The 54666-nt window shown below is 74.2% G+C and carries 55 protein-coding genes (2 of these 55 running past the window's edge); 23 read left to right on the forward strand and 32 right to left on the reverse strand.

The window, feature by feature from the left end:
- The 12 genes from GA0070558_RS17080 to GA0070558_RS17135 form a co-directional block, all read right to left on the reverse strand.
- On the reverse strand, positions 1–26 hold the beginning of the coding sequence (locus GA0070558_RS17080) for a dihydrofolate reductase family protein (protein ID WP_091281049.1). 703 nt of this gene lie to the left of the window's left edge; 26 of the gene's 729 nt are visible here — the first part of the coding sequence; the start codon lies at positions 24–26; the stop codon falls past the left edge of the window.
- 175 nt (positions 27–201) lie between these two features.
- A complete protein-coding gene (locus GA0070558_RS17085) occupies positions 202–669 on the reverse strand; it encodes a GNAT family N-acetyltransferase (protein WP_091281052.1) in 468 nt (155 codons plus the stop codon).
- A 46-nt stretch (positions 670–715) separates the two neighbouring features.
- Positions 716–1909, reverse strand: a complete 1194-nt coding sequence (locus GA0070558_RS17090; protein ID WP_091281055.1) for a hypothetical protein — start codon at positions 1907–1909, stop codon at positions 716–718.
- A 57-nt stretch (positions 1910–1966) separates the two neighbouring features.
- A complete protein-coding gene (locus GA0070558_RS17095) occupies positions 1967–2716 on the reverse strand; it encodes a lysophospholipid acyltransferase family protein (RefSeq protein ID WP_091281057.1) in 750 nt (249 codons plus the stop codon).
- 86 nt (positions 2717–2802) lie between these two features.
- The gene (locus GA0070558_RS17100) at positions 2803–4863 is read right to left on the reverse strand and encodes an amylo-alpha-1,6-glucosidase (RefSeq protein WP_091281213.1); all 2061 of its coding nucleotides are present in this window, start codon (positions 4861–4863) and stop codon (positions 2803–2805) included.
- Positions 4863–5234, reverse strand: coding sequence for an SCP2 sterol-binding domain-containing protein (locus tag GA0070558_RS17105; RefSeq protein WP_091281060.1), 372 nt, complete (start codon positions 5232–5234; stop codon positions 4863–4865). Before GA0070558_RS17105 ends, GA0070558_RS17100 begins: the two co-directional genes overlap by 1 nt.
- Positions 5235–5393: 159 nt before the next feature.
- The gene (locus GA0070558_RS17110; RefSeq protein ID WP_091281063.1) at positions 5394–5810 is read right to left on the reverse strand and encodes a CBS domain-containing protein; all 417 of its coding nucleotides are present in this window, start codon (positions 5808–5810) and stop codon (positions 5394–5396) included.
- An 86-nt stretch (positions 5811–5896) separates the two neighbouring features.
- On the reverse strand, positions 5897–6922 hold the full coding sequence (locus GA0070558_RS17115; RefSeq protein ID WP_043966190.1) for an aspartate-semialdehyde dehydrogenase: 1026 nt from the start codon (positions 6920–6922) through the stop codon (positions 5897–5899).
- Between the two features lie 220 nt (positions 6923–7142).
- Positions 7143–8489 carry a M16 family metallopeptidase gene (locus GA0070558_RS17120; protein ID WP_091281067.1) on the reverse strand — a complete coding sequence of 449 codons (1347 nt, stop codon included), beginning with the start codon at positions 8487–8489 and terminating at the stop codon, positions 7143–7145.
- Entirely contained in the window at positions 8486–9778 is a 1293-nt protein-coding gene (locus GA0070558_RS17125) for a M16 family metallopeptidase (protein ID WP_077938605.1), read from the reverse strand. Before GA0070558_RS17125 ends, GA0070558_RS17120 begins: the two co-directional genes overlap by 4 nt.
- Before the next feature lie 125 nt (positions 9779–9903).
- On the reverse strand, positions 9904–10119 hold the full coding sequence (locus tag GA0070558_RS17130; protein ID WP_091281071.1) for a hypothetical protein: 216 nt from the start codon (positions 10117–10119) through the stop codon (positions 9904–9906).
- Between the two features lie 26 nt (positions 10120–10145).
- Positions 10146–11216, reverse strand: a complete 1071-nt coding sequence (locus tag GA0070558_RS17135) for an alkaline phosphatase PhoX (protein WP_439709609.1) — start codon at positions 11214–11216, stop codon at positions 10146–10148.
- A 313-nt stretch (positions 11217–11529) separates the two neighbouring features.
- On the opposite strand from GA0070558_RS17135, the gene GA0070558_RS17140 reads away from it, so the two are divergent.
- The 3 genes from GA0070558_RS17140 (at position 11530) to GA0070558_RS17150 (ending at position 13811) form a co-directional block, all read left to right on the forward strand.
- Complete coding sequence (locus GA0070558_RS17140; RefSeq protein WP_091281074.1) at positions 11530–12639, forward strand: 3-deoxy-7-phosphoheptulonate synthase; 1110 nt, start codon at positions 11530–11532, stop codon at positions 12637–12639.
- A gap of 687 nt (positions 12640–13326) precedes the next feature.
- Positions 13327–13581, forward strand: a complete 255-nt coding sequence (locus tag GA0070558_RS17145; RefSeq protein ID WP_439709612.1) for a hypothetical protein — start codon at positions 13327–13329, stop codon at positions 13579–13581.
- Positions 13582–13613: 32 nt separating this feature from the next.
- On the forward strand, positions 13614–13811 hold the full coding sequence (locus tag GA0070558_RS17150; protein WP_091281081.1) for a hypothetical protein: 198 nt from the start codon (positions 13614–13616) through the stop codon (positions 13809–13811).
- Positions 13812–13890: 79 nt separating this feature from the next.
- On the opposite strand, the gene GA0070558_RS17155 is transcribed toward GA0070558_RS17150, so the two are convergent.
- From GA0070558_RS17155 to GA0070558_RS17165, 3 genes are read right to left on the reverse strand one after another with little or no spacing between them, the layout of a single operon-like run.
- Positions 13891–14430, reverse strand: a complete 540-nt coding sequence (locus GA0070558_RS17155) for a DUF1360 domain-containing protein (RefSeq protein ID WP_077938594.1) — start codon at positions 14428–14430, stop codon at positions 13891–13893.
- A 58-nt stretch (positions 14431–14488) separates the two neighbouring features.
- Positions 14489–14824, reverse strand: coding sequence for a hypothetical protein (locus GA0070558_RS17160; protein ID WP_091281084.1), 336 nt, complete (start codon positions 14822–14824; stop codon positions 14489–14491).
- Entirely contained in the window at positions 14824–15138 is a 315-nt protein-coding gene (locus GA0070558_RS17165; RefSeq protein ID WP_091281088.1) for a DUF6158 family protein, read from the reverse strand. Before GA0070558_RS17165 ends, GA0070558_RS17160 begins: the two co-directional genes overlap by 1 nt.
- A gap of 121 nt (positions 15139–15259) precedes the next feature.
- Here GA0070558_RS17165 and GA0070558_RS17170 point away from each other — a divergent pair, with 121 nt between their 5' ends.
- The 3 genes from GA0070558_RS17170 (at position 15260) to GA0070558_RS17180 (ending at position 17240) form a co-directional block, all read left to right on the forward strand.
- Positions 15260–15700: a hypothetical protein gene (locus GA0070558_RS17170; RefSeq protein ID WP_091281093.1), complete on the forward strand. Its 441-nt coding sequence runs from the start codon at positions 15260–15262 to the stop codon at positions 15698–15700.
- Positions 15701–15751: 51 nt separating this feature from the next.
- Positions 15752–16078: a DUF3817 domain-containing protein gene (locus GA0070558_RS17175; RefSeq protein WP_077938590.1), complete on the forward strand. Its 327-nt coding sequence runs from the start codon at positions 15752–15754 to the stop codon at positions 16076–16078.
- A 172-nt stretch (positions 16079–16250) separates the two neighbouring features.
- Positions 16251–17240 carry a C40 family peptidase gene (locus GA0070558_RS17180; protein ID WP_091281097.1) on the forward strand — a complete coding sequence of 330 codons (990 nt, stop codon included), beginning with the start codon at positions 16251–16253 and terminating at the stop codon, positions 17238–17240.
- A gap of 74 nt (positions 17241–17314) precedes the next feature.
- Here the strand turns inward: GA0070558_RS17180 and GA0070558_RS17185 are convergent, their stop codons facing one another.
- The 4 genes from GA0070558_RS17185 to GA0070558_RS17200 form a co-directional block, all read right to left on the reverse strand.
- Positions 17315–18304: a sigma-70 family RNA polymerase sigma factor gene (locus GA0070558_RS17185; protein WP_176734248.1), complete on the reverse strand. Its 990-nt coding sequence runs from the start codon at positions 18302–18304 to the stop codon at positions 17315–17317.
- A gap of 448 nt (positions 18305–18752) precedes the next feature.
- Positions 18753–19706, reverse strand: coding sequence for an N-acetylmuramic acid 6-phosphate etherase (gene murQ / locus GA0070558_RS17190; RefSeq protein ID WP_077938587.1), 954 nt, complete (start codon positions 19704–19706; stop codon positions 18753–18755).
- On the reverse strand, positions 19703–20617 hold the full coding sequence (locus GA0070558_RS17195; protein ID WP_043966157.1) for a MurR/RpiR family transcriptional regulator: 915 nt from the start codon (positions 20615–20617) through the stop codon (positions 19703–19705). Before GA0070558_RS17195 ends, murQ begins: the two co-directional genes overlap by 4 nt.
- A 224-nt stretch (positions 20618–20841) precedes the next feature.
- Positions 20842–21627, reverse strand: a complete 786-nt coding sequence (locus GA0070558_RS17200) for a dTMP kinase (protein WP_256091987.1) — start codon at positions 21625–21627, stop codon at positions 20842–20844.
- A 98-nt stretch (positions 21628–21725) separates the two neighbouring features.
- Here GA0070558_RS17200 and GA0070558_RS17205 point away from each other — a divergent pair, with 98 nt between their 5' ends.
- From GA0070558_RS17205 to GA0070558_RS17220, 5 genes are all read left to right on the forward strand, one after another.
- Positions 21726–22367, forward strand: coding sequence for a nucleotidyltransferase family protein (locus GA0070558_RS17205; protein WP_255700247.1), 642 nt, complete (start codon positions 21726–21728; stop codon positions 22365–22367).
- On the forward strand, positions 22364–22660 hold the full coding sequence (locus GA0070558_RS17210; protein WP_043966155.1) for a hypothetical protein: 297 nt from the start codon (positions 22364–22366) through the stop codon (positions 22658–22660). Before GA0070558_RS17205 ends, GA0070558_RS17210 begins: the two co-directional genes overlap by 4 nt.
- 13 nt (positions 22661–22673) lie before the next feature.
- Positions 22674–23447: a metallophosphoesterase family protein gene (locus GA0070558_RS17215; RefSeq protein ID WP_074477467.1), complete on the forward strand. Its 774-nt coding sequence runs from the start codon at positions 22674–22676 to the stop codon at positions 23445–23447.
- Entirely contained in the window at positions 23438–23584 is a 147-nt protein-coding gene (locus GA0070558_RS33435) for a GPGG-motif small membrane protein (protein WP_013288160.1), read from the forward strand. The genes GA0070558_RS17215 and GA0070558_RS33435 overlap by 10 nt, the downstream gene beginning before the upstream one ends.
- Positions 23585–23731: 147 nt before the next feature.
- The gene (locus GA0070558_RS17220) at positions 23732–24223 is read left to right on the forward strand and encodes a TspO/MBR family protein (RefSeq protein ID WP_091281216.1); all 492 of its coding nucleotides are present in this window, start codon (positions 23732–23734) and stop codon (positions 24221–24223) included.
- A 68-nt stretch (positions 24224–24291) separates the two neighbouring features.
- Here GA0070558_RS17220 and GA0070558_RS17225 read toward each other — a convergent pair whose 3' ends face one another.
- Entirely contained in the window at positions 24292–25065 is a 774-nt protein-coding gene (locus tag GA0070558_RS17225) for a M23 family metallopeptidase (protein WP_077938585.1), read from the reverse strand.
- Positions 25066–25324: 259 nt separating this feature from the next.
- On the opposite strand from GA0070558_RS17225, the gene GA0070558_RS17230 reads away from it, so the two are divergent.
- The 5 genes from GA0070558_RS17230 (at position 25325) to GA0070558_RS17250 (ending at position 31684) form a co-directional block, all read left to right on the forward strand.
- On the forward strand, positions 25325–26671 hold the full coding sequence (locus GA0070558_RS17230) for an ABC transporter substrate-binding protein (protein ID WP_091281101.1): 1347 nt from the start codon (positions 25325–25327) through the stop codon (positions 26669–26671).
- A gap of 71 nt (positions 26672–26742) precedes the next feature.
- Positions 26743–27792 carry a carbohydrate ABC transporter permease gene (locus GA0070558_RS17235; protein WP_043966149.1) on the forward strand — a complete coding sequence of 350 codons (1050 nt, stop codon included), beginning with the start codon at positions 26743–26745 and terminating at the stop codon, positions 27790–27792.
- 1 nt (position 27793) lies between these two features.
- Entirely contained in the window at positions 27794–28759 is a 966-nt protein-coding gene (locus tag GA0070558_RS17240; protein ID WP_043966147.1) for a carbohydrate ABC transporter permease, read from the forward strand.
- 60 nt (positions 28760–28819) lie between these two features.
- Positions 28820–29908 carry a LacI family DNA-binding transcriptional regulator gene (locus GA0070558_RS17245; RefSeq protein WP_091281105.1) on the forward strand — a complete coding sequence of 363 codons (1089 nt, stop codon included), beginning with the start codon at positions 28820–28822 and terminating at the stop codon, positions 29906–29908.
- Between the two features lie 99 nt (positions 29909–30007).
- Positions 30008–31684, forward strand: a complete 1677-nt coding sequence (locus GA0070558_RS17250) for a glycoside hydrolase family 13 protein (protein ID WP_091281219.1) — start codon at positions 30008–30010, stop codon at positions 31682–31684.
- Positions 31685–32090: 406 nt separating this feature from the next.
- Here the strand turns inward: GA0070558_RS17250 and GA0070558_RS17255 are convergent, their stop codons facing one another.
- Genes GA0070558_RS17255 through xylA form a run of 3 tightly spaced genes read right to left on the reverse strand, consistent with a single transcriptional unit; the run spans position 32091 to position 36190 of the window.
- Positions 32091–33515, reverse strand: coding sequence for an MFS transporter (locus tag GA0070558_RS17255; protein ID WP_077938582.1), 1425 nt, complete (start codon positions 33513–33515; stop codon positions 32091–32093).
- Positions 33516–33549: 34 nt separating this feature from the next.
- Entirely contained in the window at positions 33550–34992 is a 1443-nt protein-coding gene (gene xylB / locus GA0070558_RS17260) for a xylulokinase (RefSeq protein WP_077938581.1), read from the reverse strand.
- Positions 34993–35002: 10 nt separating this feature from the next.
- The gene (gene xylA, locus GA0070558_RS17265; RefSeq protein ID WP_077938580.1) at positions 35003–36190 is read right to left on the reverse strand and encodes a xylose isomerase; all 1188 of its coding nucleotides are present in this window, start codon (positions 36188–36190) and stop codon (positions 35003–35005) included.
- A 49-nt stretch (positions 36191–36239) separates the two neighbouring features.
- Here xylA and GA0070558_RS17270 point away from each other — a divergent pair, with 49 nt between their 5' ends.
- From GA0070558_RS17270 to GA0070558_RS17280, 3 genes are all read left to right on the forward strand, one after another.
- Positions 36240–37496: an ROK family transcriptional regulator gene (locus tag GA0070558_RS17270; RefSeq protein WP_176734244.1), complete on the forward strand. Its 1257-nt coding sequence runs from the start codon at positions 36240–36242 to the stop codon at positions 37494–37496.
- 132 nt (positions 37497–37628) lie between these two features.
- Entirely contained in the window at positions 37629–39302 is a 1674-nt protein-coding gene (locus GA0070558_RS17275) for a PP2C family protein-serine/threonine phosphatase (RefSeq protein WP_176734245.1), read from the forward strand.
- Positions 39299–40318, forward strand: a complete 1020-nt coding sequence (locus tag GA0070558_RS17280; RefSeq protein WP_091281108.1) for a cobalamin B12-binding domain-containing protein — start codon at positions 39299–39301, stop codon at positions 40316–40318. The genes GA0070558_RS17275 and GA0070558_RS17280 overlap by 4 nt, the downstream gene beginning before the upstream one ends.
- Before the next feature lie 114 nt (positions 40319–40432).
- Here GA0070558_RS17280 and GA0070558_RS17285 read toward each other — a convergent pair whose 3' ends face one another.
- The gene (locus GA0070558_RS17285; RefSeq protein WP_091281113.1) at positions 40433–41074 is read right to left on the reverse strand and encodes a MarR family winged helix-turn-helix transcriptional regulator; all 642 of its coding nucleotides are present in this window, start codon (positions 41072–41074) and stop codon (positions 40433–40435) included.
- Positions 41075–41173: 99 nt separating this feature from the next.
- Here GA0070558_RS17285 and GA0070558_RS17290 point away from each other — a divergent pair, with 99 nt between their 5' ends.
- Positions 41174–42304 carry a PP2C family protein-serine/threonine phosphatase gene (locus GA0070558_RS17290; protein ID WP_091281116.1) on the forward strand — a complete coding sequence of 377 codons (1131 nt, stop codon included), beginning with the start codon at positions 41174–41176 and terminating at the stop codon, positions 42302–42304.
- A gap of 79 nt (positions 42305–42383) precedes the next feature.
- Here the strand turns inward: GA0070558_RS17290 and GA0070558_RS17295 are convergent, their stop codons facing one another.
- The 7 genes from GA0070558_RS17295 to GA0070558_RS17325 all read right to left on the reverse strand — a co-directional run bounded on the left by GA0070558_RS17295 (position 42384) and on the right by GA0070558_RS17325 (position 50968).
- Positions 42384–43868, reverse strand: a complete 1485-nt coding sequence (locus GA0070558_RS17295) for a sugar transferase (RefSeq protein ID WP_077938576.1) — start codon at positions 43866–43868, stop codon at positions 42384–42386.
- Positions 43869–44096: 228 nt separating this feature from the next.
- Positions 44097–45839: a substrate-binding domain-containing protein gene (locus GA0070558_RS17300; RefSeq protein ID WP_091281123.1), complete on the reverse strand. Its 1743-nt coding sequence runs from the start codon at positions 45837–45839 to the stop codon at positions 44097–44099.
- 175 nt (positions 45840–46014) lie between these two features.
- Positions 46015–47052 carry a lactonase family protein gene (locus tag GA0070558_RS17305; protein ID WP_091281126.1) on the reverse strand — a complete coding sequence of 346 codons (1038 nt, stop codon included), beginning with the start codon at positions 47050–47052 and terminating at the stop codon, positions 46015–46017.
- Positions 47053–47184: 132 nt separating this feature from the next.
- Complete coding sequence (locus tag GA0070558_RS17310; protein WP_077938573.1) at positions 47185–47784, reverse strand: GTP-binding protein; 600 nt, start codon at positions 47782–47784, stop codon at positions 47185–47187.
- A complete protein-coding gene (locus GA0070558_RS17315; RefSeq protein WP_077938598.1) occupies positions 47765–48151 on the reverse strand; it encodes a DUF742 domain-containing protein in 387 nt (128 codons plus the stop codon). Before GA0070558_RS17315 ends, GA0070558_RS17310 begins: the two co-directional genes overlap by 20 nt.
- Positions 48141–48563, reverse strand: coding sequence for a roadblock/LC7 domain-containing protein (locus GA0070558_RS17320; RefSeq protein WP_043966125.1), 423 nt, complete (start codon positions 48561–48563; stop codon positions 48141–48143). The genes GA0070558_RS17315 and GA0070558_RS17320 overlap by 11 nt, the downstream gene beginning before the upstream one ends.
- The gene (locus GA0070558_RS17325) at positions 48563–50968 is read right to left on the reverse strand and encodes a sensor histidine kinase (protein ID WP_091281130.1); all 2406 of its coding nucleotides are present in this window, start codon (positions 50966–50968) and stop codon (positions 48563–48565) included. Before GA0070558_RS17325 ends, GA0070558_RS17320 begins: the two co-directional genes overlap by 1 nt.
- 300 nt (positions 50969–51268) lie before the next feature.
- On the opposite strand from GA0070558_RS17325, the gene GA0070558_RS17330 reads away from it, so the two are divergent.
- From GA0070558_RS17330 to GA0070558_RS17340, 3 genes are all read left to right on the forward strand, one after another.
- Positions 51269–52012, forward strand: a complete 744-nt coding sequence (locus GA0070558_RS17330; RefSeq protein ID WP_439709610.1) for a hypothetical protein — start codon at positions 51269–51271, stop codon at positions 52010–52012.
- Positions 52013–52022: 10 nt separating this feature from the next.
- Positions 52023–53027 (forward strand): hypothetical protein, encoded by a 1005-nt coding sequence (locus GA0070558_RS17335; RefSeq protein WP_091281132.1) that lies wholly within the window; start codon positions 52023–52025, stop codon positions 53025–53027.
- A gap of 210 nt (positions 53028–53237) precedes the next feature.
- Positions 53238–53606, forward strand: a complete 369-nt coding sequence (locus tag GA0070558_RS17340; protein ID WP_043966119.1) for a hypothetical protein — start codon at positions 53238–53240, stop codon at positions 53604–53606.
- A 192-nt stretch (positions 53607–53798) separates the two neighbouring features.
- Here GA0070558_RS17340 and GA0070558_RS17345 read toward each other — a convergent pair whose 3' ends face one another.
- Positions 53799–54666: the end of a glycoside hydrolase family 6 protein gene (locus tag GA0070558_RS17345; RefSeq protein WP_091281135.1), read on the reverse strand. Its footprint extends 923 nt past the window's final position; 868 of the gene's 1791 nt are visible here — the last part of the coding sequence; the start codon falls outside the window, past its right edge; its stop codon occupies positions 53799–53801.

Consider the following 54666-nt stretch of genomic DNA (forward strand, 5'->3'; position numbering starts at 1 on the left):
GACAGCTGCGCGGTCACCTTCGTCATCTCGCGGTGTTCCTCTCCGTCGGGCGGGCACCGGTTCCGGCACCCCTGTGGACACCGGTTCGGGCACCCCTGTGGACACCGGTTCGGGCGTCCCTGTGGACACCGGTTCCGGCGTCCCTCAGGCAACGGTCGGAGCCGGCCGGGGAACACCGACAGGAGGGCAGCGTGACGACCGTCACACCACCAGGGGAAGCTCGCCGACGGTCTGGCCGCCGCTGCGCTCCCCCGTCGGGCGGAACCCGAGCCGCAGGTAGAACCCCTCCGGCCCGTCCTGCCCCGGCTCCCAGGTGGTGAAGATGCTGCGCTCGCCGCGCCGCCGCGCCTCCTCGGCCACGGCCCGCACGGCGAACCGCCCGTAGCCGCGCCCCTGCCGGTCCGCGGCGATGTTCAGCCGCCACAGCCCGGAACGCAGGTCGGTCGGGGTGTCCTCGCTCCACGGGATGCGGAAGAAGCCCATCAGGAAGCCGACGAGGTCGCCGCCGTCGTAGACGAGCCGGGGCCAGGCGATGCCCGGCCAGACGTACGCCTCGGCCAGCGACCGGGCGACCGGCTCCACCAGGTGTTCCTGGTCGGGGCGGAGCCGCAGCTCGCAGGCGGCGTCGAGATTGGCCGGTGTGATCTTCTCCAGGCGTGGTGTGGGCATCGGGGCACCATAGCCGGCCACCCCGCCGCTGCCCCACCGGATTCGGTCAGGGCGTGCGGGGGCCGATGCCGTCCTTCGGCGTGGGCGCCACCAGCAGCCCGACCTGGTAGCCGATGAACCGGTAGACGACCTGGCTGGCCGCCCACATCAGGTGGCCCCGGTCGCTGCGGGCGATCGCCCGCCCGTCGGCGTGGCCGACGCTGACGAACAGCACCCAGTTGCCCGACGTCGACACCACGTCGACCGTCTCGCCGTCGAGCCCGGCCTGCGCGGTGCCGGAGCGCAGCGGGCCCCGCCGCTCGCGGGCCACGGCCTCGGTCGGGAACAGCACCGCCGCGAGGCGCACGACGGCGTCGCTGTCGTCGGTGGTCCAGCTTCCCCGCACGGTACGCACGCAGCCCGCCAGCCGATCGTCGTCGTCCAGCACCCCGGCGCAGCCCCGCTGGTCGTCGGCGGACGTGCGGGTGAGCGTGTCCCCCGCGGCGGTGAACGTGCGCTCGGGGAACGCCAGCTCGGCGGTGACCGGCACGGGGTCGGCCCGGCCCAGGGCCACCCCGAGCATGGCCAGGCACGCCCCGGCCGCGACCAGCGGCGCCCAGACGGGCGGCAGGGGCGTCTTCCTACGCTCGGCGGACACCGTTCCCCGGCTCTCGGCGGGCACCGTCTTCCTGATGTCGGCGAGCACCGCGACGACGAGGAGGGCGAGCAGGGCGAGCGCGAGGCCCGCCCAGGCCCAGGTGATGCCGGTGGCCGTCGCGTACTGGGCGGGGCCGTCGAGGAGGTCGTCGAGGTCGCGACGCCGGCTGGGGATGAAGAGGTACGCGCCCAGCACCAGGGGCGCGGCCACCACGACCACCACCGGGCGGGCCCGGCCGGGCAGCCGGGACCAGAGCGCGACGGCGGTCACCACGTAGACGAACGGCACGGTGATCAGCAGCCAGCCCGCCGTGGCCATGCCGGGCCCGGTGCAGCCGGTGACCGCGCACGCGTACCCCTCGATCCGCTCCCGAGTGGCGGGGCCGATCATGACCGACACGATGGGGAAGGCGACCAGGCCGAGCACGAGCAGCACGCCGATCAGCGCCCCGGCGCGGGCGGGACGGGCGGCCGCCGGCGCGGCAGCACGCTGGGCCCGCGGCGCGGCGTCGGCCTGCGGGCGGACGTCCCGCCGTTCCGCGTCCGCGCGGGCCTGCGCCACCAGGTCGACGGACCGGCCCCGGCCGCCCTTGAGGTTCCACATGATCGCGAGGCTAGACCAGCCGCGCATCCCGCGCCCGGCGACGCCGGGCGGCGGCGGTCAGGCGGCGGGGGTGCGCCGGCCGCCCCGGTCGAGCGCGAGGGCCTCCTCCGGTGTCGGCGCGGTGCCGCCGAGGTGGGCCGGCTGCCACCAGCTGTCGTCCGGCCCGGCCGGGGTGTCCGGGTACGCCCGCTGGGCCCGGTCGACGAGGGCGGTCAGCCGGGTCTTCAGCTCGGCGCTCAGCGCGTTCGCGTCGGCGTGGTCGGCCGGGTCGATCGGCTCGCCGACCAGGATGGTGATCGGGGTGTGCCGGCGGGTCAGCGTCCTCGGGCGGCCCTTCGTCCAGAGCCGCTGGGTGCCCCACAGCGCGACCGGCAGCAGCGGCACGGCGGCCTCCTGCGCCATCCGGGCCGCCCCGTTCTTGAGGTCCTTCACGGTGAACGAGCGGCTGATGGTGGCCTCGGGGAAGACGCCCACCGCCTCGCCGCGGCGCAGCGCGTCCACGGCCGTGCTGTAGGAGCCGGCGCCGGCCCGCCGGTTCACCGGGATGTGCTTCATGCCGCGCATCAGCGGGCCGGAGACCTTGTGCGCGAACACCTCGTGCTTGGCCATGAACCGCACCAGCCGGCCGGACTCGTGCGCGCCGTAGCCGCAGAAGATGAAGTCCAGGTAGCTGACGTGGTTGCTGGCCAGCACCGCGCCGCCGGTGCGCGGCACGTGGTGGCTGCCCTCCACGGTCAGGCGCAGGTCGAGGACCCGGAACATCGTCTTGGCGGCGGCGATCACGGGCGGATACACGAGTTCCGGCATCCGGCGACTTTACCCTGCTGGGGGTGGGGGCACGCCAGGGCCGGACGTACCCTCCCACGGCGTGCCGCCACCCCCGGGGCGACCCGTCAGTCGGCCAGGTCGTGCAGGTCCAGCCGGCCCCGGGCGAACGCGTCGACCTTGCCCCACCGGCCCGGGATGTCCAGCACCTCGATCCGGCCCATGCCGATGGGCAGGCACGGCTCCACCGACAGGTGCCCCTCGTGCGGTTCGATGCCGAGCATGGTGCGCAGCAGCAGCATCGGCGCGCCCGTCGACCAGGCCTGCGGGCTGCACGCGGTCGGATACTCCACCGGGAACTTGGTCAGCTCCCGCTGGTAGCCGCCGAACGCCTCCGGCAGCCGCCCGTCGAAGTAGCGGGCCGCGTCGAGGATCCCGTTGGCGATGACGGCGGCCTCCTCGGCGAAGCCGTACCGGCGCAGCCCCCACGCGATGAACGAGTTGTCGAACGGCCAGATCGTGCCGTTGTGGTAGCCGATGGGGTTGTAGCGGACCTCCCCCTCGGCGAGCGTCCGCACCCCCCAGCCGGAGAACAGCCTCGGCCCGACCAGGTGCTCGGCGATCCGTTCGGCCCGCTCGTGGTCGACGATGCCGCTCCACAGCAGGTGGCCGATGTTGGAGCTGAGCACGTCGGCCCGGCGGCCGTCGGGGTCGAGGGCGAGCGCGTAGAACTGGCCGTCGTCGACCCACCAGTCCCGGTTGAACCGCTCCTTGAGCTGCGCGGCCTCCCGCTCCAGCCGGTCGGCGTACGCGGGGTCGCCCCAGAACTCGCGCGCCATCCGGGCGGCCCGCATCTTCGCGTCGTACGCGTACCCCTGCACCTCGCAGGTGGCGCGGGGGAAGGGCAGCAGGGTGCCGTCGCGGTACGAGATCGAGTCCCAGGAGTCCTTCCAGCACTGGTTCTCCAGGCCGGTGTCGGTGTTGCGCCGCTCGTACCAGACGTAGCCGTTGCCGACCAGGTCGGCGTAGTCGTCGATCCATTTCAGCGCGGCCCGGCACTCCTGCTCCAGCTCCCGCACCAGCGACTCGTCGCCGCTCCACCGCTCGTACTCGTCGAGCAGCACCACGAACAGCGGCGTCGCGTCGACCGAGCCGTAGTACGGCGAGTGGGGCTGCTCCTCGAACGCGGCCGTCTCGCCGTACCGCATCTCGTGCAGGATGCGCCCGGGGTCCTCGTCGCGGAAGTCGTCGAACCGGGTGCCCTGCAACGAGGCGAGGATGCGCAGCGTCGTCTTGGACAGCCCTGGGGCGAACGGCAGCACCTGGAGGCAGGTCAGGATGCTGTCCCGGCCGAACATCGTCATGAACCAGGGCAGGCCGGCGGCGGGCAGGGTGCTGCCGCCGAGCGACAGGGGCGAGAAGCGCAGCGCGGCGAGGTCGACGAGGCTCCGCTGGTACGTGCGGGCCAGGTGCTCGCACTCGCTGTTGACCTTCGGCGCGGCGGCGATCCACTCCTGGAGGTCCTGCTGCAGGGCCAGCCGCTCGTTGCCGTGCGCCCGCACGCCCATCCGCAGGTCCCGCCCGCCCGGCCCGAGGGCGAAGGTCTGCACGTCGATGTCGGTGCTCCACTGCTCGTTCGGTTCGAGGTGGACGCTGAACGAGAAGCCGTTGCGGTCGTACGCGGCCGTCCGCGAGCAGGAGATGACCGTCTCCCGCCGGAAGTTGCCCCGGCGGTAGCCCAGGCGCAGCCGGTCGGCCTCGGCCTCGGCGTACAGCTCGCCCTTCTTGTTGACGATCTCGTCCTTGACCTGGAACAGGTCGGCGAAGTCGGAGCCGGCGTCCATCCGGACCTGGAGGTCGACGGGCTTCTCGTCGTGGTTGAGGATGGTGACCTGCTCCCGGAAGCTGCCGCCGACCATCCGCTCGCGGATGATCGACAGCTTCGCGTCGATGTAGTGGGTGGCCATCCCCGGCACCAGGAAGAACCGCGCCTCGTAGTACTGGAGGTCGTCGTAGGACAGGGCGTTGAGCCGCTCGCCGTTGACGGTCAGCACCCAGCGGGACAGGAACCGGGTGTCGAGGGAGAACATGCCGGTGGGCTCGCTCGGCGTCGCTTCGATGTCGCCGGTGTCCTCGGAGACGACGAAGGTGCTGCCGTCGAGGATCCGGATCGTGTTGCCCTCCGTCATCAGCACGCCTCCCTCTGGAACAGCCGCTGCGGGCCCTGGCTGGTCGGCGGGCCGGGGAAGAGCCGCTCCACCTGCACCACCAGCCGGGCGTCGCCGCTGACCGTCATGTCCCCGCGCAGGATCGCGGCGATGCCGTGCTCCCGGCCGGCGGCGAGGTCCTCGAAGAGGACGGGGCTGGTGTTGACGACCGTGTCCGCCTCCCGGTCGTCCTGGCTGACGCTGATCCGGCCCCGGTCGATCGCGACCAGCCAGTGGGTGGTCTGCGGTCCCTCGTGCAGGTCGAAGCGGATGGTTCCGGTTGACTTGACCAGCAGCGGTTCGTACCCCCGCCGGTCCAGGTCCTCGAAGAATCTGGTGGTCGCGTCCGGCATCGGGCCCCTCCCCTCCCGTCGACCCGCGGCGTTCGACGTCGGGAAAGGGTCCCCGTCCGGTACGGGGTCAACCTCACCCGGATCGGGTGAGGCGGAGCGGGCGCGCACACGACGCGACGCCGGCCCCCGGGTCGGGGGCCGGCGTGCCGCGGCGGACGGTCAGTTGTTGGGGTCGTCGGCGCTGATGTCCGCCAGCACCGACTGCGGCTCCCGCTCGACCGCGAGGTCGCCCACGGAGACCAGGCCGACCAGCCGGCCGTCGTCGATCACCGGCAGCCGGCGCACGGCGTACGTGCGCATCAGGTCGGCGGCGGCCACGGCGTCGTCGTACTGGCTCACCGTGATCACGTCCCGGCTGGTGATCTGGTTCAGCCGGGTCGTGTTGGGGTCCATCTCCTCGGCGACGCCCCGGACCGCGATGTCCCGGTCCGTGACGATGCCGACCACGTCGTCACCTGCGGTCACCACCACGTCGCCGATGGCGCTGTCGCGCATCTCCCGCGCGGCGGCGGTGAGCGTCTCGTGGCCGTCCATCGTCACCAACCGGGTCGTCATGAACTCTCCGACCGTTGTCATGGTGCTCCCCTCTCGGTGTCGGCACCGCCGTGTCTACCCGCCGCCCCGGCGGGGTAACGCAGCCTGCCGCAGGGGCGCGCCGGCGGTCAGCGCAGCTCGGCGGCGACGAGTTCGGCGAGCTGGACGGCGTTGAGGGCGGCGCCCTTGCGCAGGTTGTCGTTGGAGCAGAACAGGGACAGGCCGTGCTCCACCGTCTCGTCGGCGCGGATCCGGCCCACGTACGTCGGGTCGTGGCCGGCGGCCTGCAGCGGGGTCGGCACGTCGGACAGGGCCACGCCGGGCGCGCCGTCGAGCAGCTCGCGGGCCCGCTGCGGGGTGACCGGCCGGGCGAACCGGGCGTTGATCTGGAGCGAGTGGCCGGTGAAGACGGGCACCCGGACGCAGGTGCCGGAGACCTTCAGCCCGGGGATCTCCAGGATCTTGCGGCTCTCGTTGCGCAGCTTCTGCTCCTCGTCGGTCTCCGCCGAGCCGTCGTCGACGATCGAGCCGGCCAGCGGGAGCACGTTGAACGCGATGGTCCGGGCGAAGACACGGGGGGCGGGGAACTCCACGGCGGTGCCGTCGAACGCCAGCCCGGCGGCCTGCTCGGCGACCTTGCGGACCTGCTCCTCCAGCTCGGCCACGCCGGCCAGGCCGGCACCGGAGACCGCCTGGTAGGTGGAGACGACGAGGCTCACCAGCTCCGCCTCGGCGTGCAGCGGGCGCAGCACCGGCATCGCGGCCATGGTGGTGCAGTTCGGGTTGGCGATGATGCCCTTCGGGCGGTGCGCGGCGGCGTGCGGGTTGACCTCGGCGACGACCAGCGGCACGTCCGGGTCCATCCGGAACGCCGACGAGTTGTCGATCACCACCGCGCCGGCCGCGGCGACCCGGGGGGCCAGCTCCAGGGCGGTGCCCTTGCCGGCGGAGAAGAGCACGATGTCCAGGCCCGCGTAGTCGGCCGTGGCCGCGTCCTCGATCGTCACCTCGCCGCCGCGCCACGGCACGGTCCGCCCGGCCGACCGGGCGGAGGCGAACAACCGCACCTGCTCCGCCGGGAACTCGCGCTCCGCCAGCACCTGCCGCATCACGCCACCGACCTGGCCGGTGGCCCCCACAATGCCGATCCTCATGCCCGCGAGGCTACCCAGGTCGACGGCCGGGCCGGGAACGCTTTCCCACCGCCCGGGCGGCGGCCGGACGGGCCGGGGACGGCCCCGCGCCGCAACGTCGGCGTCGCCACCGCGCGCCGCGCCGGAATTTCCGGGGCGTGGGCGGGCCCCGGCCGGAACATCGCCGCCCCGGCCGGGCCGCCCCGCCGGCCGGGGCGCGACGCGAATCACACCGCCCGGGTCAGGGGCGGACGTCGACGATCTCCCCGAGGCCGGTGGCCGCCAGCTCGTCGCGGATGAGCGCGGCGTCGCCCTCGACCACCAGGGTCAGCGACTCCGGGTGCAGGTGGGTCGCGGCGGCGGCCGACACGTCGGCCACGTCGGCGGCGAGCAGGGACTCGCGCCGCCGGGCGTGGTAGTCGTCCGGCAGGTCGTGCACGACCAGGGTGGTCAGCGCCGACGCGATCGCCCGGGGGCTCTGCAGCTCGACCGAGAGCTGCCCGGCCCGCCACGACCGCGCCACCGCCAGCTCGTCCTCGGTCACCCCGCCGGCCCGGGTACGGGTGATCTCCCCGACCGCCTCGACGAGGGCCGGCGCGGTCACGGCCGTCTGCACCCCGGAGCTGACCGCGAACCGGCCGAACCGGCGGGACGAGGCGAAGTCGCCCCGGATGCCGTACGTGTAGCCGCGCACCTCGCGGATCAGGTGGTTGAGCCGGGAGGTGAACGCGCCGCCGAGCACCGTGCCGGCGAGGGCCATCGGCACGTGGTCGGGGTGCGCCCGGTGCGGGGCGGCGTGGCCCAGCCGCAGCGTGGACTGCACCGACCCGGGGCGGTCGACCAGGATGATCCGCCGGCCGGCGCGCAGCGGCACGTCGACCGGGCCCTCGACCGGGGTCGGGCCGCCGCCGGTGCCGGCGAACGCCGCCGCGCCCAGCGCGTCCAGGTCGAGCCGGTCCAGGTCACCGGCGACGACCAGGGTGCCGGGGCGCAGGAACCACTCGGAGTGGAAGACGGTGAGGTCCTCCGGGTCCAGGGCCGCCACCGAGTCCGGGTCGCCGTACATGGGTCGGCCCCAGCGGTTCTGCGCGCCGAACAGGTCGGCCCGCAGCGCCGCCTCGGCCCGGGGGCCGGGGTTGGCCCAGTCCATCCGCAGGGCGGTCGCCTCGTCGTCGCGGACCCGCCGCAGGTCGTCCGGGTCCAGCTTCGGCGTGCGGACGGCCTCGGCGAGCAGCTCGACGGCGGCGCCGAGCCGCTCCACCGGCACCTGGACGCTGACCTGGAACGAGTCCCAGTCGAGCCCGGTCACCAGCTCGGTGCCGAGCGCCTCGATGGCGAGCGCGTACGCGGTGGCGTCCCGCTGCGCCGTGCCCTCCTCCAGGGCCTTGGCCAGCACCGCGCCGAGCCCCTCCCGGCCGACCGGCTCGCGGCCGGCCCCGGCGTCGAGCAGCAGCAGCGCCACGGCCAGGTTCTGCCCGGGCAGGTGCGCGGCGACGACCCGGCCCCCGGCCACGTCGCGGCGCACCACCTGCGGGAACCGGTACGGCCGGGCCAGCCCCGGCCCGGGACGGTCGGCGATCAGGCTCATGCGGTCTCCTCGGGCAGGTAGGTCAGGGTGACCCGGTCCTCGGCGCGCAGCGCCTCGGCGGCGAGTTCGGCGATCTGGTCGGCGGTGACCGCGAGCCAGGCGGGCAGCCGCTCGGCGGCCTTCGCCGGGTCGCCGAACTGGGTGGCGTACCGGCCGAGGATGTCGGCGCGGCCGTCGACGGTGGACATCTGCCGCCACCACGCGGTGCTGAGCAGCGCCTTGGCCCGGTCCAGCTCGGCGGCGGTGACCGGCACGGTGGCCAGCTCGTCGACGACCTCGGCCACCCCGGCGGCCAGCCGCTCCCCGGTCACCCCGTCCCGGGCGGTGGCGGTGACGATCAGCGGGGCCGGCGCGTGCCGCAGGTCCACCCCGTACGCGCCGACCAGGTCGGGCTGGGCGAGCCGCTCGCCGTCGGCGAGGCGCTGGTAGAGGCGGCTGCCCCGGCCGCTGCCCAGCACGGTGGCCAGGACGGTCAGCACGTCGTACCCGGGGGTGCCGAACGGGTGGGTGCGGTGCGCGACGAACACGCGGGGCGCGGGCACGGCGGCGGTGACGGTCTCGGCGACCGGCGCGCCGGCGCGGGGCACGTGCCGGCCGTCCGGCGCGGCCGGGATCGACTCCCGGGCCGGGATCGCCCCGAAGTACTTGTCGGCCAGCGCGAACACCTCGGTCGCGGCGGCGTCGCCGACCACGGTCAGCACGGCGTTGTTCGGCGCGTAGTAGGTGCGGTGGAACGCCTGGAAGGTGGCCAGGTCGGCGGCGTTCAGGTCGGCCATCGACCCGATCGTCGCGTGGTGGTAGGGGTGGCCGGGCGGATAGAGCAGCGGCAGCAGCCGCAGCCACGCGTCGCCGTACGGGACGTTCTCGTAGCGCTGGCGGCGCTCGTTCTTGACCACGTCCCGCTGGTTGTCCAGGGTCTCCTGGGTCAGCGCCGGCACCAGGCCGCCCATCCGGTCGGCCTCCAGCCAGAGCGCCAGCTCCAGGTGCTCGGCGGGGACGGTCTCGAAGTAGTTCGTCCGGTCCGGGTTGGTGGTGGCGTTCAGCGAGCCGCCGGCGCCCTGGACGAGCTTCATGTGCTCGGTCTTCGCCACGTTCACCGAGCCCTCGAACATGAGGTGCTCGAAGAGGTGGGCGAAGCCGGTCTGCCCGTCGGGCTCGTGCCGGGAGCCCACGTCGTACCAGAGGTTCACCGCGACCGCGGGCGCGGTGCGGTCCTCGCTCACCACCACACGCAGGCCGTTGTCCAGTCGGGTCGTTTCGATCGGCCAGGGGAAACCGCTGTCGGGCATGGCCCGACGCTATCCGATCCCGAGGTCGCAGGCGTGACGCGAGTGGGTCGGCGCGGCGCGGCACGGCCGGTCCCGCCCGCCCCGGGCGGCGCGGGCCGCCGCCCGGGGTAGGCGGGGTGGGGCTCTCAGTCCGGGGGCTCGATCGCGGTCACCGTCTCGTCGGAGGTGCGGTGCTCCAGCACCGTGTCGGGGGCGGCGGCGCGGTCGGCCTCCCGCCGGTCGGACTCGTCGAGGATCGCCTCGGCCTGCGCGTAGGCGTCGTCGCTGCCCACCGCCGCCTCCTCGGGCAGCAGGTGGGCGCGGGAGGAGATCCGGTCGGTGTCGCTCTGGTCGTGACTCATGCCGGAGTCTCTACCCAGCGAACGGCTCAGCGGAACGGGCCGCGCACCTCGTAGGTGATCTCGGACGACCCCTGCCCGGTGATCCGGAGGAACGGCGTGACGACCCCGGCCGGAGTGATCATGTTGACCTCCATGTTGCCGCCGTCCTCGGCCACGTACAGGTCGCCGGAGCGGGCCCCGACGATGTTGTCCACCCCGGTCAGGGGCGCGCTGCCGCCGGTCACCAGCGAGTCGTCGTACGCCAGGTCGATGCGCTGCGCGACCGCGTCGTACGCCCAGACCCGGTTGTCGCCCTTGGTGGTGAACCAGCAGGTCCCGTCGGCGTACCAGCAGCCCTCGCCGCCGTCGAACCGCTTGGCCCCGGAGACCTGCTGGCGGGTGTACGTCGGCGAGCCGTCCGGGTCCGGCACCCGGGCCCAGGTGACCGGGCCGCTGGTGGCGGTGCCGGCGACCAGCACCTCCAGGGTGCCGGCGGACAGATCGCCCCAGACGGTCGGCCGGAACCGGTAGAAGCAGCCGTTCGGCTCGTCCTCGGTCAGGTAGACGACCTGCCGGACGGGGTCGGCCGCCGCCGCCTCGTGCTTGAACCGGCCCAGCGCCGGGCGCTGCACCGCCGCCGTCCCGCCCTGCGGGTACGTCTCGTAGACGTACCCCCGGCTGACCTCCTCGCAGGAGAGCCAGGTGCCCCACGGGGTCGCGCCGTCGGCGCAGTTCTGGTTGGTCCCGGACAGGATCCGGTACGCCGAGGCGACGCTCCCGTCGGCGGCGAACCGCACGGCCGACGCCCCGCCGCCCGGGGTGATCTCGGAATTCGAGACGTAGATCCACCCGGTTCCGGCGGGGAAGCAGGCCCCGCCGTCGGGGGCGTCGTGCCAGGCGTACGAGGTGCCGGCGACCGCCTGCCGGGACCGGGCCACCACCCGGCTGGTGAACCCGGCGGGGAGCTGGATGCCGTTGCCGTCGGCGGCGCCCAGCGGCCCGTACGGACCCGTCCCGGGCTGGGCGGGAGCGGCCGACGCGACGGACGACCAGAGGCTGCCGGCCAGCGCGGCGGCCCCCGACGCGGCGGTGGCGCGCAGCAGCGTACGACGGTCCATTCGAACCTCCAGGCGATGGTGTGTGGCGCCGAAACTACCGACGAATACATCGACGAAAGTGAACGTGAGGCGAGGCTTTCCCGACGACGGGGTGAGCCTTTCCCGCCGCGTCGGGTAGGCTGGTCGGCGTGACGCGGTCGTATCGATGGTTTAGACAGCCGGCTGGAGGAGCCGGTGACTTCACCGTGATCTGACGTCACTTCCTCTTCGAGCCGGCTGGGCAGGGGCCTGATTCCCTGCCCTTTTGCGTACGAGCAGCCGGCTCGACCTCGGGCGCCGGCCCCGGGGCACGGTCGGCGGAAGGAACCCCACCGTGACCTCCCCGGACAGCCATCGCGTCATCGACCAGCGGATCGACCGCGTCGTGCCGTTGACCACCCCGGCCCTGCTCCACCACCACCTGCCCCTGGACGCGGCGCTCACCGAGGCCGTGCTCGACGGCCGGCGCGCGGTCGCCCGGGTGCTGGACCGCGCCGACGACCGGCTGCTGGTCGTGGTCGGCCCGTGCTCGGTGCACGACCCGGCGGCCGCCCTGGAGTACGCGGCCCGGCTGCGCACCGCCGCCGACCGGCTCGCCGACGACCTGCTGATCGTGATGCGGGTCTACTTCGAGAAGCCGCGTTCCACGGTGGGCTGGAAGGGCCTGATCAACGACCCGGCGCTGGACGGCTCCGGCGATGTGAACACCGGCCTGCGCACCGCCCGCGCGCTGCTGCTGGACGTGCTGCGGCTGGGCCTGCCGGTGGGCTGCGAGTTCCTCGACCCGATCACCCCGCAGTACATCGCCGACACCGTCGCCTGGGGCGCGATCGGCGCCCGCACCGTGGAGAGCCAGGTGCACCGGCAGCTCGCCTCCGGGCTGTCGATGGCGATCGGCATGAAGAACCGCCCCGACGGCAGCATCGGCACGGCCGTGGACGCGATCCGCGCGGCCGGCGTCCCGCACGTCTTCCCCGGCATCGACGTGTCCGGCACCCCGGCGATCATGCACACCCGGGGCAACGCCGACGGCCACCTGGTGCTGCGGGGCGGCAACGACGGCCCGAACTACGATGCCGCCTCCGTCGCCGCGGCGCTGGCGCAGTTGCGGGCGGCCGGCCTGCCGGAGCGGGTCGTGGTCGACGCGAGCCACGCCAACAGCGGCAAGGACCACCGCCGCCAGCCGCTGGTCGCCGCCGACGTCGCGGCCCAGCTCGCCGCCGGGCAGCGCGGCATCGTCGGCGTCATGCTGGAGAGCTTCCTGCTCCCCGGCCGGCAGGACCTGGACCCGACGCGGGAGCTGGAGTACGGCCGTTCGATCACCGACGCCTGCCTCGGCTGGGACGACACCGAGGGGGTGCTGGACGACCTGGCCACCGCCGTCCGCGCCCGCCGCGCCACCCCGGCCACCGCCTCTCCCACCCCGACCTCCACCCCCGCCTGACGCCGGCGAGGGGCGCGTCGCGGTCACCGACGGTGACTGCGACCCTCGACCGAGAGGGATGCGGGGCGGTCTCACGCTGCGTGCTGGCCGGCCAACCCCACGCCGGCTCCCGCATCCCCTTTGCTCTGCACCCACCGGCGCAGCACCCTGCGGAACAGCAGGTTTGCGGGTTCCGCGCGGTGTCGGCCCGGACAACTTGGTGACACCCTGTAGCCGTTGCGTCGGCGGGTGCAGAGCAAAGGGACGGGAGCGGATGGCGGACGTCTCCCGGCAGACCCCGGCCGGCGCCCGCCGGCGGTAGCGGTGCGTCACACCCGACGGCGCTCAGGCGCGCGCGGCGCCAGGCGTGCCCCTCGGCGCGGCTCCTGCCACCTGCGGCCGGGGTGGGCAAAGCCAGCGGCGCCCCGGCCGAAAGACCGGGGCGCCGCTGGTGTCGGTGTGCAGGTCGCCTCTCGGCGCGTGGCGCGACGCGGCTCCAGCCGGACGGTATTCCGCGAAGGCATTTCAGGTGAGGCCCGGGGACACTGGGCACACCGACACCCGTCACAACCGGCGGGGCCCGGTCGATGTTCCGGCCACCGACGTGACGGGCGTCACGCCGGCGCGACCGCCCCACTGTGCGCGCTCGCCCCTCCCGGGTTTGGTCGTTTCCGCCCCGGGTAGCTGATCGTCGTGACCGACGAAGCTGTGACCGACGAAGCACCCGTGACGGCGGCTCCCGTGAGCGACGCCGGCCCGGTCGAGGAGCTGGACACCCGGCCGCTCGACGAGTTGCTCGACGACGTCTACCACGGCCAGGAGCGGATCAGCCAGGCGGACATCTACCGCCGGGCCGTCGCCGCCGAGCTTCCCGCGTCGCTGCTCACCCGGATCGCCGCCCTCCCCCAGGGCGAGTACGCCGTGGACGAGGCGGCCGACCTGCTGGGCGGCTCGGCACTCTGACGCCCCGGCCACGCAACCGAGAGGACAGCCAGATGACCGATCGCCAGGAGCAGCACCGCGAGCACATCGAGGCGCTCGGCCAGCCGCCGGAGGGCCTGGACAGCACGCCCGAGCCGGACTTCGCCAACGAACACGACCAGACGGCCGTCGACGCGGACGTGATCACCGGCGAGGACGAGGACGAGCGCGAGCCGGAGTCTCCGCACGGCTGGTCCGGCATGCAGCGCTGAGGCGCAGGCGGCGGCAGACGCGAACGCGAAGGGAGGGGGCCGGCGAAGGCCCCCTCCCTTTCGGGCGTACGACAGGGGATCAGTCCTTGTGGTGGCCGCCCTCGGCCGCCTGCTGGGCCACGGCGTAGCCCATCTGGAGGAAGTCGGAGGCCGCGACCGCGGTCAGGGCGGTGGCCACCAGCCGAGTCAGCCGGGGGGCCAGGACAAGCCCGCCGGTGAGCCCGGTGGCCACCCAGACGGCCAGGCAGAACGGGCAGCTCAGCAGCTCGCCGATGGCGTGCCGGGTGGGGCTGCCCGAGTCGCGGACCTGCTCCATCACCTCGCCGCTGCCGATCGGGTGGTCGTAGCGGGTGAACGGGGCGCGCAGCGGGCTGGTCACCGCGTCCTTGGACAGCAGCCGGCTGAGCTTGTGGGTGGCGATGGCGAGCAGCACCACGTCGGCGGTGGCGGGCCGGTCGGGCACGGGGCGGCCGGTCGCCCGCACCAGACCCGCGATCGTGGCGGTCACGCCCGCGTACGTGCCCATCGCCGCGAGGTAGCCGCCCAGCGGACGGTACTCGTGCGGCGCGTACGCCTGGCGCAGTCGCGCCACCTTCTGCTTCAGGCTGCTCTCGCTCAACCCGGTCTCCTCATCGTCTGCGCGTCGCGGCCCCCGCGAGGGGCCCGCCGCCGGCCGGTCAACCGGCGGTCAGGTTGTCGGCCACCTCGCGGGCGAGGTTGGCCAGGGTCTCGTCGGCGAGCCCGGCCTCCGCCCCGCCGGCCGCGCCGGCGAGGTCGAGGCGCACCCGCGCGCCCCCGGCGTCGGCCGGCTCGACCCGGATCTCGGCCGACCAGCCGGGCGCGGAGTCGCTGCGCCACCAGGCCCGCAGGTCCCCCGTGTCGACCTCGGGGCGGCTGTCGCCGTCGGACCGCAGCGGCTCGGGCAGCCAGGCCGCGGCGCGATCCGGGTCGGTCGCCGTGCTGAACACCACCTCGGGCGGCGCGGACATGCCGCGCTGGGCGCGTGCGGTCATCACTCGTCCCGCAGCCTGGCCGGGTCGATCTCCCGCCCCGGGTGCCGGGCCAGGTACTCGGTCTCCAGGTCCGCCGTGCGCCGCAGGTGGTTGGCGAGCGCCGAGTCCGACGCGTGCCGCAGGGTGTCGAGGCGGGTGCGGTGCAGGCTGTGCATCTCGCGGATCAGGTCGTCGTCGGCGAGCTCGGCCGGGTCGATGCCGGGCTCCTCGTCGGTGGCCGGGTCGCGCAGGTGGTCCCCGTCCCATTCGGGCATCCGCTGCTCCGGGCTGGCCTCGGCCGGGCCGGTGGTCGTCCGCCAGGCTGATTCGGTCATGTCGCCCCCCTCGTCTCGTCTGGGCTGGCGTCTAGACGGATGCCCACCCGCGCCCCCGGCAAACCACCGGCACTACGACGCCGCGTCGGAGACGCCGCCGCCGACCGGTACCCTCGATGCCATGAAGCGGCTCTGGACACCGGCGTGGATCGCCCGCCACGTGGCCATGGTCGTGCTGGTCGTCGGCTTCCTCGGGCTGGGCTGGTGGCAGATCACCCGGGCCGCCGGGGGCAATGCGCTGAGCTGGGGGTACGCGGTCGAGTGGCCGGTCTTCGCCGCGTTCGTGCTCTTCGTCTGGTGGCGTGAGCTGCGGCACGCCCTGCGGTCGGCCCACGGCGACGAGCCGGCGGAGCCGGCGACGGAGGAGCCGGCCCAGGCCGACCGGGTCGCGGCGGCCACGCCGTCCGCCACCCCCACGGGGGTACGCCGGCCGGTGCGGGTGTCCCGCGCGCCGGCCACGCCGGTCGACGGCGCGGACGACACCGACCTGGCCGCCTACAACCGCTACCTGGCATGGTTGAACGCCAACCCGGGCGCCCGACCCGGGGACTATCCCGGCTGACGCCGGTTCGCGACTATCCGGCGCAGGCCGGTTTCGGAAGGACGGACGAAGGTGGGCGGAGCCCTTACCCGGTACCGCGTGATCGCCTGGATCGTGGGCGTGGCGCTGGTCGTGCTGGTCGCAGTCGGCATGCCCCTGAAGTACGGGTTCGACGAGCCGGCCGTGGTGGCGGTCGTCGGCACCGCGCACGGCTGGCTCTACATGCTCTACCTGGCCGCGACGTTCGACCTGTCCCGCCGGGCGGACTGGCCGTTGAAGCGGATGCTGCTGGTGATGCTCGCCGGCACCGTCCCGTTCGTGTCCTTCTACGCCGAGCGTCGGGTCAGCGACTGGCTCGCCCCGCGGCCCGCCCCGGCCGTGGAGCCGGTGGCCGGCTGAGTAAGTCCCCTTTCGCCACTTTCGTCCCTGCTTCACCTGCGGGTAACTTCCGTCCCGCGCTAGGTTGATCAGGCCGGACCGGTCGACCGCCGTCCACCAGGACAGCCCCGGGCCGGTGCCGACGCGGCGTCCGCGACGTCGTGCCGGCTGGTGGGAGAGGAGCCCTCCGCTCTTGTCGTCCCTCAGAAATTCGCTGCGCGCACTGGTGACGGCCGGCCTCGTGGCCACGCTGATCGCCCCGGCGTCGGTGGCTCGGGCCGAGCCGACCCCCGCCGAGCTGACGCGGCGGATCGAGAAGTCCTCGACCGAGCTGGAACGGGTCGTCGAGTCCTACAACAAGCTCAACGAGGACATCAAGGCGAACAAGGCCACCGCGGCGAAGCTCGCGGCCCGGATCGGGCCGTTGGAGGAGCAGACCGCGCAGAGCCGGGCGGACGTCGGCACGATCGCCGTCACCGCGTACAAGTCGGGCCGGCTGGACGCCGCCAACGCGCTGCTGAGCCCGGGCGGGCCGAGCACCCTGCTGGACCGCCTCGACACCCTCGGCCAGCTCAGCCGGCAGCGCCAGCAGCGGATCGCCGGCTACACCGAGAACCAGCGCCGGCTGCTCGACCAGAAGGGGCGGCTGGACGCCACGCTCGCGAAGCAGGCCGCGCAGGCGAAGCAGCTCACCGCCAGCCGCAAGCGGATCGAGAAGGACCTGGCCGAGCTGTATGAGATGCGCCGGCAGGCGTACGGGCGGGCCACCGAGCCCACCCCGCCGAAGGCGCGTTCGGGCGGGAAGTCCGGCTCCGGCGAGAAGGCCCCGGCCGTCTCGGGCCGGGCCGGCGCGGCCGTGCGGTACGCGTACGGGGCGCTCGGCAAGCCCTACGTCTGGGCCGCCGACGGCCCGAACGGGTACGACTGCTCCGGCCTCACCTCCGCGGCCTGGCGGGCGGCCGGCAAGTCCCTGCCGCACAACACGCGGATGCAGTGGGGCGTGGTCAGCCACATCAGCCGCAGCGAGCTGCGCCCGGGCGACCTCGTCTTCTACAACAGCCTCGGCCACGTGGCCATCTACGTCGGCGACGGCCAGGTGATCCACGCGCCGACCTTCGGCCGCAACGTGGAGAAGCGGGCCCTCGCCCTGATGCCGCCCTACGGGTACGGCCGGGTCCGCTGACCGGCTCCCGCGCGACGGCGAACGGCCGGCGTCCCCCTATCGGACGCCGGCCGTTCGCCGTCATTACTACCAGCTCAGGCGGCCTGCAGCCCCTCCGCCCGGGCCAGCTCGCGCAGCCGGCCCAGCGCCTGGATCTCCAGCTGCCGGATCCGCTCCCGCGACAGCGAGAACCGCGACGCGACCTCGGTCAGCGAGTGCTCCCGTCCGTCCTCCAGGCCGTAGCGGGCCCGCATGATGCCGGCCGACCGGTCGTCGAGGTGATTGAGCAGGCCCTCGATGCGCTGCCGCTCCAGGCCGGTGAGGACGATCTCCTCCGGCGACGGGGCGTCGCTGTCGGCGACCAGGTCGCCGAGGTTGGTGTCGCCGTCGTCGCCGACCGGCGTGTCGAGCGACACCGTGTCCTGCGACCAGCGCACCAGCTCCCTGACCCGCTCGACGGTGACGCCGAGGGCCGCCGCGATCTGCTCCGGCTCCGGGTCGCTGCCCAGCTCGCGGGTGAGCTGCCGGGCGACGTTGCGCATCCGGTTGACGTCCTCGACCAGGTGCACCGGCAGCCGCACGGTGCGCTCCTGCTGGGCGATCGCCCGGCTGATCGCCTGGCGGATCCACCAGGTCGCGTAGGTGGAGAACTTGAACCCGCGCTCGTAGTCGAACTTCTCGACCGCCCGGACCAGGCCGGTGTTGCCCTCCTGGATCAGGTCGAGCATGGGCATGCCCGAGCGCACGTAGCGCCGGGCGATGGAGACGACCAGCCGCAGGTTGGCGCGGATGAAGAGGTCCTTCGCCCGCTCCCCCTCGGCGACCACCCGCTCCAGGTCGTCCCGGGCGACACCGGCGGGAACGCTGTCCGTCTCGAGCAGGTGCTCGGCGTACAGCCCGGCCTCGATCGACTTGGAGAGGTCGACCTCGGTGGCGGCGTCCAGCAGTGGCGTCCGGGAGATCTCGTGAAGGTAGACTCCGACCAGGTCGCGCTCCTCGGCCACCTCGTCGGTTCGCATGCCGATGTTCTTGTCCACGTTGCCCACGGTCCCCTCGCTCGCGCCGGTTGCCCGGTTCCTTGCCATCCCCACGTCCATCAGCCCTCCCCCGTAACTTCCGCTGTGCCCTCCGGTGCTGACCTGACACCTGCACAACAGTTGAGACGCGTCGGGGATTCCATGTCGTGAGTCGAAAGTGTCACGAATGCCTGAGTAGTAGCTGAGAGCCCGGTCCATGTTTGCTGTCAGCACCCCGAAAAGTGGCTCGCCGTTGGCGCCACCGACGGGTCGGCGGATCGACGGAACGCGTCCGCCTCTGGCATGGCACCATCGCCACCCCGGGGCGCACAGCGACCCGCGTCACCGCCGTACTGCGATCCTGGTCACCGGCTGATACGCGGCGGCGGACCGGTCGGTTCATTCACGGATACGGAATACCCTCGCCCCGGTTGAACAATCCGTGCCGTGTGGTAAGTCCCACCGTCGGCGCTTGGTGACCACCGTCACGGCCCGCACCGGCAGGGGCCGCAGACGCTCAGGAGGCGAGCAGGTCGAGCGCGCCCCTGACCTGGTCGGCGGCGCGGGCCAGGGCGGCCCGGGCGGCGGGGACCTCGGCGCCGGAGACGAGCGACACCAGGGCGGTCTTGAGGTCACCGTCGGCCTCGTGCAGGGCCCGCCGGCAGACCTCCTCGGCGCAGCCGGTGGCCTCCATCAGGATCGAGATCATCCGGCCGCGCAGCTTGGCGTTGGTGGCCACCATGTCGATCATGAGGTTCGAGTAGACCCGCCCCAGCCGCACCATGACGGCCGTGGAGAACGTGTTGAGCACCAGCTTCTGCGCCGTGCCCGCCTTCATCCGGGTCGAGCCGGTCACCACCTCGGGGCCGGTGTCGACCCCGATGAAGACGTCGACCGACCCGGCGGCCTCGGCCTCCGGGTTGGCGCAGAGCAGCACCGTCGAGGCCCCCTGGGCCCGGGACGCGGCGAGCGCCCCGAGAACGTACGGGGTGCGTCCGCTGGCGGCCAGCCCGACGACGAGGTCGCCCGCGCCGACGCAGTCGGCCGCCTCGGCCGCCCCGCCCCGGTGGTCGTCCTCGGCGTCCTCGACGGCCCGCCACATCGCGTCCGGGCCGCCCGCGAGGTGGGCGCAGAACCAGTGCCGGGGCGAGTTGAAGGTGGGTGCCAGCTCGGCAGCGTCCAGCACCCCGAGGCGGCCGGAGGTCCCGGCGCCGAAGTAGTGCACCCGGTGCCCGCCGCGCAGCGCGGCGACCGCGAGGTCGACGGTGGCGGCGATCTCGTCGAGGACCGCGGCGACGGCGGCCGGCACCCGCCGGTCGGCCTCGTTGATCACGGTGAGCACGTCCCGGGTGGACATCAGGTCGAGGTCGACGCTGCGCGGGTTGCGCCGCTCGGTGGGCGCGCCCACCCGGACCACCGGGCGGGCGGGGACCGCCGTGACCTCCCCGGGCTCGACGCGCCCGGCCGTCATCCCCGCCTCCGGCCGGGGCCGACCCGCCGGGTCCGCACCGCGTCGGCGGTGACCTCCAACGCCCGGCGGGCCCGCGCGCGGTTGCGGGCGGCCACCCCGACGAAGAGGCAGTCGACCACGGTGAGCTGGGCCAGCCGGCTGGCCATCGCGCCCGAGCGGTACGTCGTCTCGCGGGCCGCCGTGGTGAGCACGAAGTCGGCGACGTCGGTGATCGGCGAGCGGGGGAAGTTGGTCAGCGCCACCGTGCTGGCCCCCCGGGCGCGGGCCTGCTCCAGCACCTCGATCACGTCGGCGGTGGTGCCGCTGTGCGAGATGCCCACGGCCACGTCGCCCTTGGCGAGCAGCGCGGCCGAGGTGAGGGCGGTGTGCACGTCGGGGAAGTAGAACGCCATGCGGCCGATGCGGTGCAGCTTCTGCTGGAAGTCCGAGGCGACGAAGCCGCTCGCGCCCGCGCCGTAGACCTCGATCCGCCCCGCGCCGACGATCGCCTCGACGACCTGCTCGCAGACGGCCGGGTCGAGCTGCTCGGCCGTCTCCTCCACGGCCCGGGCGTCGTTGAACGCGATGGTGGCGATGATCTGGGCCAGGTCGGCGCCGGGCGGGATGTCGCCGCCGACGACCCGGGCGTCCGGCGGCTCGACCCGGCGGGCGGCCTCGGCGGCGAGCCGGATGCGCAGCTGCGGGTAGCCGTCCATGCCGACCGAGCGGCAGAACCGGATGACGGTCGCCTCGGATGTCTCGGCGGCGGTGGCGAGGTCGGTGATGGTGCGCCGGGCGGCGTCCGCCGGGTCGGAGACCACCAGCCGGGCCACCCGCTGCTCGGCGGGCGACAGCGAGGGGAGCAGGCCGCTGATGTGGACGATCAACCCACCCGGCTCGTGACTCGCAGAAATCTTCGGACTCTTCGCCACGGATGAAACTTACTTTCACCGGGCGCGAGCGTCAACCATGTCTCCACGTATCGGGAAAAAAGTACTCCGGACGTTCACGAGTGTTGCGGAAAGACTGTCATCCACGCAGCGCCCGACACCTCCCCCGGAGGGGCCCCGCCCCGTGCTGGACGGGCGCGGCGACCCACCGTCCGGGCGGCGGCACCCTTCGGTGGGGCACCCGGGGTGGGCCGGCCGGCCTACGGTCAGGCCTGACCCGCCACGAGCAGCCCCGGCCCCCGGCCGGCGTCGTCGACGGGGCGCGCCACCGGGCCGGGCGTGCCGGTCGGTGCGGCCGGAGCGGGCTCGGCCGGCGGCGGAGCGGCCGGGGCGGCGGCCTCGGCGGGCGCGACGCCTTGGGCCGGCAGCCAGGCGGCCAGATGGGCCCGGATCTGCCGGGACACCTCCTCGGGCGGGCGGCCGGCGTCGACGACCACGAAGCTGGGGAACTCGGGCAGCGTGCGGTACGCCGTGTCGGCGGCGGTCAGCCAGCCCATCGTCTCGTGGTCGGTGCCGCGCCGCTCGATCCGCTGGTACGCCTCGGCCGGGTCGACCGCGAGCAGGAAGGTGACCTGCGGCGGCGGGAAGAGGCGGTATCCGGCGCGGGCCAGCCGCTCCCAGCGCTGCCCGCCGTGCGCGCGGATGCTGGCGTACTGGCAGGCGGAGTAGCGGTCCATGACGGCCGTCCGGCCGGTGACGAGGCAGCTCAGCAGCGCCGCCGCGATCGCCAGCCAGCGCAGCACGGACTCGACGGCGAGCAGGCCGCGCCGACCGACCAGCCGCTCGGCGTCGGGGCGGCCGAGCCGCTGGGCGAGGCGGCCGAGCCAGCGGCGGCCGCCGGCGTTGCGGTGGTAGGTGGCGGGGCGGCCGGCGGCGGTCAGCGCCTCGGCGAGGTGGTGGGCCTGGGTGGTCTTGCCCGACCCGTCGATGCCGATCAGGGCGACGGCGCGCAGTCGGGCCCCGCCCCGCCGGTCCCGCAGTGATCTGGCCACCTTCACCAGACTATCGGACCCGCGCTCACCTCCGGCGTTTCGTCCCTTTGCAGCCGGTTCGCGCCCCGCGGGGCGAGGCTCAGGTGTGGGCGAACGAAATGCCGGGTACGCAAATCGAATCCGCCTGTCCACGACACGACCGACGGGAGAGCCACATGGCCGAGCGCGGGGACGAGACCCTGGTGCACACGCTGAAGAAGGTCGCCGCCGTGCTCAAACAGTCCGAGATCCCGTTCGCCCTCGGCGGCAGCTTCGCGGTGTACGCCCACGGCGGGCACTCCAGCGAGCACGACGTCGACTTCCTGATCCGGGGCGAGGACGTGGACCGGGCGCTGGAGGCGCTGGTCGAGGCGGGCTTCGACGCCGAGCGCCCGCCCGAGGACTGGCTGGTGAAGGTCTACGACGACGGCCGGATGGTGGACCTGATCCACCGCCCGATCGAGACCCCGGTCACCGAGGAGACGTTCGCCGACACGATCGACCGCCCGGTCGACGCGATCCACATGCCCGTGCTGTCCGCGTCCCTGCTCATGGTGCACAAGCTGCTCAGCTTCTCCCAGCACTACTGCGACTTCGCCCGGGCGCTGCCGCTGGCCCGGTCGCTGCGCGAACAGATCGACTGGGAACGGGTACGCAAGGAGACGCAGCACTCGCCGTACGCCGAGGCGTTCCTGGTGCTGCTCGACCGGTTGGACGTGGTGCCGTACGCCGGCGCCACCGAGGAGAAGGAGACCGCGTGAGCGAGCACCGTGACAGCGCCGCCGGGACGCCCGCCGTCACCGCCGGCCCGCCCGACGAGTACGTGGAGGCCGAGATCCACCGGCTGCTGGCCGAGGACCCGGCCGTCGCCGAGCAGGGGATCACCGTGGTCCGCCGGGAGCGCGGCCTGGTCCTCTACGGCGAGGTGGAGAGCCCGCACCGGCGCGAGGAGATCCTGCGCCGGGTCGCCGAGCGCTTCCCCGACGTGCCGGTCACCAGCGACATCGGGGTGATCCGCACGCAGGCGCCCACGCAGGTCGAACAGCTGCCGTGAGGGAGGTCGGAAGGTGATCCGGATCGCCGCCGTGGGCGACGTGCACCTGGACGAGGACGTGGTGGGCCGGTTCCGGCCCGCCCTGGACGAGCTGCCCGACTGCGCCGACGTGCTGCTGCTCGCCGGCGACCTGACCCGGCACGGCACCGAGGCCGAGGCGCGCTGCGTGGCCCGGGAGTTCGGCGGGCTGGGCGTGCCGGTGGTGACGGTGCTCGGCAACCACGACCACCAGTGCGACCAGGTGCCGCAGGTGGTCAAGGTGCTGGAGGAGGCCGGCATCCGGGTGCTGGAGGGCGAGGGGATCGTGCTGGAGTTCCCCGCCGGGCGGCTCGGCGTGGCCGGGGTGAAGGGCTTCGGCGGCGGCTTCGCCGGCCGGTGCGCCAGCGACTTCGGCGAGCCGGAGATGAAGGCGTTCGTCCGCACCACGAACGAGAGCGCGGAGGCGCTGGGCGCGGCCCTGCGGGGGCTGGACTGCGACCTGCTGGTGGCGCTGACCCACTACTCCCCCGTGCCGGACACGCTGGCCGGCGAGCCGCTGGAGATCTACCCGTTCCTCGGGTCGTACCAGCTCGGGCAGGCCATCGACTCGGCGCCGACCGCGCTGGCCCTGCACGGGCACGCGCACGCCGGCAGCGAGCGGGGCACCACCCCGGGCGGGGTGCGGGTGCGCAACGTGGCGCACCCGGTGATCAAGCAGGCGTACAGCATCTTCCACCTGGGAGATCATCTGGACGCCGGGGAGGTTTCCCGGATCGGTCACTCGGGTATTCAGCAGCCATGGAGCTGATTCTCTGGATTCTCGCAGTCGTACTCGTGGTCGCCGGCATCCTCGCGCTGTTCCGCCGGCAGATCCTGTGGGGCATCGTCCTCATCGTCGTCGGGCTGTTGGTCGGCCCGGGCGGGGTCAGCATCTTCAACACTTGATCCCCGACTTCGTCGTATCCACCACCGACCCGCCGGGGTCGTCGTGACCGGAGCCCCGTCCTCCCAGACAGGGGCCACCGGGCAGGACGACCCCGGCGCCATGCCGTCCGGGGTTTGCCGGCGCCGGCCGCCGGGCACCTGCTGCACATGACAGTTTCGGACAGCCTCCGGCGCGCGACCGGGGGGCGGAAGTGGTGGGCGCTGCTCGGCTTCGGCGCGGCCGTGACGGTCGCCGCCGCGATCGGCGGGCTCGGCGTGCGGGGCACCTCGCAGGAGTACGCGAGCCTGAACCAGCCGGACTGGGCTCCCCCGTCCTGGGTCTTCGGCCCGGTCTGGACGTTCCTCTACGCGCTGATCGCTGTCGCCGGGTGGCTGGTGTGGCGGCGGGTCGGCTTCGGCCCGGCGCTGTACGCCTGGACGGCCCAGCTCGTGCTGAACGCGATCTGGACCCCGTTGTTCTTCGGCGCCGGCCGGTACGGCCTGGCGTTCGCCGAGATCGTGCTGATGTGGCTGGCCATCGGGGTGACCGTGGTGCTGTTCGCGCGGGTCTCCCGGCTGGCGGCGGCGCTGCTGCTGCCGTACTGGGCGTGGGTCACCTTCGCCGCCGCCCTCAACCTCTCCATCTGGCAGCTCAACTGAGGCGCAAGGAAGGGCCCCCTGTTAACGCTTTCTGTTGCACAGGGGACCCCTCCTAACACGCGTGGCGGTCAGCAGCGCGGGACGTTCGGGATGTAGCCGTCGTAACCGGTGTAGACGTACGCGTCGGCGATGTACCGGCCGCTGCCGATCCGGTCCCAGATCGAGCTGGTGCCGTACGTGCCGGTGACCGTGGTGCCGCTGGTCTGGCAGTGGATCGTCACCTTCGTCCCGTCCGCGACCGTGCCGACCGAGGAGTACCCGGTGCCCGGGCCGGAGCGGACGGTCAGCGGGGTGCCGCTGGTGTCGACCGTGCCGGAGCCGGTGCTCGACGAGCAGTTGTTGTCGCTGGTGTACGTCTTGGTGCCCCAGTACAGCGCCAGGTTGCCGTTGAACCGGACCTGGATGTCGTTGCCGTTGAGCCGCTGCTCGTAGTGCAGGTGCGGGCCGGTGGAGCCGCCGGTGCTGCCGACCCAGCCGATGACCTTGCCGTAGCCGACGCTCTGGCCGACGGAGACGTTGAAGCCGTTGAGGTGGGCGTAGTAGGTCGTGTAGCCGCCGCCGTGGTCGATGCGGACGTACTTGCCGTAGCTGGTGCCGCCCAGGTCGGTCACCCGGTCGACGGTGCCGGGGGCGCTGGCCACCACGGGGTCGCCCTGGTCGTCGGTGCGGTTGAAGTCGACGGCGTACGCCGGGCTGTGGTCGGAGCGGGTCTGGCCGGACCAGGACTGGCCGCAGGGGAACGGGACCTTGAAGGTCGGGGCGGCCAGGGCCGGGGTCGCCGGCACCAGGGTCGCCGCGATCAGTGCGCCGACCGCCGCGAGGCTGTACCACCGCTTACGCATCCAGCACCTCCGATGTCGATAAACTTCAATCGATTGCCTTCAGCGTGGCAGATTCCTGCATCGACCGAAAGGGGTCGCGGCGGGGCGAACACCCCTATCCGTGGGAGCGTGCCCACTACAGGTGAGCCGGTTTCGGGATTGTTACTCGTCCGTGTCCGACTGGGGGTGGACGCGCTCCAATGCAAGCGCTTACATGTGGTGACGCCCATCGGACCGGCGCCGGTTGAACGCGACCGCGCCGGCAAGGAAGGAGAACGGCATGGCGGTCTTTGCCAGACCACGCCAGGCTCTCGCGGTCGCCGGCGTACTGGGGCTGGCGCTCAGCGTCACTGCCTGTGGCACCGGCGACGACAAGAGCAGCGACAAGGTGGACTCCGCGGAGTGTGCGGCTTACGAGAAGTACCAGGGCAACGACGGCAAGAAGGTCACGATCTACTCGTCGATCCGGGACATCGAGGCCGACCGCCTCGACGAGTCCTGGAAGCAGTTCGAGGACTGCACCGGCATCGAGATCGACCACGAGGGCAGCGGTGAGTTCGAGGCCCAGCTCGGTGTCCGGGTCGACGGCGGCAACGCGCCCGACCTCGCCTTCATCCCGCAGCCGGGTCTGGTCAAGCGGTTCGCCGACGCCGGCAAGCTCAAGGCGGCCAGCGCCGACACCAAGGCGATGGCCGAGCAGAACTACTCGGCCGACTGGCTGAAGTACGGCACCGTCAACGGCCAGTTCTACGGCGCCCCGCTCGGCTCCAACGTGAAGTCCTTCGTGTGGTACTCGCCGAAGACCTTCAAGGAGAAGGGCTGGACCGTCCCCACCACCTGGGACGAGCTGATCGCCCTGAGCGACAAGATCGCGGCGAGCGGCACCAAGCCGTGGTGCGCGGGCATCGAGTCGCAGGACGCGACCGGCTGGCCGGCCACCGACTGGGTCGAGGACATGATGCTGCGGACGCAGACCCCCGAGGTCTACGACCAGTGGACCACCCACGGCATCCCGTTCAACGACCCGAAGGTCGCCGAGGCCGTGGACAAGGCCGGCGCCATCCTCAAGAACGAGAAGTACGTCAACGGCGGCTTCGGCGGCGTGAAGAGCATCTCCACCACCTCCTTCCAGGAGGCGGGCACGCCGATCACCACCGGCAAGTGCGCCCTGCACCGGCAGGCGTCCTTCTACGCCAACCAGTGGCCGCAGGGCACCAAGGTGGCCGAGGACGGCGACGTCTTCGCGTTCTACTTCCCGGCCATCGACCCGGCCAAGGGCAAGCCGGTGCTGGGCGGCGGCGAGTTCGTCGCGGCCTTCGCCGACCGTCCCGAGGTCCAGGCCGTGCAGACGTACCTGGCCTCCGGTGAGTACGCCAACAGCCGCGCCAAGATCGGCGACTGGGTGTCGGCCAACAAGCAGCTCGACCTGGCCAACGTGCCGAACCCGGTGGACAAGCTCTCCGTGCAGATCCTGCAGGACCAGAAGAGCGTCTTCCGGTTCGACGGTTCGGACCTGATGCCGGCCGCCGTCGGCACGGGGACGTTCTGGAAGGGCATGATCGACTGGATCAACGGCAAGGACACCGCGACCGTGCTCCAGGGCATCGAGAGCAGCTGGCCGAAGTGATCTGAGGCGGTGGGCCGGTCCGTCGACACGGGCCGGCCCACCGGCCGAGCCGAAACCCCGAAGGAGGGTTGATGGAGTTCGACTTCGCCGACGTGCAGCCGAAGCTCCTCATGTTGTTGTACGGGCTGATCGCGTTCGCCGTGGTCGTCGGGGGCCTGCTGCTGCTCCTCGACGCCGTGCCGTCCTACTTCGCCCGACGCCACGAGGCACAGCTGATCGCCGCCGCGGCGAACGGGGCTCCACTGCCCCGGCGCCGCAAGCCGCGCGAGGGCATGTTCGCGTTCTTCTTCCTGCTGCCAGCGGTGCTGCTGCTCATGATCGGCCTGGTCGTCCCGGCCATCCGCACCACGTTGCTGTCGTTCATGGACGGCGGCAGCCGCAACTGGGTGGGACTCGACAACTACGCCTGGATGTTCTCCGACAGCTCGATCATCCGGGTGCTGATCAACACGCTCGTGTGGGTGCTGCTGGTGCCGCTGGTGGCCACCGCTTTCGGGCTGCTCTACGCGGTCATGGTGGACAAGGCCCGGTTCGAGTCGGTGGCCAAGTCCCTGATCTTCATGCCGATGGCGATCTCGTTCGTCGGCGCGGCGATCATCTGGAAGTTCGTCTACGCCTACCGCGGCGAGGGGCAGGACCAGATCGGCCTGCTCAACCAGATCGTGGTGAGCCTCGGCGGTGAGCCCAAGCAGTGGCTGCTGGAATCGCCGCTGAACACCCTGCTGCTGATCGTGATCATGGTCTGGATCCAGGCCGGCTTCGCCATGGTGGTGCTCTCCGCGGCGATCAAGGCCATCCCGGCCGACATCGTCGAGGCCGCCCGGCTCGACGGGGTCACCCCGTGGCAGATGTTCTGGCAGATCACCATGCCGAGCATCCGCCCGGCGCTGATCGTCGTGGTCGTGACGCTGTCGATCGCCACGCTGAAGGTCTTCGACATCGTCCGGACCGCGACCAACGGCAACTACGACACCAGCGTCATCGCGAACGAGATGTACAACCAGGCGTTCCGGTACGGCCAGAACGGGCAGGGCTCGGCGCTGGCGGTCTTCCTCTTCGTCCTGGTGATCCCGCTCGTGATCTACCAGATCCGCAACCTGCGTCAGCAGCGGGAGGGCTGAGATGACCACCACGACGCCCACGCTCCCCGCCGGGGCACAGGCCACCGGAAAGACCACCACCACCGCCGGCCGGGTCCGCAAGCGGCTCAACAGCCGCACGGCGACGCTGATCTCGATCGTCATCGCGGTGTTCTGGACGATCCCCACCTTCGGCCTGTTCGTCTCCTCGTTCCGGCCGGAGAACGAGATCAAGACCACGGGCTGGTGGACGTTCTTCACCAACCCGCAGTTCACCCTGGAGAACTACCAGGAGGTGCTGTTCGGGCGCTCCTCGTCGTCGGGGCAGTTGGCCAACTACTTCATCAACTCGCTGGCGATCACCATCCCGTCGGTGCTGTTCCCGATCGCGTTCGCGTCGCTGGCGGCGTACGCGCTGGCGTGGATCAACTTCCGGGGCCGGGACTGGGCGTACATCGCGATCTTCGCGTTGCAGATCGTCCCGCTCCAGATGGCGCTGGTGCCGCTGCTGAAGTTCTTCTCCACCGGCGTGACCCTCGGCGGGGTGACCCTCATGCCCGCCTGGGACCTGGTCGACGAGCAGAAGTTCGCGCAGGTGTGGTTCGCGCACACCTGCTTCGCGCTGCCGTTCGCCGTCTTCCTGCTGCACAACTTCATCGCGCAGCTCCCCAAGGACCTGATGGAGGCGGCCCGGGTCGACGGGGCGACCCACCCCAAGATCTTCCGCACCATCGTCCTGCCGCTGATCACCCCGGCCCTGGCGGCCTTCGGCATCTTCCAGTTCCTCTGGGTCTGGAACGACCTGCTGGTCGCGTTGATCTTCGCCGGGGGCAGCAGCGAGACCGCCCCGCTGACCGTGCGGCTGGCCGAGATGGCCGGCAGCCGGGGCAACGAGTGGCAGCGGCTGACCTCGGGCGCGTTCGTCTCGATCGTCGTACCGCTGATCGTGTTCCTGTCGCTCCAGCGATACTTCGTGCGCGGCCTGCTCGCCGGCAGCGTCAAGGGCTGACTCGCGACCGCCGCCGCCCGCGTTCCCGGGCGGCGGCGGTCCGGGCCGGAGCGGGAATCCATGACCAAGATCGATGATGTCGCCCGCCTGGCCGGGGTCTCCACCGCCACCGTCTCGCGGGCCCTGCGCGGCCTGCCGACGGTCTCCGCGGCCACCCGCCGCCGGGTCCTCGCCGCCGCCGAGCAGCTCCAGTACGCGGTCTCGCCGAGCGCGTCGCGGCTCGCCGGCGGGCGAACCGCCACCGTGGCCGTGATCGTCCCCCGGATCACCCGCTGGTTCTTCGGCACCGTGGTCGAGGCCGTCGAGGAGACCCTGCACGAGTCCGGCTACGACCTGCTGCTCTACAACCTCGGCGGCCGGGAACGCACCCGCCAGCGGGTGCTGGGCACCGCCAACCTGCACAAGCGGGTGGACGCCGTGATGCTGGTCGCCACCCCGCTGCGCCGGGCCGAGCTGGCCGCGCTCACCATGCTGGACCTGCCGGGCGTGACCATCAGCTCCGGCAGCGGGGTGCCCGGCTGGCCCTGCGTACGCATCGACGACGTGGCCGCCGCGCGGACCGCCACCCGGCACCTGCTCGACCTGGGCCACCGCCGGATCGCGCACATCTCCGGCGACCCGGACGACGAGCTGGCCTTCACCACCCACCTGGACCGGCGCCGGGGCTACCAGGAGGCGCTGCGCTCCGCCGGCATCGAGCCCGACCCGTGCCTGGACGTCGAGTCGCAGTTCACCATCGACGGCGGCGAGCAGGCCACCATCGAGCTGCTCGCCCGGGGCGAGCCACCGACCGCCATCTTCGCCGCCTGCGACGAGATGGCCATGGGCGCGATGAGCGCGCTGCGCGACGCGGGCCTGCGGGTCCCGCAGGACGTGAGCGTCATCGGCATCGACGACCACGACCTGTCCGGGGTGCTCGGGCTGAGCACGATCGCCCAGCCGGCGGCGGAGCAGGGCCGGCTCGCGGCCCGCATCCTGCTCGACCCGCTCGGCGGCCGGGACCTCCCGCCACCGGCCGGGCCGCTCGTGTCCGGGCCGCTCGTGCCCGGCCCGCGCGGGGTCGGCCCGGCCGGGCCGGCCGCCGCGCCGCTGATCCTGCCCACCCGCCTCGTGGTACGCGACTCGACCGCCCCGCCCCGGGCGGACTGAACGCGGGCCGTCCGCCCGGCACCGGGCAGACTGGACGGGTTCGTCCGCGTGCCACCGGGGAACCATGACCGGGACGGCTTCGACACACGGGAGAAGGCCCTGAACACCGACGCGACCCCACAGCAGCAGTCCACCGGCCCCACCACCGACTGGTGGACCGAGGCAGTGATCTACCAGATCTACCCGCGCTCGTTCGCCGACGCGAACGGTGACGGCATCGGCGACCTGCCGGGCATCACCGCCCGCCTCGACCACTTCGTCGAGCTGGGCGTGGACGCGGTCTGGCTGTCGCCGTTCTACCCGTCGCCACAGGCCGACGCCGGGTACGACGTGGCCGACTACCGCGACGTGGACCCGCTGTTCGGGCGGCTCGCCGACGCCGACCGGCTGATCGCCGAGGCACACGCCCGCCGGCTGCGGGTCATCGTCGACCTCGTGCCCAACCACACGTCGTCGGCGCACCGCTGGTTCACCGCGGCCCTCGCCGCCGCCCCGGGCAGCCCCGAGCGCGCCCGGTACGTCTTCCGCGACGGCCTCGGGCCCGACGGCGACCAGCCGCCCAACGACTGGACCAGCGTCTTCGGCGGCCCCGCGTGGACCCGGGTCACCGAGCCCGACGGCCGGCCCGGCCAGTGGTACCTGCACCTGTTCGACCCCGGGCAGCCCGACCTGAACTGGGACAACCCGGAGGTCCGCGCCGAGTTCCTCGACGTGCTGCGGTTCTGGCTCGACCGGGGCGTCGACGGCTTCCGGGTGGACGTGGCGCACGGCCTGATCAAGCAGGCCGACCTGGCGAACTGGCAGGAGCCGCAGGAGATCCTCTCCGGCAGCGAGGTCGACAAGCCCCGCCCGCCGATGTGGGACCAGGACGGCGTCCACGAGGTCTACCGGGACTGGCGTCGCCTGCTCGACTCGTACGACGGCCAGCGGATCCTGGTCGCCGAGGCGTGGGTGGAGCCGGCCGAGCGGCTGGCCCGCTACGTGCGGCCCGACGAGATGCACCAGGCGTTCAACTTCGAGTACCTCACCGCGTCCTGGACCGCACCCGCCCAGTACGCGGTGATCACCCGCTCGCTGGAGGCCACCGACGCCGTCGGCGCGCCCACCACGTGGGTGCTGTCCAACCACGACGTGGTCCGGCACGCCTCCCGCCTCGGCCTGCCCGTCGGCACCCCCCGCCCGAACGGCATCGGCATCGGCGACCCGCAGCCCGACGCCGCGCTGGGCCTGCGCCGGGCCCGGGCGGCCACCCTGCTGATGCTGGCCCTGCCCGGATCGGCCTATCTCTACCAGGGCGAGGAGCTGGGCCTGCCGGAGCACATGACGCTCCCCGACGAGGTGCGGCAGGACCCGACCTGGGAGCGCAGCGGGCACACCGAGCGCGGCCGGGACGGCTGCCGGGTGCCGATCCCGTGGGAGGCCGACGCCCCGTCGTACGGCTTCGGGCCGACCGACGCGAGTTGGCTGCCCCAGCCGCCGTCGTGGGCCGAGTACGCGCTCGACCGGCAGCGCGACGTGCCCGGCTCGACGTACGAGCTGTACCGCACCGCGCTGCGGCTGCGCCGCGAGCACGGGCTCGGCCGGGGCAGCCTCTACTGGCTCGCCTCGGGCGACGAGGTGGTGAGCTTCCGCAACGGCGACGTCACCGTGCTGACGAACTTTGGCGCGACGCCGGTGCCGGTGCCGGCCGGGGCGCAGGTGCTGCACGCCAGCGCCCCGCTGCCCGACGACGGCACCGTCGGGCAGGACGTCACCGTCTGGTTCCGCCCCGCCTGATCCCCGCCGCCCCGCCCGGCCCGGCCTGGCCTGCCCCGCACCGGGTGCTCCGCTGGCGTCGCAGGGCGATCCGGCGGGTGTTGGGGGCTCTGTCGCCGCGTAGGGAGCTGATGTCGTAGATGACTCACCCCCGTTCTGCCCCGCCCCGCCGACCGGTGAGGCGGGGCAGGGCGGGGACGCGCGGCAGGCGGGGCGACCGGGGCAGGAGCAACGGATGGGCGCAGCGGGGCAGGGCAGCACGCACACAGCAGGCGGGCAGGGCAGGGGCGTAGCGGGTGGGCGCAGCCGGGGCTGCACGGGCCCGTGAGTCATCTACGACATCAGCTCCCTATGCGGCGGAGGATCCCTGGCCGGGAGCCCGCCGTGACTGAAGGCGCACACGCCGGAAGCCCGCCGCGACCGCGTCCTACAGGCGTTCGGCGCGCTCGTGCAGCAGGGTCCGCACGGCGTCGATGTCGCGGGGCGAGGTGCGGGAGGCCAGCCAGTACATGACGCCCGTCGGCACGAAGAAGAGCTGGAACACGGCCAGCCCGACGGCGTAGTTCAGCGGCGGCGGGAACGCTGCCCGCAGCGCGTGGAAGGCCACCCCGACCAGCCCGTTGCCGGCCGCCCGACCGACCCCGTTGACCAGGTTGCCGAGGCTGTAGACGGTGCCCCGGTGCTCGGGCGGGTTGACGTCGGCGATGAGGGCGAACCAGTTCGGCGAGTTCGCCGACGTCAGCGCCAGCGCGAAGACGGCGGTGAGCAGGCTCAGCCCGACCGTCGGCTCGGTCACAACGCTGGCCAGCACCGCGCCGACCACCGCGCCGGTGGAACCACCGTCGGGCACGTCGATGCGCAACGGCACGAAGAACAGGACCAGGTAGAACGGCAGTGCCGCGAGGATGCCCACCGCCGCGACCAGCGCCCGGCCCCGGGGCGTACGCCGCTGCACGGCGTCGCCCACCAGGCCGCCGACGATGGAGAGCACCCCGCCGAGCTGGAACAGGGTGGCGAAGACGCTGCCGACCACGACGGCCGTCGCCGCCGAGTAGCCCTGGGCCTGCGCCCGCTGGGCGAACAGCACCGGTAGCCAGACCAGCGACCCGAAGGCCGCCTGGGCGGTCAGCCCCTGCAGGACCAGCCAGCGGTTCGTCCGCCGGGCCAGGATGCCCGGCAGGTCGGCGCGGGTGATCCGGTAGTCGTACTCCGCGCCGCCGGCCAGCGCGCCGGCCAGCTCCGGCTCGCTCTGCCCGCGCCGGATGTCGTACGTGAACAGGTACGCCGCCGTCGCCGCCAGCCCGACCACGGTGAGCAGCCAGAACGGCCGCCGCCAGTCGGCGGCACCGAGCAGGCCGCCGACGAGCGTCCCGGCCAGGGTGCCGACGCCCTGGGACAGCCCCCAGAAGCTCATCACCAGCCCCCGGCGGCGCGGCGAGATGAGGTCGGTGACCACGGAGAAACCGACCGAACCGACCGCGCCGAGGCCGACCGCCGCGACGAGCTGGGCGGCCAGGAACGCCGGGTAGCCCTGCGCCAGCGCGCTGCCGCCGGTGCCGGCCGCCCAGACCAGGGTGCCGACCATCAGCAGCGGCTTGCGGTCGGTGCGGTCGCCGACGTACGCCCAACCGACGGCGGCGACCGCGCTGACCAGGAAGCTGACGGCGGTGACCAGCCCGAGCAGGCGCTGGGACACGCCGAGCGAGCCGGAGATCGGGCCGTACAGCGGCGGGACGAGGCCGATCGCCACGTTGTCCAGCGAGGCGAGCAGCACGAACACCAGCACGCTGTACGACCGGTGCGCCGCGCTACCGCCCCAGCCCCGCCGCCGTACCACCGACCGACCCGTCACCGACCCAGCATGCCCGCTGCCGGGTCGGCCCCCGTCAGGCGGGCCGGTCGAGCACCCGGTCGCGGGCCGCCGCGTACCGCTCGCGGACGGCCGCGACGCCGTCGGCCGCGTACTCCTGGGTGCCGGCCGGCGACCAGTCGGGCGCGTCCTGCCCGCCCAGGGCCAGCCAGGCTGCCTGGCGGGCGGCCCCGTCGGCCACGTACTCCCCGGGCGGCGGCACGACCACCGGGCGGCCGAAGACCTGCGGCGCGATGCGACGCACCGCCGCCGACCGGGCCCCGCCGCCGACCAGGATCACCCGCTCGGCCCGGCAGCCCTGCGCGGTCAGCGCGTCGAGGCCGTCGGCGAGCGCGCAGAGCATCCCCTCGACCGCGGCACGGGCCAGGTGCGCCGGGGTGGAGGTGCGCAGGGTGAGCCCGTGCACCGACCCGGTGGCCGACGGCCGGTTCGGGGTCCGCTCCCCCTCCAGGTAGGGGACCATCACCAGGCCGTCCGCGCCGGGCGGGGCGGACAGGGCAAGGTCGGACAGGGTGTCGAGGTCGACCCCGAGCATGGTGGCCGCCGCGTCGAGCACCCGGGCCGCGTTGAGCGTGCAGACCAGCGGGAGATAGCGGCCGGTCACGTCGGCGAACCCGGCGACGGTGCCGGTCGGGTCGGCCGTCGGCGCGTCGGCGACGCTGAACACGGTGCCGGAGGTGCCGATGGAGACGACCACGTCGCCGGGGCGGGCCCCGACGCCGAACGCGGCGGCGGCGTTGTCGCCGGCCCCCGGCCCGAGCAGCGCCCCGCCGGGCCCCCCGCCGGCGGCGAGCGCCGCCGGGTCGAGGGCCCCGGCGGACTGGGTCGGCCCGAGCACGACGGGCACCTCCAGTCGCCGGCCGAAGGCGCGTTCAAGCAGGTCGAACCGGTATTCGCCGGTGGCCGGTGACCAGTAGCCGGTGCCGCTGGCGTCGCTGCGGTCGGTGCGCAGCGCGTCCAGGCCGGGCGCGCCGGCCAGCCGCCAGGTCAGCCAGTCGTGCGGCAGGCAGACGGCGGCGACCCGGTCGGCGTTGGCCGGCTCGTGCCGGGCCAGCCAGCGCAGCTTGGTGGCGGTGAAGCTGGCCACCGGGACGACGCCGACGGCGTCGGCCCAGAACCGCCCGCCGGCCTCGCCGCCGCCGGCCTCCTCGATCAGGTCGGCGGCGGCACCGGCGGAGCGGGTGTCGTTCCACAGCAGCGCCGGGCGGACCACCTCGCCCGACGCGTCGAGACAGACCATGCCGTGCTGCTGACCGGCGACGGAGACGGCGGCGACGTCGGCCAGGCCGCCGGCCTGCGCCACGGCGGCCTCCAACGCCGCCCACCAGGCCGCCGGGTCGACCTCGGTGCCGTCGGGGTGGGCGGCGCGGCCGGAGCGCACCAGCGCCCCGGTCTCCGCGTCGCGGATCACCAGCTTGCAGGACTGGGTGGACGAGTCGAACCCGGCGACCAGGGGCATGGCGGCGGCCTCAGCGAGCGCCGAGCAGGTGCTCGACGGCCAGCTGGTTGAGCCGGACGAAGTGGAAGCCCCGCGCGGCGGCGGCGTCGACGTCGTACTCCTCGAAGACGGAACGGTCGGCGAGCAGCCCGGCGTAGCCCTCGCCGTCGGCGACGGTCGGGATGGACAGGTCGCCGACGCGGCTCGCGGCGAGGGCCTCGGCCACCTCCGGGTCGGCCCGGAACGCGGCGGCCCGCTCCTTGAGCAGCAGGTAGGTGCGCATGTTCGCCTCGGCCGAGGCCCACACGCCGGTGAAGTCCTCGGTGCGCGAGGGCTTGTAGTCGAAGTGGCGGGGGCCGTCGTAGGCCGGGCCGCCGTCGGGGCCGCCGTTCTCCAGCAGGTCCACCAGGGCGAACGCGTTCATCAGGTCGCCGTGGCCGAAGACCAGGTCCTGGTCGTACTTGATGCCGCGCTGGCCGTTGAGGTCGAGGTGGAACAGCTTGCCCTGCCACAACGCCTGGGCGATGCCGTGGGCGTAGTTGAGCCCGGCCATCTGCTCGTGGCCGACCTCGGGGTTGAGGCCGACCATCTCGGGGCGGGCCAGGGTGGAGATGAACGCCAGCGCGTGGCCGACGGTGGGCAGCAGGATGTCGCCGCGCGGCTCGTTCGGCTTCGGCTCGATGGCGAAGCGCAGGTCGTAGCCGCGGTCGACGACGTACTCGCAGAGCAGGTCGACGCCCTCGCGGTAGCGGTCCAGCGCCGCGCGGATGTCCTTGGCCAGGTCGTACTCGGAGCCCTCGCGGCCGCCCCACATGACGAACGTCTTGGCGCCCAGCTCGGCGGCGAGGTCGACGTTGCGCAGCACCTTGCGCAGCGCGTACCGCCGCACGTCGCGGTCGTTGCTGGTGAAGCCGCCGTCCTTGAACACCGGGTGGGTGAACAGGTTGGTGGTGACCATCGGCACGACCAGGCCGGTCTCGTCGAGGGCCTTGCGGAACCGGGCGATCTGGGCGTCGCGGGCGGCGGAGTCCGCGCCGAACGGGATCAGGTCGTCGTCGTGGAAGGTGATCCCGTACGCGCCCAGCTCGGCGAGCTTGTGCACGGCCTCGACGGCGTCCAGCTCACCGCGGGTGGCGTCGCCGAACGGGTCGCGGGCCTGCCAGCCCACCGTCCAGAGGCCGAAGGAGAATTTGTCGGCGGGGGTGGGACGGGGTGCCATGGCAGACCTCCGGTAGCTATTTGTTCAGTGGTTGAATTATTTGGCGGGCATGTGGCACTGTCAAGGGGTGACCCGCCCCGCCCCTGTCCCCGGGGCGGTCCGCCAGGGCAGCCTGCGCGAGCTGAACCTCGCCGTGGTGCTCGGCCGGATCGCCGCCGCGCCCCGCCCACCGTCGCGGGCCGACGTGGCCGCCTCGACCGGCCTCACCCGGGCCACCGTCTCGGCCGTCGTCGACGACCTCATCGCCGGCCGGCTGGTCGCCGAGTCGGAGCCCGCGCCGCGCGCCGGGGCCGGCCGGCCGGCGCGCGGGCTGGTGCTGGCCGGATCCGGCCCCGCCGGCCTCGGGCTGGAGATCAACGTCGACTACCTGGCCGCCTGCGTGGTCGACCTCGCCGGCGAGGTCCGGCACCACACGGTGCGCCGCGCCGACCTGCGCCCGGTCTCCCCCGCCGACGCCCTCGCCCGGCTCGTCACGCTGGCCGCCGAGGCGCGGGCCGACGCCGAGGGGCAGGGCCTCACCCTGGCCGGGGTGGCCCTCGCCGTGCCCGGCCTGGTCGGCGACGCCGGGCTGGTCCGGCTCGCCCCGAACCTCGGCTGGCGGGACGTGGCCGTGCCCGAGCTGCTGGCCGGCCACCCGCCGCTGGCCGGGCCGGTGCCCGGGGTCCCGCCGCTGGTCGTCGACAACGAGGCCAATCTGGCCGCCGTGGGCGAGCTGCACGCCGACCCGACCGGGCCGGCGAGCTTCCTGCACGTCTCCGGCGAGGTGGGCATCGGTGCCGGGATCGTCCTCGACGGCGCGCTGTTCCGGGGGGTACGCGGGTGGAGCGGCGAGATCGGTCACATCCCCGTCCAGCCGCAGGGGCGGCCCTGTCGCTGCGGCGGCCGGGGCTGCCTGGAGCAGTACGCGGGCCAGGAGGCCGTGCTCGCCGCCGCCGGGCTGGACCGGGCGGACCTGCCGGCGGACACGGCCGCCGCGCGGCTGGCCGACCTCGCCGCCGCCGGCCACCCCGCCGCCCTGGCAGCGCTGGCCGAGGCGGGGCAGGCCCTCGGGGTCGCGGTGGCGGGCGTGGTGAACCTGCTGGACCTGGACACCGTGGTCCTCGGGGGCGGCTACGCGCTCCTCACCCCCTGGCTGCGGCCGGCGGTGCTGGCCGAGGTGTCCCGGCGGGTGCTCACCGCCGGCTGGGCGCCGGTCACCGTACGCCCGTCGACGCTCGGCCCCGAGGCCGCCGTGGTCGGCGCGGCCGGCTCGGTCGTCCGCCGGATCGTCGCCGAACCGGTCGGCTGGCTGACCCGACAGGGCTGACCTCCCCTTCCGCTCGATGGGCGACCGTCGGAGCCCCTCGGTACCCTTGCCGGAAGGCAAGTTCTCGGCAGCGGAGGAGCGCACGACCAGCATGCACACAGCGCCTCCGACCGGCGCGGCCGGCGACCGGCCGTGACGACCATCCGACGGGGCGGTCTCGCCGGGCCGGTCAGCGGCGGCGGGCAGGCGTCCCGCCCGACGCACCGACGCACCGCCGAGCCCCCGCTCCCGGCCGACTCCGGCCTGGCCCGGGAGCTGCTCGACGGGCTCGCCGAGGCGGTCGTCACCACCGACCACGCCGGCATGGTCACCCTGCTCAACGCGATGGCGGGCGAACTGCTGCCGGAGCTCGCGCCGGGCGGCGAGCTGGCCGGATGCGCGGTGCCCGCCCTGGCCGGGGCGGCGGCGGCCGGCGCGGACACGTTCGACGCCGAGCACCACGGCCGGCGGTTGCACGGTGTCCGCCGCGCGCTGCGGGGCGGCCGGTTCGCCTGGTACGTGCGCGACGTCACCGAGGAGCGCGCCCGCACCGACGCCCTGCTGGCCGAGCGGTCGCGCACCACGTTCCTGGCCCAGGCCGGCAGCCGGCTCGGGCTCTCCCTGCACCGCGAGCAGACCCTGCGGGCCGCGGCCACCCTCCCGGTGCCGTACCTCGCGGACGCGGCGCTGGTCGTGCACCGCCCGCCGCCCCCGGCCGGGGACGCCCCGCACTGGCTCCGGTACGCCGAGGGCGACCGGGGCCCGACGGCCGGGGTCGCGCCGGCGGGCCTGCCCCTGGCGGTGCCCGGCCTCGCCGAGGCGCTCGCCGGTGACCACGCCGAGCCGAGCCCCTGGCTCGACGCCGAGCTGGCCGACCTCGGTGCCGTGCTGCCGGCGGGCTTCGGGCGGCCCGGCACCGTCCTGGTCAGCCCGCTGCTCGGCGCGGCCGGCGCCGCCGGGGCGCTGGTGCTCATCCGGAGGGCCGGGCGACCCGGCTTCGACGCCCGGGAGATCGAGCTGGCCCGGGAGTTCGCGGCGCGGGCCGGCGCCGCCCTGGCCACCGCCGAGCTCTACGGCGAGCAGGCCCACCTGGCGCGGGTGCTGCAGCACAGCCTCATGCCGCCCGAGCTGCCCACGATCGGCGGCGTCACCCTCGCCGGCGGCTACCGGGCGGCCGGTGACAGCCTGCGCATCGGCGGGGACTTCTACGAGGTCTTCCCCACCGCCGACGGCGCGCTGTTCGCCCTCGGCGACGTCTGCGGCAAGGGCGTCGGGGCGGCCGTGCTCACCGGTCGCGTCCGCCAGTCCCTCCAGACGCTGCGCCTGGTCGAGCAGCGCCCGCTGGAGCTGATGCGGCTGCTCAACCGGGCCCTGTTCGACGCGCCGGACGCAGCCCGGCGCAGCCACTTCACCACCGTCCTGCTCGGCACCCTCACGCCCCGGTCCGACGGGGGCCTGCTGGTCCGTGTCGCGGGCGGCGGCCACCCGTCGCCGCTGGTCGTCCGGGCCGACGGCACCGTCGAGCAGGTCCGGGTGGGTGGCATGCCGATCGGGGCGCTCGCCGCCCCCCGGTTCGCCGAGACGGAGGTCCGCCTCGCCCCCGGCGAGGTGCTGCTCGCCTACACCGACGGGGTGACCGAGGCCCGGGGCGGCGCGGGCGAGGTCGACATGTTCGGCGACGAGCGGCTGCGCCGGGCGGTCGCGTCGGGGGCCGGGCTACCGCCCGCCGCCCTGGTCGACCGGGTGCTCCAGCTCGTCGACGAGTGGCTCGACGGGCAGGCCCACGACGACATCGCGATGCTCGCCGTGCGGGCGGGCGGCCGGTGACGACCGCGTCCCCCGTCGCCGCCGGGCCGGGGGCGGCGGCGGTCGAGGCGTACCTCGCCTGCCTGGACGCCGCCGACCACCCGGCGGCCGTCGAACTCGCCCTCGACCTGCTCGACGCCGGGGCCAGCGTCGCGGACGTCCTGGTGGACGTGGTGGCCGTGGCGCAGCGGGAGATCGGCCTGCGCTGGTCGGCCGGGCGGTGGAGCGTCGCCCAGGAGCACGCCGCCACGCACGTCAGCGAGCTGGTCGTCGCCGCCGTCGGCGCGCGGACCACCGGCCGGCCGGCGCGCGGCCACGTGGTGCTGGCCTGCGTGGAGGGCGAGTGGCACGCGCTGGCCGCCCGCATCGTCGCCGAGGTGGTCCGCGCCGCGGGCTGGCGGGTGACCTTCCTCGGCGCCAGCGTCCCCGCCCGCCACCTGGTCTCCTACCTGCACCAGACCGGGCCGGACGCGGTGCTGCTGAGCTGCGTGCAGCCGAGCCGGTTGGTCCGGGCCGGGCGCACGATCGAGGCGTGCCGCTCGGCCGGGGTCCCGGTGGTCGCCGGCGGCCCGGGGTTCGGCCCCGACGGCCGGTGGGCCGCCGCCGTGGGGGCGGCGGCGTGGGGCGCGTCCGCCCGCGACGCGGCCCGGCTGCTGGAGACGGACCTCTTCGCCGGGCACACCGGCCCGCCGCCCGCGGTGGGCGGCGACGAGTACGCCGCGGTGCTGCGCCGACGACGCGACGTCGTGCAGTTCGCCCTGCGCGCGGTGGCCCCGCCCGAGGCGGAGGCCGACCAGTTCGCCGCCGCCGTCGGGCACCTGGTGGACGCGCTGGCCGCCGCGATCCGGGTCGGCGATCCGCAGCTCCTGCTCGACCACACGACGTGGCAGGCCGGCGTGCTGGCGGCCCGGGGCGAGGGCCGCGAGCCGCTGTTGGACGCCGTGCTGGCGGCCTGCGGCACCGTCCTGGCGGACCACCCCCGCGCGTGCGAGCACCTGCGCTGGGCCCGCGAGATGCAAGGAAGGGCCCCCTGTTAACGCTTTCTGTATAGGAAGGGCCCCCTCCTAACACCTGCCGTGCTGGAGGAGGCGCGCCGCGTCGGGCGGGCGTCAGGCGGTGCGGCCGTCGGGCGGCCGTCAGGCGGTGCGGGGTCAGGCGGTGCGGGCTACCTGCGGGTCGCCGGCCGACCAGCCGCCGCCCGCGGTGGCGTCGCCGGGCCAGCCGCCCGGGGCCGGGTCCGTCGCCGGTCGGCCGCGCGGCACGCCCCCGGTCGCCCACCCGGCCGGGTGCTCCCCCGCCGGCCAGCCCTGTCCGGGCGGCGGAGTCCACTCGTCCGGCCGGGCCTCGGCGGCTAACTCCGCCGTCGGCGGCTCCGGCGGGTGCCGCAGCCGGGCGACCTCGTCGAACTCCTGGAGCCCGCCGAGCAGGGCCTGCCGCCCCTCGGGGGTCATCCCGGACAGGATCGCCGCCAGCCGCTGCCGGCGGTCGGCCCGCAGCTCGGCGAGGAGCTTCTCGGCCTCCTGGGTGAGGTGCAGGGAGATCTCCCGCCGGTCGGACCGGCCCGGCTCGCGCTCCAGCATGCCCGCCGCCACGAGCCGGTCGCAGAGCCGGCTGGCCGAGGAGAGCAGCATGTCGAGCAGCGTGGCCAGCCGACGCAGGTTGATCCCGTCGTGCTGCTCGACCACCATGACGGCGCGCAGTTGCGCCCCGGAGAGCCGGCTGGTGGTGCGCTCGCGCGCCGCCTCGAAGACCGTGAGCAGGGTGCCGGCCGCCGCGTCGAGGGCGGCGGCCATACTCGCTTCTGGTCCGTGCGGACCGTGTTCTTCGGTCATGTTGGGCAAGAGACTACCCGGCGTCCCTGGTCGCCGGCCCCTCCGAACAGAGGAGTGACGATGAGCGGTGCGGAAGACCGGGCCCGTCGTACCCTGACCGAGGCGCCCGCCGACCTGCTGGTCGACCGGCTCGCCGGGGAACTCCTGCGGTCGTACGGGATCACGGAGGTCGAACTCTTCCAGGTCGACTACCGCCTCTCGGCGCTGCTGCCGCTCACCGAGGGTGAACCGATCGAGGGCCCGGGGCACCCCGCCTGGCGCTGCTTCGACCACCAGGAGCCGATCGTCACCGAGCGGACCGGCTACCTCCCGGTCAGCATGCGCGGCGACCGGCGGGGGGTGCTCCGGGTGTCGCCGGTGCCCGGCGATCCGGCCGTCGTGGGCGAGCTGCTCGGGGTGGCCACCGCGCTGGGCCACGAGCTGGTCGCCGTGAACGAGGGCACGGACGTCTACCGGGCCGCCCGCCGCAGCCGCCGGCTCACCCTCGCCGCCGAGATGCAGTGGGAGCTGCTGCCCGGGCGCAGCCGGATCCGCCCGTCCTTCAGCCTCGCCGGCCAGCTCGAACCGGCGTACGCGGTGCGGGGCGACAGCTTCGACTGGTCCGACGACGGGCACCGGCTGTGGCTGTCGACGATCAACGGGATGGGCGAGGGGGTGCAGGCCTCCGTGCTGACCGCCCTGGCCACGCACGCCCTGCGCAACGCCCGCCGGGCGGGGCTGGGCCTGGCCGACCAGGCCGCCCTCGCCGACCAGGCCGTGTACGCGCTGCACCGGGGCGAGCAGCACGTCTCGGCGCTGCTGCTGGAGCTGGACCTGGCCGGCGGCGTGATGACGGTGGTCGACGCGGGCTCGCCGCGGCTGGTGCTGCTGCGCGGCGGGGAGGTGGTGGAGCAGCCGCTGGAGGCGCAGTTCCCGCTCGGCATGTTCGACGGCACCGACTACCGGGAGCAGCAGTTCACGCTGCGCCGCGGCGACCGGCTCTTCGTGCTCAGCGACGGCGTGGTCGAGGCGACCGGGCAGAACGTCCGGTACGGCGAGACCGCGCTGGACCGGTTCCTGCGCCGGACCGGCCCGATGGAGCCGCTGGACGCGGTGCGGTCGCTGATCGGCGACCTGCGGGCGTTCGTCGCCGGTGACCTGGTCGACGACGCGGTGGTGGTCTGCCTCGACTGGACGGGCCCGCAGCCCTGACCGGCCCGGTTCCCGGGTCGGCGCGACGCCGGCCCGGGACACCCCACGTCCGGTACGCGCCCCGGCTGCGCACCACCGGTCAGTACGCGCCCCGGCTGCGCACCACCGCGCCGAAGGTCTTCCACAGGATGGTCAGGTCGGCGGCGAGCGACCAGTTCTCCACGTAGTAGAGGTCGAGCCGGATGCCGTCCTCCCAGCTCAGGTCGGACCGGCCGCTGACCTGCCAGAGGCCGGTCATCCCGGGCTTGACCAGCAGCCGGCGGGCCACGTCGCCGTCGTAGCGGGCCACCTCGGAGGGCAGCGGCGGGCGCGGGCCGACCAGGCTCATCTGCCCGAGCAGCACGTTGGCGAGCTGGGGCAGCTCGTCGAGCGACCACTTGCGCAGCACCCGACCGACCCGGGTCACCCGGGGGTCGTCGCGCATCTTGAACATGAGGCCGTCGGTCTCGTTGCGGGTCGTCAGCTCGGCGAGCAGGGCGTCGGCGTTGACCACCATCGTGCGGAACTTGAACACCCCGAACTCGCGGCCGCCCTGGCCGACCCGGGTCTGCCGGAACAGCACCGGCCCCCGGTTGTCGAGTTTGATCGCCAGGGCGATCACGGCCAGCAGCGGCAGCAGCAGGGCCAGCGCCACGGCGGCGGCGGACCGGTCGACGAAGCCCTTGACCAGCTTGCGGGCCCCCCGGAACTCGGGGGCCTCCACGTGGATCAGGGGCAGGCCGGCGACCGGCCGGGTGTGGATGCGGGGGCCGGCCACGTCGGTGAGCGCGGGCGCGACGACGAGGTCGACGCCGGTGCCCTCCAGCTGCCAGCCGAGCCGCCGCAGCCGGGTCGCGGTCAGCTCGCCGGAGGCGGTGACGGCCACGGTGTCCGCGCCGATCGCGGTGGCCGCCTCGGGGATGCCCCGGAACGAGCCGACGACCGGCACGTCGCCGAGCCGCTGCGGCACCGGCGCGAGCAGCGCGTCCGGGATGCAGGCGCCCACCACGTGGTAGCCGGCGTACGGCTCGCGGCGCAGCTGGTGGACCAGCTCCAGCACGTGCGCGGTGTCGCCGACCACCAGGACCTTGCGGGACCAGCCGCGCCCCCGGGACCGGGCCCGGTGCAGCCGCTTGCGGGCGGCGAACCGGGCCACCTCCAGGCCCAGCATGCCGACGGCGAACGAGATGGCCAGGAAGCCCCGGGACACGCCGACGTCGGCGATGTAGCCGGCGATGGCGGTGCCGCCGGCGAGGCGGAGGCTGGCGCTGCCGACCCGCCGGTACTCGTCGGCGCCGTAGCCGAGCACCCGGTCGTCGTAGCAGCGCAGGACCTTGAGCGAGAGCAGCCACGTGAGCAGCAGCACGGGGGCCACCACGACGTACGGGATCTTCGAGCCCACCGGCTCCTCGTCGCCGAAGCGGGCGACGTAGCCGATCAGCACCGCGACGGCCAGGACGGCGGTGTCCAGCACGACCAGCATGCGAACGTACGCCCGCTCGTCGACGCGGGCCACGGGCCCGCCCCGGTCCGCCCCAGGCCGCGGCGGCGTCCTGGTGGCGGTCAACAGCGTCGCCGACGTCACCGGCCCTCCCCACTCTGCTGAGAAAGGCCCCGGTCGTTGCTCGGTCTCCCCAACGGGACCGACGGCGCCGGAGCACCTCGACATCTTCTCTTAACAACTATGGCCACCAACTACTTCGGACGTATTGCCGTCAGTTTGCTGGCGGACGGGTGCGACAGGTGGCTTGGCGCAACGGTTTCCCGCGCGACGAGCCACCGTCGCTGATTCGGGACTCAGTATGGTGCACGGTCAGCGAGGCGCGTTCGGGCGGAGCGCGATCGCCTTGAGGAAGATGTCACCGATCTTGGTCGGATCCTCGGTGACGAAGTTGCCGCCGCCGGTGACCTTGGTGATCGACTCCAGCTCGGACTTGCTGACGTCGTTGCCGATGCCGATGATCACGACCTGCACCGGCCGGTCCGGGTCGGCGATCCGCTTCAGCTCGGCGAGCAGCTTCTGCTGGGAGATGCCATTGGCGTCCTCGTTCTTGCCGTCGGTGAACAGCACGATCGAGTTGACCCGCCCCGGCTCCCAGTCCTCCTGCACCGCCTTGTAGGCGGCCAGCATCGTGTCGTACAGGCCGGTGTCGCCGCTGGAGGGCCGGATCGTGGCCAGCCCCTGCTCCAGTCGGCTGCGGTTGCTGGACAGCGGGTTGATCGGCACCAGTTCCCGGTAGTCGAGGCTGCCGACCAGCTCGGTGGAGAAGGTCCACAGCCCGATCGACCAGGAGTCGTCGAAGAGGTTCAGGCCCCGGCTGGCCGCCGCGACCGTCACCTGCTCCCGGGTGGCGTTGTTGGCGCTGGGCACCGGCTGCTTCATCGACCCGGAGACGTCGATGACGCAGAGCATGCGCCCGGACTGGGTGGCGATGGACCAGCTGGAGACGGCACGCTCTATCGCGACGGGGTCCAGGCCCCCCGCGCCGTTGCCACCCGGCGCCGGCGCGGTCGCCGCCCCACCAGCCGGGCTCGGCGCGCCCTGCGGCGCCTTGAAGCCGTCGCCCCAGTTGCCGTCCGGCGCGCGCAGCGACCGCTCGGCCAGCCGGTTGCGGAAGCCCGGCGTGGTGAGCACCTCGAACAGCACCTTCGCGGCGGCCTGCTTCGCCGGCTCGATGCCCGGCAGCACCGCGTACGGGTAGTCCAGCGGCATCGGCGACGGCTCCAGGTAGAGCGCCGCCAGCGGGATCGGCGGCTTCCGCTCGTTGTACGCCATCACGTCCTCCTCCGACAGCGCGGCGGCGCCGAGGCCGGAGGCGATCGCCGTCGGGTCGGAGGAACGCGGGAACCGGGCCAGCAGGTCCTCGCGCAGCGCGGAACGGCCGGTGGCCAGCGCACGCAGGGCCCCCGTGGTCGCCTGCTGCGCGTCGCCGCCCGCCCCGCTCGCGGCGGCGGTCAGCGACAGCAGCCCCGAGAGTCCGGCCGCGTCCTGGGTCGGCTCGACGATCCCGGCGCGGATCGGCTTGCTGCTGCTCACCTGGCGCAGCAGGTCGGTCCAGGTCAGCTTCTTCTCCGGCCAGCCGAACCGGGTCTCGGCGACCGGCTCGGGCACCGCCACCACCACCGGGCTGCGGGCGATGGACGCGCCGTTGCCCGGGGCGAACGCGGTGGCCCCGGCGTTCTTCAGCCGCAGCAGCCAGGTCGAGGAGTCCGGCACCCACACGTCCGGGGTGACCGCCGTGCCACTGGCCTGGCCGACGCCGGCCAGCTGCACCCCGTGCTTGCCGGCCACCGCGGCGGCGACGTCCACCGGCTCGGACTCCGAGACGTTCACGGCGATGCAGGTGCCGCCGACCGCCGCCCCGTCGGCCATCCACTGGGCCGCGGCGGCCTGCACCGCCGGGGCCAGCTCGGGGGCCGCCGCCACCGACAGCTGGACCTGCCCCGAACAGGCGGGCTGGACCAGCCCCCGGTAGCCGAACCAGGCACCCGCGATGACGACGACGAGCGCCGTCGCCGACGCGACTGCGCCCGCTCCGCGGATACCTGACTGCATGCGATGGCGGCCTGACACGGTGACCATCTTGCGGACCCGCTGCTGGTACTGCCACGTCCGTTCGGACGAAAGTTACTCAGGAGAGACAGATGTCATCACTTTTCCTACGCTGAGTGACGACCCGGTGCCCCGAGGTCGCTGACACGCCCCTGATCAGGGCCGGAACCGCTGGCGGTCACGGCAGGACGCAGGTCGGGCTGGGCAGCGCCACGGGCTCCCCGACCGGCGTCGGGACCCCCGTCGCGGCGTCCACCCGGAACACCCGGACCATGTCGGCGCGCTCGTCGGCGACGTAGAGGTGCTCGCCGGTCAGGGCGAAGTGCCGGGGCCACTCCCCGCCGGTCTCCACCTCCGCCACCGGCTCGGGCAGCTCTGCGGCGAGGGCGAAGACCGACACCGTGCCGACGCCCCGGTTGCCGACGTAGAGGAAGCGCCCGTCCACGCCGACGGCGATCTCGGAAGGCTGGACGTGCCCGGCGCGGATGCTGGCGTCCACCCGGCCCCGCTGGTGCAGCGCCCCGTCGACGGTCAGCTCGTACGCGGTGACCGTGGCGTCCAGCTCGCCGACCAGCCAGCAGCGCCGGCCGTCGGGGTGCCGGGCCAGGTGGCGGGGGCCGGAGCCGGCCGGGGCGTGCACCCGGGGCGCCCGGGGCACCAGCCGCCCGGAGGCCGCGTCGAGGTCGTACCGGTAGACCGAGTCGGTCCCCAGGTCGACGGCGAGCAGCGGCCCGCCGCCCGGCGCCGGGGAGACCATGTGGCAGTGCGCCTTCTCCTGCCGCTGCGGGTCGGGCCCGCGGCCGTCGTGCACCACCAGGTCGCTGCGGTCGCCCGGCGCGCCCGTCGGGTCGAGCGGGAACACCGCCAGGCTCCCGCCGCCGTAGTTGGCCGCCACGAGGTGCCCGCCGTCGGAGGTGACCGCCAGATGGCAGGGCTCGCCGCCGCCGGTGCCGCGCGAGCCGAGCGGGGTCAGGTCGCCGTCCGGGCCGACCCGGAACGCGCTGACCTCCCCCTCGGGCAGCTCGTTGGCGGCGTAGAGCACCGGCAGGGTGGGATGCCGGGTGAGGAAGGACGGCGACGGGGTCGCCGCGGCGGTGCCGAGCGGGGTCAGCGCGCCCGTCACGGGGTCGCGCCGGGCGGCGACGATCCCCTCGCCCCGCCCGCCGCTGGCCGCCGTGTAGCACCCGAGGTGGACGATCGTCTGCTGCCCGGTCATCCGGTCCGCCTTCCGCTGTTGTCCGTCGCCGGCCGTCCCGGCCCGCCGTCCGCGCCCCTCACCCCGGTTCCTTACCCGCGTCGGTCCGGATCCCTACCCACGTCGGTCCGGGTCCTTGCCCGCGCGGCCGGGTCAGGCCGGAACCGGCTCGCCGCGCTGCCGGGCGACGTGCTCGACCAGGGAGATCAGCACCAGCTTGCCGGACTGCCGGTCCCGGGCGTCGCAGAACAACAGCGGCACGCCCGGGTCGAGGTCCAGGGCCTGGCGTACGGCGTCCAGGCTGAACCGGCGGCCATCGTCGAAGCAGTTCACCCCGACCACGAACGGGATGTTCCGCTGCTCGAAGTAGTCGATCGACGGGAAGCAGTCGGCCAGCCGGCGGGTGTCGGCGAGCACCACCGCCCCGAGCGCCCCGAAGGCCAGCTCGTCCCAGAGGAACCAGAACCGGTCCTGTCCCGGGGTGCCGAACAGGTAGACCTGGAGGTCCTCGTTGATGGTGATCCGGCCGAAGTCCATCGCCACCGTGGTGGTGGACTTGCCCTCCACGCCCGACAGGTCGTCCACGCCGATCCCGGCACCGGTGAGGACCTCCTCGGTCTGCAACGGCCGGACCTCGCTCAGCGCGCTCACCAGCGTCGTCTTGCCGGCGCCGAAGCCGCCCGCGATGAGGATCTTCAGGGCCAGCGGGATCCGCACCCCGGACCCGTTCCGGTCATAGCGCACGGAGTCCATTGACCACCGCCTTGAGGATGTTGTCGTCGGGTAGGAACGCGGTGCCGGCCGGCTCGTGCACCGAGACCAGGCCACGGGCGAGCAGGTCGCCGACGAGCACCCGGACCACACCCACCGCGAGGTCCAGCTCGGCGGCCAGCTCGGCGACCGGGACCGGCCGCCGGGCGAGCTCCACCAGGCGGCGGTGCTCCGGGTGCAGCCGCGGGTGGGCCGCCGGGTCCGCACTCCGGCCGGCGAGCACGAACGCCACCAGGTCGAGGCCGACCGGCGGCCGGACCCGCCCGCCGGTCAGCGTGTACGGCCGGACGACCGGGCCCGCGTCGCCGTCCAACCACTCGTGCTGCGGCCCCGGGGACTCAGCCCGCATCGGCCCCACCGGAGGAGGCCCGGACCGGCGCCGCCAGGTTCTCGCCCACCCGGATCACCAGCATCGCCATCTCGTACGCCACCAGCCCGATGTCCGCGTCGGCCTCGGCGACGACCGCGAGGCACGCGCCCTGACCGGCGGCGGTGACGAAGAGGTACGCCGACTCCATCTCCACCACCGTCTGCCGCACCCCGCCGGCGGCGAGGTGCCGGCTGGCGCCCTTGGCCAGGCTGGAGAAGCCGGAGGCCAGGGCGCAGAGGTGCTCGGCGGCCGTCCGGTCGAGCTCGGCGGAGGCGCCGAGCAGCAGCCCGTCCGCCGAGAGCACCACCGCCTCACGGGCGGCTGGTAGGCGCTCCACCAGCTCGTCGAGCAACCAGTCGAGATCGACGTTCGGCTTCGTCGTGTGCACCACTAGGCGTCCCTCTCAGTTGCGGTCGTGGGTTGTTGCGGGGGCGCCGCCGGGGCGTCCGGTTCCGGTGTCGCGTCGGCGGCGGTGGTCGGGGTGGGTGCGGCGGGCGAGATCGGGGCGGCGGCGGGCGGGGCGGTGCCGTCGCCGACCGCGGGCAGGTCGGCGGCGGTGGTGCCGGCCGCACCGTCCCGGCGGCCCCGGGCCGTGCCGGCCTGGAGCGCGGACATCAGCCGGCGGGCCTCCTCCGGGGCGCGCGGGGCCGGGGCGTCCTGGGCCGTCGGCCGGGGGCGGGTGGTGGGGCCACGTCGGCGCACCCGCCGGGGCAGGCCGTCGCCGTCGCCGCCCGGATCGGCCGGCACGGAGCGGCTGGGCACCAGCGGCACCACGGCGGTCGACGAGTCGCCGCGTTCCCGGGTGATCCGGGCGGACCGGGGCCGGGGCAGCGTGTTGAGCCGGGTCACCTTGGCCATCCGCCGGTCGTCGGCCGTGCCCTGCGCCTCCAGCCCGCCGGGCGGGCCGGGCGGCGGCTCGCTGGTCACCAGGTCGTGCGGGATCAGCACCACGGCGGTGACCCCGCCCTGGGCGGCCGGCCGCAGCTGCACCCGGACGCCGTGCCGGGCGGCGAGCCGGGCGACCACGAACAGCCCGAGCCGGGCGCTGTCGGCCGGGTCGAACTCCGGCGGAGTCGCCAGCCTGCGGTTGGCCTCCTCCAGCGCCGGGGCGGACATGCCCAGCCCCTGGTCGATGATCTCCACGGCGTACCCGTTGGGCAGGCTCTGCCCCCGCACGGTGACGCGGGTGCCGGGCGGGGAGAACGCGGTGGCGTTCTCGATCAGCTCGGCCAGCAGGTGGATGACGTCGCCGACGGCCCGGCCGACGGTGGCGGCGGGCTGCACGTCGGCGATGTCGACCCGGTCGTACGACTCCACCTCGGAGATCGCGCCCCGCACCAGGTCGACCATCGCGACCGGATTGCGCCAGCCCCGGCCCGGCGCGGCCCCGGCGAGGATCACCAGGTCCTCGGCGTGCCGGCGCAACCGGGTGGCCAGGTGGTCCACCCGGAACAGCTCGGCCAGCTCGTCCGGGTCCTCGACGCGGCGCTCCATCCGGTCCAGCAGGGCGAGCTGCCGGTGCACCAGCCCCTGGCTGCGCCGGGCGATGTTGAGGAAGACCTCGTTGAGCCCGCGCCGCAGGGTCACCTCGTCCACGGCGGAACGGACGGCCGTCCGGCCCACCTCGGTGAACGCGCGCCCCACCTGGCCGATCTCGTCCTCGCCGTACTGCAGCGGCGGGGCTTCCCTGGCCACGTCGACGTCCTCGCCGCGACGCAGCCGGGTCACCACGTCCGGCAACCGGCGCTCGGCCATCTCCAGGGCGGCGTCGCGCACGGCGGTGAGCCGCCGCGCCAGCGACCGGCCGACCCGCAGCGAGAACAGCACCGACGCCACGATCGCGGCGAGCCCGAGCACGCCGGCCACCCCGAGCCGGGCCAGGATGCCGACCGCCACCGGCACCGTCCGGTCGGCGATCGCGTCGGCCTGGGTGAGCTCGAAGTCGCGCAGTCCACGTTGGACCGCCTCCTGGCTGGTCTCCCAGGCGCGGGCGTCCAGCCGCGGCGCCCGGCCGGGATCGGCCCGCACCAGCTCGTCCTGGAGGACGCGCAACCGGACGAACGCCTCGCTCTGGGCCAGCCGCTGGTAGGCCGCCCGGTCGTCCGCCGGCAGGTCGGCCACCGCCGACTCGGTCAGGAACCGCTGGTTGCCGATGACCTGGACGAGCTGGGTGTGCTCGCCCGTGGCGTAGCGCCCGGTGACGAGCACCCCGGCGAGCAGCGCGTCGGCCTGCCCGAGCAGCTCCCGGGACCGGCCGAGCGCGGTGAGCGCCAGCGCCTGCCGGTTGAGGTCGTTGTCGGGCAGGGCGGCCAGCGCGGTGAACGCCTGGAAGGCCGCGCCCACCATGCCGCTGTAGAGGCCGATCGCGCCCGTCCGGTCCACCTGGCGACGGTCGATGAACCCCCGGCCGGCGGGCAGCGCGTCCAGCGCGCCGAGCAGCCCGTCGAGCCGGGCGTCGAGCAGGTCGCCGGCGGCGTCGCGCAGTCGCTCGCCGTTGACCCGGCGGCGCAGTTCGGCGACCGCGACGTCGGTGCGTCGCCGCTGCTCGGTCAGCTCCGGCAGCTCGGCGGTGCCGGCGAGCTGCACCACGGTCAGCCGGCGCTCGCGTTGCAGCTCGGCGACGACGGTCTCCCCGGGCCGGCCGAAGTCGTAGAGGAGGGTGCCCGCGGAGAGCAGGTCCAGCGCGGGGCCGAAGGCGAGCGTGGTTGCGAAGATCCACAGGGCCAGCAGCGCGCTGACCGGCGCTACGACCAGGGCCGTCAGCTTCGAGCGGATCGGCCAGTCGCGGGTGTTCATCAGACCTCGCCCGGAACGTGTGGCAGCGGGTGGCACCGGCACCGGCCAGGCTTCGCCGCCCTGGCACCGGGGCACCGGCACGGGCGCCTTGGGCAGGATACGTAATCGTCGGCGGATGCGGTACCGGCCTCTCGCCCGGTGCGCTCGCCCCGGCACGCTCCGCTGTATCGGAGTCCGGACCCATCAGGGCGGGAACCCCCCATCCGTCACCCGGCATCCGCCGATCGCCCAGGAAAGTCGCCCGGATCGGGATTGGCGATCAGCGACCGGAGGGAATACCGGAGGGACGAAGGAGGAGCCATGTCGCCCACGCAGGTAATCGTCATAGTTCTCGTCGTACTCGTGGTGGTCGCGGCCCTGGCCGGCGTCGGCCGGCAGGTCGCCCGCCGCCGCGCGCTGCGGTCCCGGTTCGGGCCCGAGTACGACCGGGTGGTCGCCGAGCGGGACAGCCGCGCCGACGCCGAGCGGGAGCTGCGGGACCGGGAACGCCGGCACGCGGAGCTGACGCTCACCCCGCTCACCCCCGAGTCCCGGGCCCGGTACGCGGCGGCGTGGGAGGAGCTCCAGGTCCGCTTCGTCGACTCCCCCGCCGAGACGGTCCGCGACGCGGACGAGTTGGTCGGCCGGCTCGTCGCCGAGCGCGGGTACCCGACCGGGGACTTCTCCGACCAGATCGCCCACCTCTCCGTCGAACACGCTCGGACCCTCTCCCACTACCGGGACGCCCACGAGATCCGGCTGCGCAACGAGCGCGGCGAGGCCGGCACCGAGGAGCTGCGCCAGGCCGTCGTCCACTACCGGGCGCTCTTCGCCGACCTGCTCGGCGCGGACCCGGTGGCCGCCCGCGTCCCCGGGCAGGGCGCGGACCCGGTGGCCGCCCGCGTCCCCGAGCAGCGCGACCCGGACCAGCAGCACCCAGACCAGCCGCACCCGGAGCACCGCCGGCCCGAGCAGCACCACCCGGAGCAGCGCCAGCCGGACAGCGCGTCCCGGGAGGCGAAGCAGACGCCGGTCGACCGTCCGCACGACGTCACGAGCCGTTGAGGAGAGCCAGATGCGCCAGGAACAGCAGGTGAGCAGCGACCACCCCGAGGCCGTCAGGTCCGCGCCGGTGCCGGTGCCGCCCCCGGGCGGGACGACCGGTGACGCGGCGGCCCGCAGGGGCCGGGACGTCGAGGGCCGCGCCGAGGTGCCCGAGGACGTGCTGGACGACCGGGGCACCTTCGACGACCCGGCCGTCGCCGACGAGCGCGGCGACAGCGCGCCCGAGTTCCACGAGCCGGCCCCGCTGCCGACCGCGTTCGGGGCGACCACGGTCGGCGGCGCGGTCGCGGCCTCGGCGATGGCCAGCGGCCGCCCCGAGGACGAGCGGGACCCGCGCGGCGAGGACACCGCCCGGCCGGGCGACGGCGCGCCGGGCAGGACGGACGCGTTCGACGACGAGCGGGCCGACCCGACCGCCGCCGACCGGCTGCACGACCGGTCCCGGTGGACGACCGACGAGCCGGGAGACGGGCGCACCGGGGCCCGCCACGCGGTCGACGGGCGGGCCGGCGCGGACCGCGACCAGACCGACGCGGTGGTCGCCGGCGCGGCCGGGTACGGCCGACCCGAGCCCGGCATGATCGACCCGGACGCGCGGGACGACGCCCCGTCCGCCCTCGGTGCCGGCGCGGACGCACGGGACGGCGTCGCCGCGGATGCACGTGACGGTGCCGGCGCGCACACGCGTGACGGCGTCGCCGCGGTCACGGCGGCGGCCCGGCCCACCACGGGCGCCGTGCCCGAGGACGCCGCCACGCTCTTCGAGCCCGGCACCGCCCAGGACTTCCGGGACCGCTGGCGCGACGTCCAGCTCCGGTTCGTCGACGACCCCCGGGCCGCCGCCGGCCAGGCCGAGTCGCTGGTCGGGGAGGCGATCGAAGCGCTGGCCGCCGCGCTCGCGGAGCAGAAGAACAAGCTGGGCGACTGGCAGCAGACCGGCGACGACGACACCGAGCAGCTCCGGATCGCGGTACGCGGGTACCGCGACTTCCTGGACCGGGTGCTCGGCCGCTGACCGTCCCCGCTGCGCGCGCCCCGGCCGACCACGGCCGGGGCGCGTCGGCGTCCGCCCTCTGATTCCTGGACAGTTCCCGTTCGCGGCGAGCAGCAGCCGACCGGGGCGACGAGCGGGGCCGACCGGGGTCCGGCGTCGTCGGCATGCCCCCGGCCCTGCGGGGTACGCCAGGGGGATCAGGCAGCACCTGGCGCACAGGAGGGCAGCAGGATGACGGAGCGCGAACCGAACGCGGGGCGACCGCTGGAGGAGAGCCCCGAGGTGGCGGCGGCGGTGGACGACGAGAGCACGGTGCCGCAGCTGCGTACCGGCGGCGGGGCCGACCGGGACAACCCGTCCTTCGCCGGGCCGGGGGAGGCCGTGGAGGGGGTCGGCTCGACCGAGGACCTGCTCGGCGACCCGTACGGCGGGGGCACGGGTGCTGGCGGGGACAACATCCGCACCGGCGCGGAGCAGCCGTGGGACCCGGAGGACCTGGTGCTGGCGCGGGGCCAGGACCCGACCCCGGAGAACATCGAGCGGGCCCGCCGGGACCTGGCCGAGCAGGGCCGGGCGGCGGTGGAGCGGACGGTGCCCTGACCGGCCCGCACCTCACCGGCTCGGGCCTGAGGGCCAGGCACACACCGACCAGGCACACACCGGCCCGGACCTGACGGGCCAGGAACAGGCGGGGGCCCCTGGCCCGACCGGTGGACGGTCGGACCAGGGGCCGGGGGGAACCTGCCGGCGCGGTGCCTCACTCCCGCGGCGGCCGGTAGGCCTTCCGCCTGGTCAGGAGAGCGGCGGGTAGGCGTTCTGCATCAGCTGGGCGAACTGCGCCGGGAACCAGGCACCCGAGATCGGGGCACCCGACAGCGCGCCGCTCATGCTGTTGCCGTTGCGGGCGTTACCGGTGTAGGTCGGGTCGCACATCCGGTCGAAGCCCTTGCCCTCGTTGTTCGGGATCTCGGTGCTGGAACCGTCCGACTCACCCGGGGGCTTCACCCAGACGTAGGCGTCGATGCCCGGCTCCGGAGCGGCCTTGGGACGCTCGCCGAGGCCCGCGCCGGCCTGGTTGCACCAGTTACCGGCGTGGAAGCGCCGGTCGACCCGGCCGCCGTTGACGTAGGTGTCCACGCTGGTCATCGCACCCGGGCCGGTGGGCCGGGCGGAGCCGCCCCAGCCGTTGCGGGAGGTGTCGATCAGCATGCCGATGTTGCTGGCGAAGCCCTTGGAGACCAGCTCGTTGCGGAACGCCTGGGCGAAGGAGAGCTCGTCGACGTAGAAGTTCCAGTCGACCCACTTGGACTGGCGGACGCTCTGGCCGTTCACCGTGTCGGTGACCTTGAAGTACGGCTCCTTGAGAGCCGAGTAGTTCGCGGTGTTCACGATGAAGCCGTGCACGTTGGCCGGGGTGCTGCCGGACGCGCCGGCGGCCTCACGCAGGATCGTGGCGCTCGGGCTGAAGTTGCTGTCCCAGCCCAGCCAGCCGTGGTGGCCGGCGTCGATGTAGTTGTAGACGTTGCCGATCGCGCCCAGCTTCGCCAGGGCGTAGCCCACGCCCTCGACGTACCCGCGGTTGGCCTTCATCGTGTCGCACGTCGCCGTGCCGCCCGGCTTGTCCGAGGTGTTGGTCACCAGGTTGGGCAGCGAGTCGATC

It is taken from the genome of Micromonospora haikouensis, from assembly GCF_900091595.1.
GTDB lineage: Bacteria > Actinomycetota > Actinomycetes > Mycobacteriales > Micromonosporaceae > Micromonospora > Micromonospora haikouensis.

What these genes read in the sequence shown, in the direction of transcription:
- GA0070558_RS17085 (WP_091281052.1), bottom strand. Translation starts at nt 669, where the DNA reads ATGCCCACACCACGCCTGGAGAAGATCACACCGGCCAATCTCGACGCC.
- GA0070558_RS17090 (WP_091281055.1), bottom strand. Translation starts at nt 1,909, where the DNA reads ATGTGGAACCTCAAGGGCGGCCGGGGCCGGTCCGTCGACCTGGTGGCG.
- GA0070558_RS17095 (WP_091281057.1), bottom strand. Translation starts at nt 2,716, where the DNA reads ATGCCGGAACTCGTGTATCCGCCCGTGATCGCCGCCGCCAAGACGATG.
- GA0070558_RS17100 (WP_091281213.1), bottom strand. Translation starts at nt 4,863, where the DNA reads ATGACGGAGGGCAACACGATCCGGATCCTCGACGGCAGCACCTTCGTC.
- GA0070558_RS17105 (WP_091281060.1), bottom strand. Translation starts at nt 5,234, where the DNA reads ATGCCGGACGCGACCACCAGATTCTTCGAGGACCTGGACCGGCGGGGG.
- GA0070558_RS17110 (WP_091281063.1), bottom strand. Translation starts at nt 5,810, where the DNA reads ATGACAACGGTCGGAGAGTTCATGACGACCCGGTTGGTGACGATGGAC.
- GA0070558_RS17115 (WP_043966190.1), bottom strand. Translation starts at nt 6,922, where the DNA reads ATGAGGATCGGCATTGTGGGGGCCACCGGCCAGGTCGGTGGCGTGATG.
- GA0070558_RS17120 (WP_091281067.1), bottom strand. Translation starts at nt 8,489, where the DNA reads ATGAGCCTGATCGCCGACCGTCCCGGGCCGGGGCTGGCCCGGCCGTAC.
- GA0070558_RS17125 (WP_077938605.1), bottom strand. Translation starts at nt 9,778, where the DNA reads ATGCCCGACAGCGGTTTCCCCTGGCCGATCGAAACGACCCGACTGGAC.
- GA0070558_RS17130 (WP_091281071.1), bottom strand. Translation starts at nt 10,119, where the DNA reads ATGAGTCACGACCAGAGCGACACCGACCGGATCTCCTCCCGCGCCCAC.
- GA0070558_RS17135 (WP_439709609.1), bottom strand. Translation starts at nt 11,216, where the DNA reads ATGGACCGTCGTACGCTGCTGCGCGCCACCGCCGCGTCGGGGGCCGCC.
- GA0070558_RS17150 (WP_091281081.1), top strand. Translation starts at nt 13,614, where the DNA reads ATGACCGATCGCCAGGAGCAGCACCGCGAGCACATCGAGGCGCTCGGC.
- GA0070558_RS17160 (WP_091281084.1), bottom strand. Translation starts at nt 14,824, where the DNA reads ATGACCGCACGCGCCCAGCGCGGCATGTCCGCGCCGCCCGAGGTGGTG.
- GA0070558_RS17165 (WP_091281088.1), bottom strand. Translation starts at nt 15,138, where the DNA reads ATGACCGAATCAGCCTGGCGGACGACCACCGGCCCGGCCGAGGCCAGC.
- GA0070558_RS17170 (WP_091281093.1), top strand. Translation starts at nt 15,260, where the DNA reads ATGAAGCGGCTCTGGACACCGGCGTGGATCGCCCGCCACGTGGCCATG.
- GA0070558_RS17185 (WP_176734248.1), bottom strand. Translation starts at nt 18,304, where the DNA reads ATGGCAAGGAACCGGGCAACCGGCGCGAGCGAGGGGACCGTGGGCAAC.
- murQ (WP_077938587.1), bottom strand. Translation starts at nt 19,706, where the DNA reads ATGACGGCCGGGCGCGTCGAGCCCGGGGAGGTCACGGCGGTCCCCGCC.
- GA0070558_RS17205 (WP_255700247.1), top strand. Translation starts at nt 21,726, where the DNA reads ATGCCGGGTACGCAAATCGAATCCGCCTGTCCACGACACGACCGACGG.
- GA0070558_RS33435 (WP_013288160.1), top strand. Translation starts at nt 23,438, where the DNA reads ATGGAGCTGATTCTCTGGATTCTCGCAGTCGTACTCGTGGTCGCCGGC.
- GA0070558_RS17220 (WP_091281216.1), top strand. Translation starts at nt 23,732, where the DNA reads ATGACAGTTTCGGACAGCCTCCGGCGCGCGACCGGGGGGCGGAAGTGG.
- GA0070558_RS17225 (WP_077938585.1), bottom strand. Translation starts at nt 25,065, where the DNA reads ATGCGTAAGCGGTGGTACAGCCTCGCGGCGGTCGGCGCACTGATCGCG.
- GA0070558_RS17230 (WP_091281101.1), top strand. Translation starts at nt 25,325, where the DNA reads ATGGCGGTCTTTGCCAGACCACGCCAGGCTCTCGCGGTCGCCGGCGTA.
- GA0070558_RS17235 (WP_043966149.1), top strand. Translation starts at nt 26,743, where the DNA reads ATGGAGTTCGACTTCGCCGACGTGCAGCCGAAGCTCCTCATGTTGTTG.
- GA0070558_RS17240 (WP_043966147.1), top strand. Translation starts at nt 27,794, where the DNA reads ATGACCACCACGACGCCCACGCTCCCCGCCGGGGCACAGGCCACCGGA.
- GA0070558_RS17245 (WP_091281105.1), top strand. Translation starts at nt 28,820, where the DNA reads ATGACCAAGATCGATGATGTCGCCCGCCTGGCCGGGGTCTCCACCGCC.
- xylB (WP_077938581.1), bottom strand. Translation starts at nt 34,992, where the DNA reads ATGCCCCTGGTCGCCGGGTTCGACTCGTCCACCCAGTCCTGCAAGCTG.
- xylA (WP_077938580.1), bottom strand. Translation starts at nt 36,190, where the DNA reads ATGGCACCCCGTCCCACCCCCGCCGACAAATTCTCCTTCGGCCTCTGG.
- GA0070558_RS17270 (WP_176734244.1), top strand. Translation starts at nt 36,240, where the DNA reads ATGTGGCACTGTCAAGGGGTGACCCGCCCCGCCCCTGTCCCCGGGGCG.
- GA0070558_RS17285 (WP_091281113.1), bottom strand. Translation starts at nt 41,074, where the DNA reads ATGGCCGCCGCCCTCGACGCGGCGGCCGGCACCCTGCTCACGGTCTTC.
- GA0070558_RS17290 (WP_091281116.1), top strand. Translation starts at nt 41,174, where the DNA reads ATGAGCGGTGCGGAAGACCGGGCCCGTCGTACCCTGACCGAGGCGCCC.
- GA0070558_RS17300 (WP_091281123.1), bottom strand. Translation starts at nt 45,839, where the DNA reads ATGCAGTCAGGTATCCGCGGAGCGGGCGCAGTCGCGTCGGCGACGGCG.
- GA0070558_RS17305 (WP_091281126.1), bottom strand. Translation starts at nt 47,052, where the DNA reads ATGACCGGGCAGCAGACGATCGTCCACCTCGGGTGCTACACGGCGGCC.
- GA0070558_RS17310 (WP_077938573.1), bottom strand. Translation starts at nt 47,784, where the DNA reads ATGGACTCCGTGCGCTATGACCGGAACGGGTCCGGGGTGCGGATCCCG.
- GA0070558_RS17315 (WP_077938598.1), bottom strand. Translation starts at nt 48,151, where the DNA reads ATGCGGGCTGAGTCCCCGGGGCCGCAGCACGAGTGGTTGGACGGCGAC.
- GA0070558_RS17325 (WP_091281130.1), bottom strand. Translation starts at nt 50,968, where the DNA reads ATGAACACCCGCGACTGGCCGATCCGCTCGAAGCTGACGGCCCTGGTC.
- GA0070558_RS17330 (WP_439709610.1), top strand. Translation starts at nt 51,269, where the DNA reads ATGTCGCCCACGCAGGTAATCGTCATAGTTCTCGTCGTACTCGTGGTG.
- GA0070558_RS17335 (WP_091281132.1), top strand. Translation starts at nt 52,023, where the DNA reads ATGCGCCAGGAACAGCAGGTGAGCAGCGACCACCCCGAGGCCGTCAGG.
- GA0070558_RS17340 (WP_043966119.1), top strand. Translation starts at nt 53,238, where the DNA reads ATGACGGAGCGCGAACCGAACGCGGGGCGACCGCTGGAGGAGAGCCCC.